The organism is Anaerobutyricum soehngenii, from assembly GCF_009697165.1.
GTDB classification, from domain to species: Bacteria; Bacillota; Clostridia; order Lachnospirales; family Lachnospiraceae; genus Anaerobutyricum; species Anaerobutyricum soehngenii.
The window spans coordinates 1-57,671 of sequence record NZ_VULP01000014.1; the positions used below are offsets into that span (position 1 = coordinate 1).

Genomic DNA, 57,671 nt, shown 5'->3' on the forward strand with positions numbered 1-57,671 from the left:
AGTACACGACTTTCCAGGGAAGGTGCTCTGAGACTTTTTTCTTTCTGTAAACTAATGACAGTATACAGAACAATCCAGAGACACGCAAGCTAATCATTATTACGCTATTTTAAGAGGTCAATAACAGTTTGGAGGCAAAATTGATTGCTAAGACTTTAGAATTTGAGACTGCTTAGTTTGAATATGCGATGACTTTCTTTCTTAGATAACTAACTGTACTTTGAAAATCAAATGATTTTGCCATTTGTATGTAACAGACTTATGCCAGGATACCGGTGAGGTGGAGCAAAGATATAATGATACTTCTGATTGGGCAGTCGGCTCATAGACCTTAGAGCCGGAACCATACAATTTTATGGTTAAGGTAATCTGCAATGATTACGCAGCAAATGGGTATACAAAACAACCTATAAATTATATTTTCATAGTTTATGCCGAATTTGACAATGAAAGCCGTGTGGCAGGATATGACTTATTAAGTAATCCTGCCACATTCTTTTGGGGTCAAAGCTAAACGGGAGGAGAAAATGGATAATACAAAATTACTAAGATACAGCTTGCAGTTATCAATGCTTAAACAGTTGTTACAGTTGAAACTTATAAGCGAAAAAGAGTATCAATTAATAGAAAAAACAATAAAAAAAGATTATAGTGTAGTATCGAGTATTACTACTTGACTATTTCTGTGTATTATAATACAATTATAGTATCACTACGATAGGAATACAAGAAAGGCGAGGATATGGAAGTTAAAATAATTAAAGCTAACACACCTACAGAACTTTCTTCAAAAAGAAAGATAGAGAGATTAAGAGTAGCAGCCTATTGTCGTGTTAGTACTGATGATGAAGACCAGACTAAGAGTTATCAGTCTATGATTAAATATTATACAGATTTGATACACAATAATAAACAGTGGGTATTTGCAGGAATATTTGCAGATAAGGCAATCACAGGAACAAAGGCAGATATACGTGAAGAATTTCAGAGATTGATTCAAGAATGTCTATCTGGTAAAATTGATTTAGTAATTGCAAAAAGTATTCCAAGATTTGCAAGAAATACATTAGATACTTTAAAATATGTAAGAATGTTAAAGGAAAGAAATGTTGCGGTATATTTTGAAGTAGAAAAAATTAATACCTTGAAGGATGGAGAATTTTTATTAACAATTTTAAGTTCTGTTGCACAGCAAGAAGTAGAAAATACCTCTGCATATGTAAAAAAAGGCTTAAAAATGAAAATGAAAAGAGGAGAGCTTGTAGGGTTTCAAAAATGTCTAGGGTATGATTATGATCCATTAACAAAAACACTTTCTATTAATGAAGAAGGGGCAAAAACAGTAGGCTATATATTTAAGAGATATGTAGCTGGTGCAGGTTCCACTATGATTGCACGAGAATTGAACGAACAAGAAATTCCAACAGTTCATGGAAATCGGTGGTCTCCTTCAAGTGTGATGGGAATTATTAATAATGAAAAATATATGGGAGATTTACTATTAGGAAAGTCTTTCACCGTAGATCCGATTTCAAAAAGAAGATTAACGAATATGGGTGAGGAAGACCGTTTTTATATAGAAAATCACCATGAAGCTATTATATCAAAAGAAATTTTTGAAAAAGCTCAAGAAATTCGTCAGCGCCGGAGTAAGGGGCGGGTAAATGGAGTAGAGACTGGAAAAAGAGAAAAATATAGTAGACAATATGCATTCAGCAGTATGTTGGAATGTGGCTTTTGTGGAGAGACTGTATCAAGGAGATGTTGGCATAGTCATTCAAAATACGAAAAAATTATATGGCATTGTGGAAGGAATATAAGAAAAGGAAAGCGTTTTTGTCCAGAAGCTAAAGGCATTCCAGAACAAGTTATAGAAAAAGCTTTTGTTGAATCTTATCAGATGCTATGTTCTGATCACAAAGATGTATTAGAAGAATTTATAAAAAGGATTGAAGAGACATTGTCTGGCGATTCAATAAAAGACAGAATCAAAAAGATAGATCAGTCTATTCGTAATTTGAAATATAGGAGAAGAAAATTATTAGATAAGTATTTAGATGGAGGTATTGCTAAAGATATTTATGAAGAGGCAGATTTAGATTTAGATAAAAAAATATTTAAAGCAAACCAAGATTTGATTGAATTGGAACAACAATACAATAGTGAAAACAGTTTGCAAAAGAGACTTAAAGATTTTAAAAAAGCATTACTAAAAAATCAGACATTGGAAGAGTTTGATAGAGAAATATTTGAAAGTATTGTCGAAAAGGTTATTATCGGCGGTTATGATGAGAATGGAAAAGAAGATCCCTATAAAATAATTTTCATATATAAAACAGGATTCAAAGACGAAATTGAAAATGCAAAGAAACGATATGAAAACACATCAGGGAGAGTGGATGGAAAATTGTGTTCCTATATTACAAGCGAGGTAAAAGATTTGTATCCTTGTAATAGTGACAACACACATTGATCCTGTTGAATTTGATGGAGATGGAGATATGGATGACCATAATTTCAATTAATTTTACAGGAATCAATTAGAAAAAGTTCTGTTCTCTGGTTGACAAAATGGGCGGTCACGAGTATAATCATAAACAGTTTTAATGCGTTACCACTTTATTGTGACAGAGTATTTAAAGGGCAAGAAGATTGTCACAAAAGAGTCTGTGAATGCAGGCTCTTTCTTTTATAGATTTTTATAAATTAAAAGAGAAAACAGGTAATAAAATTATTTTTTTATGAGAATAGCTCAGACAATTTTATAAAAGTGGTGAATGAGATTTTAATTTAGGAGGATAACATTAATGAAAGAAAAACTGCTCCACACTCCAGAGGGAGTAAGAGATATTTATAACTCAGAATGTAAGAGAAAGTCAGCGGTGGAGAAGCGGATTCATCATATATTAGAGCTTTACGGCTATCAGGATATTGAGACACCAACATTTGAATTTTTTGATATATTTAACAGTGATACAGGAACTGTAAGTTCTGTAGAGATGTTTAAGTTTTTTGATAGAAATAATAATACGTTAGTGCTTCGCCCGGATATGACGCCTTCTATTGCAAGAAGTGTGGCAAAGTATTATAGTGCCTGTGAATTTCCACTTCGTCTTTCTTACCGCGGGAATACATTTTTAAATAACAGGAGTTATCAAGGTAAGCTTACTGAGAAGACGGAGATGGGAGCGGAACTTATTAATGATGACAGTCCGGAAGCAGATGCAGAGGGAATCATCATGATGATTGACTGTTTCCTTGCAGCAGGTCTTACGGATTTTCGTATAGATATCGGGCAGGCAGAGTTTTATAAAGGAATTATGGATGCGTTAGAAGCTTCTGAGGAAGTTAAGGAGCAGATTCACGAATATATTGAGAATAAGAATGCTCTTGGAATGGAGATTCTTTTATCGGATTTATCTATGAAAGATTGTTATCGTAACATTCTGCTTGAGTATAATGATTTATATGGTGATGTTACCATGCTTGAAAAGGCAAAGAAGCTTACGATAAATCCTCGTTGTCAGGCAGCAATTGCCAGACTAGAGGAAGTGTATGAAGTGTTAAAGCTTTACGGTTACGAAAAATATGTAAGTTTTGATCTTGGCATGGTGAACCATTTTGATTATTATACAGGAATTATTTTCCGGGGATATACTTATGGAACTGGAGATGCGATTGGAAAAGGTGGACGTTATGATAACCTTTTAGCGCAGTTTGGTAAGGAAGCAAGTGCTAGCGGATTTACCATTTTGATTGATGATGTACTATCTGCATTAAGCCGTCAGAATATCAGCATTTCCTTAAAAGAATATGCCTATTCTTTACTTCTTTATAAATCAGAGGACAGACAGAATGCGATTCCGTTAGTTGTAAAGTTAAGAGATGCCGGAGTGCGGACGGAACTCGTTTCCATGACAGAAGGAAAGACGTTAGAAGAATATCTTGCTTTTGGAAAGAATCAGGGAGCAGAAGGAATCCTCTATTTAGATGGGGAGAATGTCACTGTTTATGATATGGCTTCCGGAGAGCAGGAGACAAAGACATTACAGGAATTCAGGGAGGAATATTAAGATGCGCTATTTAACATTTGCTCTGGCAAAGGGAAGACTTGCCAATAAAACAATGGATATGTTTGAAAAACTTGGTATTACCTGTGATTCCATTCGTGATAAAGAGACAAGAAAGCTTATTTTTGTCAATGAAGATTTAAAGCTTAAGTTTTTCTTAGCGAAGGCTTCTGACGTTCCTACTTATGTAGAGTACGGTGCAGCGGATATCGGTATCGTAGGAGAAGATACGATTCTTGAAGAGGGAAGAAACCTTTACGAAGTAATGGATTTGGGCTTTGGAAAGTGTAAGATGTGTGTCTGTGGACCGGAAAGTGCAAGAGAAAAGTTACAGCATGGAGAGCTTATTCGTGTAGCTTCTAAGTATCCAAGCATTGCTAAAGATTATTTTTATAATAAAAAGTTTCAGACCGTAGAGATTATCAAGTTGAATGGTTCGGTGGAGTTAGCTCCGATTGTTGGACTTTCTGAGGTCATTGTCGATATCGTGGAGACTGGTTCTACATTAAGGGCAAACGGGCTTACAGTCTTAGAGGAAATTTGTGATCTTTCTGCCCGTATGGTAGTAAATCAGGTAAGTCTTAAGATGGAACAGGAGAGAATTCGTAAACTGATTTATGACCTGCGTAAACTGAAGCAGCAATAGATGGTTAAAAATAGAGACAAAAATAAATTAGAACATTCCAGAGGAAAAGAAAATGAGAGTTTTGAAGGTAAATAAAGAAAATACAAAAAATATTTTAAGTGATTTATTAAAGAGAAGCCCAAATAACTATGACCAGTATGCCGGAACAGTACAGGGTATTTTAGACGAGATTAAGGAAAAGGGAGATGAAGCTCTTTTTGCTTACACAGAAAAGTTTGATAAATGTAAGTTGACAAAAGATACGATTCAGGTAACAGAGGAAGAAATCAAGGCAGCATATGAAAAAGTAGATGATTCTTTAGTAGAAGTTATCCGTAAATCTCTTGTAAATATTCGTGAGTATCATGAGAAACAAAAGAGAAATAGTTGGTTTGATGCCAAACCGGATGGTACGATTCTTGGTCAGAAGATGACAGCTTTAGCTTCTGTTGGCGTGTATGTACCGGGTGGAAAGGCAGCATATCCGTCTTCTGTACTTATGAATATTGTACCGGCAAAGGTAGCTGGAGTAGAAAAAATCGTGATGGTTACTCCTCCAAATAAAGATGGAGAAGTAACACCGGCAACATTAGTAGCAGCAAACGAAGCAGGTGCTACTCATATTTATAAAGTTGGTGGAGCGCAGGCAATCGGTGCATTAGCTTATGGAACAGAATCAATTGAAAAAGTTGATAAGATTGTAGGTCCTGGAAACATTTATGTTGCTCTTGCCAAAAAAGCAGTATATGGACATGTAAGTATTGATTCTATTGCAGGACCAAGTGAGATTCTTGTTCTTGCCGATGATACGGCTAATCCGCATTATGTTGCAGCAGATTTACTTTCACAGGCAGAACATGATGAACTTGCTAGCGCGATTTTAGTGACAACAAGTAAAACACTTGGTGAGAAAGTGCAGGAAGAGATTGAAGGTTACTTAAAGAAGTTATCAAGAGCAGAGATTATTGAAAAATCCCTTGAAAACTTTGGCTATATTTTAGAGGCAGAGACATTAGATGAAGCGTTAGAAGTAGTGAATGCGATTGCTTCCGAGCATCTTGAAATCGTGACAGCGAATCCATTTGAAGTAATGACTAAGGTAAGAAATGCCGGAGCTATCTTTATTGGAGAGTATAGTTCAGAACCACTTGGTGATTATTTTGCAGGACCAAACCATGTTCTTCCTACAAATGGAACCGCGAAGTTCTTCTCTCCGTTAAATGTCGATGATTTCGTAAAGAAATCAAGTATTATTTATTATTCAAAAGATGCTTTGAAAGCGATTCATAATGATATAGAAACATTTGCAAAAGCGGAAGGATTGACAGCGCATGCAAATTCTATTGCTGTTCGTTTTGAAGAGGAGGAGTAGAGATGCCAGAAAGAAAAGCGCGTGTTGAGAGAAATACCAGTGAGACAAAGATTGTTGTTGAGCTGAATTTAGATGGCAGTGGAAAGTATGACATTGATACAGGAATCGGTTTTTTTGATCATATGTTAAATAGTTTTGCACGTCATGGTTTTTTTGATCTGACCTGCAAAGTAGATGGAGATTTAGAAGTCGATTGTCACCATACGATTGAAGATACAGGTATTGTACTTGGACAGGCAATTCGCGAAGCAGTAGGAGATAAAAAAGGAATTCGACGTTTTGGAAACTTCCTGCTTCCAATGGACGAGACGCTTGTACTTGGTGCGGTAGATTTATCCGGAAGACCATATTGCGTGTGTGATTTGCCATTTACCGTAGAAAAAGTCGGTGGGTTTGATACAGAAATGGTACAGGAATTTTTCTATGCAGTTTCTTACAGTGCAGCAATGAATCTGCATTTAAAATTAATACATGGAAGTAACAATCATCATATTATGGAAGCAGCGTTTAAAGCGTTTGCAAAAGCTTTGGATGAAGCTTCTTCCTATGACCCAAGAATTACAGATGTACTTTCTACGAAAGGAGCACTATAAATGAAAAGCACCATTTCTTTTGACGAATTCAAATTAAACAGTGATGGAATGATTCCGGTTATTACACAGGATTATAAGACAAATGAAGTATTGATGCTTGCCTATATGACAAAAGAATCCTTTGAAAAAACATTGGAAACAGGAAAAATGACTTATTTTAGCCGTAGCCGCCAGGAACTTTGGACGAAGGGAGATACTTCCGGACATTATCAGTATGTGAAGTCTTTAGATATTGACTGTGATAAAGATACGATTTTGGCAAAAGTAGAGCAGATCGGAGCTGCTTGTCATACAGGAAACCGTACCTGTTTCTTTACAAGACTTGCGCAAGAGGAGTAAAATAATACAAATAAGGGAAACATAGAAATTATAAGAAATATAGAAAAAACAGATAAAAATTGAGATTAAGATTAAGATAAAGATTAATAGAAAGAAGCTGAAAAAAGAAGATATGAGCGATGTAGAAGTAAAATATCAGAGATTACTGGATTATTTAAAAGAACTTGGATCGGTAGCAGTCGCTTTTTCCGGAGGAGTAGATTCCACCTTTCTTTTAGCAGCGGCGAAAGAAGCATTAGGAGATAATGTGATTGCGTTAACTGCAAAGTCCTGTCTTTTTCCGGAAAGAGAATCAAAAGAAGCACAACAATTTTGTAAAAGTCTTGGTGTGGAACAGATTGTTCTTGATTTAGGAGACACCGAACTGCATCATTTTAAAGATAACCCGCCAAATAGATGTTATATTTGTAAAAAAGGTCTGTTTGAAAAATTTTTACAAAAAGCAGAAGAATACCAGATGGCATATGTTGCAGAAGGTTCGAATATGGATGATTTAGGGGATTATCGACCGGGAATGCAGGCAATCACAGAGCTTGGAATAAAAAGTCCGCTACGGGTAGCCGAGCTTACCAAAGCAGAAATAAGAGAACTATCTCACCAGATGAATCTTCCGACATGGAGTAAACCATCTTTTGCCTGCCTGGCTTCTCGATTTGTTTATGGAGAGACAATAACATCAGAGAAGCTTCTTATGGTAGAACATGCAGAAGAGCTTCTTCGGGAAAAAGGATTTCATCAATTTCGTGTTCGGATTCATGGTACAATCGCAAGAATTGAACTATTGCCGGAGGACATTTCAAGAATTCTTGACGAAAAACTTCGAAAAGAAATCGTAGATAAACTCAAACGATACGGATTTACCTACGTTTCCCTGGATCTGGAAGGTTACCGAACAGGAAGCATGAATGAGGTGTTGGCGTAGCTCCGAGACCACAGATACTATACTAAGAGCCTTTTACTTCCTGTCTTTGGCTGGAAAGGAATTACTACACCAGTGATAGAAGATTTGAGGATGTTTGTTCGTCTGTTCATTTCAACGAATTAAATCAGAAAAAGGTTTACAGTTTTTTATGAAATATGGTATACTAACTTTATGTAACCGAAAACATTTTCAGCATGAGAAGGAGGGCCTTTACTATGTCGGCTGTATTAAGTGCATTTGTTCAATATATTATAACGTTTATTTTGCTGGTAGCAGCCGCGGCCGGAGGTATTTTTTGTGGAAAGAAGTTAAGAACGAAGAAGAACATGGAAAGCAATACGGCTGGTACTGAAAATACATCAGGTAAATAATTAACATAGCGATATATTTTAGGGTGCTGACGGAGAACGGATTGTTTTCTGCCAGCACCCTTTCATGTCGGTATAACCGGCATTAATATATGCGATACTATAGGAGGACAGAATTTTGAAAAAGTATGGAGTAAACGAACTTCGAAGAATGTATCTGGAGTTTTTTGAGAGCAAGGGACATCTTGCAATGAAGAGTTTCTCACTGGTTCCACATAATGATAACAGTTTATTACTGATCAATGCAGGTATGGCACCATTGAAACCTTATTTTACAGGACAGGAGATACCACCAAGAAAGAGGGTAACAACCTGTCAGAAGTGTATTCGTACCGGTGATATTGAAAACGTTGGTAAGACAGACCGTCATGGTACATTTTTTGAAATGCTTGGTAACTTCTCTTTTGGAGATTATTTTAAACACGAAGCAATCGCATGGTCATGGGAGTTCCTTACAGAAGTTGTAGGGCTTGATGCAGACAGATTATATCCATCTGTATACTTAGAAGACGATGAGGCATTTGCTATCTGGAGAGATGAGATTGGAATTGCTCCGGAACGCATTTTTAAGTTTGGAAAAGAAGATAACTTCTGGGAACATGGTGCAGGTCCTTGTGGTCCTTGTTCTGAGATTTATTATGACCGCGGAGAAAAATACGGCTGTGGTAAGCCAGGTTGTACGGTAGGTTGCGATTGTGACCGTTACATGGAAGTATGGAACAACGTATTTACTCAGTTTGAAAATGACGGACATAATAACTATACAACATTAAAACAGAAAAATATTGATACCGGTATGGGATTAGAGCGTCTTGCTGTTATTGTTCAGGATGTAGGATCTATTTTTGATGTAGATACGATTCGTTCCCTGCGTGACAAGATTTGTGAAGTAGCAAAGAAGAATTATAAAGAGAATGAACAGGATGACATTTCAATCCGTCTGATCACAGACCATATCCGTTCCGCTACATTTATGATTTCTGATGGTATCATGCCAAGTAATGAAGGTCGTGGATATGTTCTTCGTCGTATTATCAGAAGAGCAGCTCGTCATGGACGTTTACTTGGTATCGAAGGTAAGTTTTTAGCAGAACTTAGCAAGACAGTGATTGAAGGTTCTAAAGATGGTTATCCGGAATTAGAAGAAAAGAAAGATTTCATTTACAATGTTATCATTCAGGAGGAAGGTAAGTTCAATAAGACAATCGATCAGGGCCTTGCAATCCTTGCTGATTTAGAAGAATCCATGAAGGAAAAAGGTGTAAAAGAACTTGATGGTGAAGATGCCTTCAAACTTTATGATACGTATGGATTCCCATTAGATCTTACAAAAGAAATTCTTGAGGAAAAAGGATACACTGTAAATGAAGAAGCATTCCAGGCTTGCATGAATGAGCAGAAAGAAAAAGCAAGGAATGCAAGAAAGACAACAAACTACATGGGTGCTGACGTTACGGTTTATGAGTCTATCGATCCATCTGTAACAAGTACTTTTGTTGGATATGATACACAGGAATGTGATTCTAAGATTACAGTTATGACAACAGATACAGAGCTTACAGAGGCATTAACTGACGGACAGGCAGGAACAATCTTTGTTGATGAGACACCATTTTACGCTACAGGCGGCGGACAGCATGCCGACAGTGGTGTGATCACATGTAAAGATGGTGAATTTGTTGTAGAAGATGTTGTGAAGATGCTCGGTGGTAAGATCGGACATATCGGACATGTCACAAAAGGAATGTTTAAAGTTGGTGATACGGTAACTTTATCTGTAAATAAAGCACAGAGAGCAGACACAGCAAAAGGACACAGTGCAACACATCTTCTTCAGAAATCTTTACGTACCGTTCTTGGAAATCATGTAGAACAGTCCGGTTCTTATGTTGATAAAGACCGTCTTCGTTTTGACTTCTCTCACTTCCAGGCATTAACAGCAGAGGAAATCGCTGAAGTAGAGAAGATGGTAAATGATAAAATTGCGGAAGATATCGCTGTAAACACAGAGATTATGAGTGTTGATGAAGCAAAGAAGACTGGTGCAATGGCATTATTCGGAGAAAAATATGGTGACAAAGTACGAGTTGTTACAATGGGAGACTTCTCCAAAGAATTTTGTGCAGGTACACATGTACCACACACAGGAGTAATCAAAGCATTTAAGATTATTTCTGAGACAGGTGTTGCAGCAGGAGTAAGACGTATCGAGGCATTAACCGGAGACGGTGTAATGAAATATTACCTTGATGAAGAAAAAACACTTCATGAAGCAGCAAAAGCAGCAAAGGCAGAGCCTCATAAATTAGCAGAAAAGATTCAGTCCATGCTTGACGAGATCAAAGCACTTACTGCAGAGAATGAAAAGTTAAAAGATCAGATTGCAAAGAGTGAAGTTGCAGATGTAATGGATCAGGTAGTGGAAGCAGGCGATTACAAAGTACTTCCAGTATCCGTAAAAGACGTTGATATGAATGCTCTGCGTACTTTAGGTGATGACCTTAAAGATAAGATTGGAAGCGGTGTTATTATTCTTGCTTCCGATATGGGCGGAAAAGTTAACTTAATCGTAACTGCAACAGATGATGCTGTAAAAGCAGGTGCACATGCAGGAAAGATCATCAAAGAGGCAGCAGCCTTAGTAGGTGGCGGCGGTGGTGGACGTCCAAATATGGCTCAGGCCGGTGGAAAGAATCCAGCAGGAATTAAAGCTGCATTAGAAAAAGCAGTGGAAATCGCAAAAGAACAATTATAAAACTTAATTTGTAGATTTCGTATAGATAAAAAAAGAAAAAATACCATATCCCATCTGCTCTGTAGTCGCTGTGTTTAAGATGCTCGTCCGCATCTTAAACACGCTCCGAAGCCGCATCTGGGATATGGTATTTTTTCTTTTTTCTGGCTATTTTAAATCTACAGTTGGGCAACGTGGAATGTACCAGAAGAATATAGCTTTCCGGGAAATTAATTTCTAAAGGGCTGAGGTATAAATTGTTGGATATTACTGAGCTGATAAAAATATGGGAAAAGAGAAAAAACATGGGCTTCTGGGGAAAATTCTCATTTTTTTCACACAAACTCCTGATTTCATCTGGCGCAAAAGAATAGAAAAGCAGAAATTTGATATAGAACAAAATGTGATGTCGGAGCAAGTAAAAATGCCGGTTAGGCATTTTCTACGCCGCGACTATCTTCACATTTTGTTCTATATCAAAATTCTGGTTTTCGTTTCTTAGTCCATCAAATCAGAATTTCGATAGGAGGATAGTTTATGATTCGACCAATTATGAGAGATGTTTTGTTTCTCAAAAAGAAAGCAGTTCCTGCGACAAAAAACGATATGTCAGTAGTGCAGGATTTACTTGATACGTTAAAGGCAAATGAAGCTGGTTGTGTTGGAATGGCAGCAAATATGATTGGGGTAAACAAAAGAATTATTGCGGTGAATATGGGATTTGCGAATATTGCGATGTTAAATCCGATGATTGTGAGTAAAAAAGGACCATATGAAGCGGAAGAAGGCTGTTTATCTTTAAAAGGAGTTAGAAAAACGACTCGATATCAGGAGATAGAAGTGGAGTATGAAGATATTCATTTTAAAAAACAGCACCAGAAGTATAAAGGCTGGGTGGCACAGATTATACAGCATGAGGTGGATCATTGCGAAGGGATAATTATTTGATTTGTGAAGCAAAACAGACGCACCAAAAGAGAGAAGAGACTCTATATCTGTGACTCTATCACTTGTGGGTTGAATGTTCGCTTTTGCGCTCACATTCAATCCTCGTTCTAAGGGCACAATATAGAGTCTCTTCTCTCTTTCGGTGCTGGTTTCGTCAATTTTGTTAACTTACCTATGGTAAATCATAAGATAAATATTAAGAGAACAGTTTTTTCTTGACTTTCGTATATTCTTCTTCGGTATATCTTTTTTCTAATATTTTTTCTTTTGGTATTCCAAAAGAAATGAATGCAGCAATTACGTGTTCCCGTTCCTTTTGAGTATTTTCTCGTTCCCTTTGAAGATTTTCCCGTTCTTTTTTCGTATTTCTACGTTCTTGTGCTACTCCCTTATCCCAGGCATCTTCTAGCATTCCCTGTAATATGCACGACCCATACTTTCTCCCATCGCTTCCACCTTCCTTTCTAATTCTTTAGTCATCTCTACGCCGCATTCATTTTTTAAATAATTCTTTTTTACTTTTGTGAGAAAGTCCTGCATCGACTGGAACTTCTAATATCTCTACTTCCTCAATTCTATTGATTATCTCCAGTATATCATATTCTTTAAATTCTTCTACACTGTATTTTAAAATTCTTGCCAGAATCTGTTTATCCTTTTCTAGCAAGAAGACTCCGACCTAAGGTGGGAGATAAATTGCGTCTGTTACCTACTTGATATTGCATTCTAATCATAGTATAATATATTCAGTCGAATGATAAAGAAAGGCTGAAATACAATGAATTTAGATAATAATGCACATTCAGTGTTCTTACTGCACTATCATCTTGTGCTTGTGGTCAAGTATCGTAGACAGGTTTTTGATGATGGTATTTCCAGCAGGGCGAAAGAGATATTTGAGTATATTGCTCCAAACTACAATATTACTCTTGAGGAATGGAAGCACGATAAAGACCATATACATATCCTTTTCAGGGCACACCCCAATACGGAAATAAGTAAGTTCATAAATGCATATAAGAGTGCAAGCAGCAGACTTCTTAAGAAAGAGTTTCCACAGATACGGCAAAAGTTGTGGAAAGAACATTTCTGGAGCAAGAGTTTTTGTTTGATTACAACAGGCGATGCGCCAATTGAAGTGATCAAAAAATATATAGAAAGTCAGGGACAAAGGGACCGAAAAAGGAAGTGACAGAGTGGCAAACAGAGCATATAAATTCAGAATGTATCCCAATGATGAACAGAAGATTTTGTTTGCTAAGACTTTTGGATGTGTCAGAATGGTGTATAATCATTGGCTTGATAGAAAGATCCGGCAGTACGAGGAGAACAAGACAAACGTAACATATACCATTTGTGCAAAAGAAATGGTTGCAATGAAGAAAACGGAAGAATACGGATTTTTAAAGGAAGTAGATAGTATTGCATTACAGCAATCGCTCAGACACCTTGATACGGCATTTCAGAACTTTTTCAAACAGCCGAAAACAGGTTTCCCAAGATTCAAATCAAAAAAGCGGAATAAAAACAGCTATTCCACGGTCTGCATCAATGGGAACATGACTCTGTCTAATGGATATTTGAAATTACCTAAGATTGGCCAAGTCCGCTTAAAACAGCACAGGTCTGTTCCAAGTGAATACAGACTGAAATCTGTAACAGTAAGTCAGACCCCAAGTGGAAAATACTATGTAAGTATTCTTTTTGAGTATGAAGACCAAGTACAGGAAAAGGAGCTGCAAAAGTTTTTAGGTTTAGATTTTTCCATGCATGAATTATATCGTGACAGCAACGGTAAGGAGCCTGCCTATCCAAGGTATTACAGGAACGCAGAGAAAAAATTAGCGAGAGAACAACGTAAGCTTTCCAAAATGCAGAAAGGTTCAAACAATCGCAATAAGCAGAGGCTTAAAGTGGCAAAACTTCACGAAAAGGTTTCCAATCAAAGAAAAGACTTTCTGCATAAGCAGTCAAGACAGATAGCCAATGCCTATGATTGCATATGTATAGAAGATTTGGATATGAAAGCAATGTCACGGTCGTTGAAATTTGGAAAATCCGTTTCAGATAACGGCTGGGGAATGTTCACAACATTTTTGAAATACAAACTGGAGGAACAGGGGAAAAAGATTGTGAGAGTGGATAGATTTTTTGCAAGCAGCCAGACCTGTTCTGTTTGTGGTTACAAAAATACAAAAACGAAAAATCTTGCGATAAGAGAGTGGGATTGTCCGCAGTGTGGAACCCATCACGACAGAGATGTAAATGCGGCGATAAATATCAGAAATGAGGGAATGCGGCTGGTAATTGCATGACCGTAGAGAACAAATACAACCGTGGGACACACGGGGATAGCTCGCATATGCTTAGCACGGTAGTGCTATCGAACGAGAACCAAACTTGCCGAAGTTGGGAAGCCCACACCTCTATAGGTGGGGGAGGATGTCACATCTGATATAATAACCAAAATAAAGAGGTAAAAGAACTGGAGAAATAATTTATTTAAAAAATTTTAAAAAAGTTATTGACGAATTAGTATTTTGTGCTATAATGTTAGACAGTGCAAAAATACCCAGACAGTTGTATTAGGCACAATACGCAACTGGAGGGAGGTTAGGTGAGTCAATGTCAAGTATTATCGTTAAAGAAAACGAATCTTTAGACAGCGCTCTTCGTCGTTTTAAGAGAAGCTGTGCTAAAGCAGGTATTCAGCAGGAGATTCGTAAAAGAGAACACTATGAGAAACCAAGTGTGAAACGTAAAAAGAAATCTGAAGCTGCTAGAAAACGAAAATATAAATAAGTGCTGTAAGAGGACATCCAGTTAAGGATGTCCTTTTTTCATGTTGTTTTTTAAGGATATCCTGGGGAGGTTTGAGATTTAGAAATTTAGTTCCCAGACTTCGTCTGTGTCCATTTTCCAAATAGATCAAATTAGACATAATTGTGATTATGTAAAGTTCACAAAAGAAAAACTTTCTTTTATAAATAGTTATTCAAAATATCCTTAAAATTGCACAAAACTAATTGACCGATTTATACAAAAGTGATATTATTAAAACTGGAATGAGTGTATGAGTTATCATATACTTCCAATGATATATTATTTCTTTGAAGGAGGAGATTATTTTGAAGAAGATTATTAATGCAGTAGATCAGGTAGAAAACCAGATGATAGAAGGTATGGTTAAGGCTTTCCCTCAGTATGTTAAGAAGCTTGACTGTGGTAATGTTGTTGTCAGAGCGCAGAAGAAGACTGGCAAGGTAGCATTAATCAGTGGTGGTGGAAGCGGACATGAGCCAGCACATGGCGGATTCGTTGGAAAAGGTATGTTAGATGCTGCAGTTGCAGGTGCTGTATTTACTTCTCCTACTCCTGACCAGATTTATGAAGGAATTAAAGCCGTTGATGATGGCAAGGGCGTTTTAATGGTAGTAAAGAATTATACAGGTGATGTTCTTAACTTCGAGATGGCAGCAGAGATGGCAGCGGATATGGATGGCATCGATGTAAAAGAAGTTGTTGTTAATGATGACGTAGCTGTACAGGATTCTTTATATACAACAGGTCGTCGTGGTGTTGCCGGAACTGTATTTGTACATAAGATTGCCGGAGCATTAGCAGAAAGAGGAGCAAGCCTTGATGAAGTACAGGCTGTTGCTCAGAAAGTTATCGATAACGTAAGAACAATGGGTATGGCTATTAAGCCTTGTACTGTACCAGCAGCTGGAGAACCTGGATTTGAACTGGCTGACGATGAGATGGAAATCGGTATTGGTATCCATGGAGAGCCTGGTGTTGAGAAGAAGCCTCTTGAAACAGCAGATGAGATTGTTGATACACTCCTTGAGAAGATTTTAGCAGATATCGACTATGCAGGATCTGAAGTTGCAGTGATGATTAATGGATGTGGATCTACTCCTTTAATGGAACTGTTCATCGTTAATAATCATGTGGCAGATGTTTTAGCTGAGAAAGGTATCAAAGTATATAAGACAATGGTAGGCGAATACATGACATCTCTTGAGATGGAAGGATTCTCTATCACATTACTTCGTCTGGATGATCAGATGAAAGAACTTTTAGATGATGAGGCAGATACTCCTGCACTTACCGTTGCAAAATAATAGAACAACAGGCAGACTGTCTAAGGTCAGTTATTGACAGACTGACCTTAGACAGGTTACAATGAATTATAAAAAGACCGGCGTAATCTGCGTGGGTCTTTTGTTACAGTATTAATATGATACCAGGGTAAAAGGCTAGAAAGCCGATGCAAGTATGCTTGCAAGAGTGTAAAGCATGTAATGATTTGGTATCAAAAGGGTCAAAATACTTTTTGACCTCAACAGCATAATATCAGGAAAGAGGACATAATTATGGCAGACGTAAAAAAAGTAATTGAGATCATTGACAAGATTATTGCAGATGTAGATGAGCAGAAGTTATTTTTAACAGAGCTTGATAATGTAATTGGTGACGGTGACCATGGAATTAATCTTGCACGTGGTTTTGATGCAGTTAAAACAATTGAAGGAACATTTGAAGGCAAAGATATCGGAGCTATTTTAAAAGCAATCGGAATGAAGCTTGTTTCTACTGTTGGTGGTGCTTCCGGTCCTTTATACGGAACAGCATTTATGAAGTCAGGTGCTTTACTGAATGGTAAGACAGAGATGGATATGAATGACTTTATCGAAATGCTTCAGGTTTCTATTGACGGTATCATGAAGCGTGGTAAAGCAGTAAAAGGCGAGAAGACTATGCTTGATGCCATGATTCCGGCACATGATGCAATTGCAGCTTCCTATGAAGCAGATAAAGATGCAAAGAAAGCTTTAGAAGCAGGTGTAAAGGCAGCGGAAGAAGGTATTGAATATACAAAGACAATTATCGCAACAAAAGGTCGTGCAAGCTATCTTGGAGAAAGAAGTATCGGACATCAGGATCCGGGCGCTACTTCATTTACATTAATGCTTAAAGCAGTACAGGAACTTGCATAAGAGAAAGGAATTAGAAACATGGTAGGTATTGTTGTTGTATCCCATAGCCAGAAGTTAGCAGAAGGTGTTGTGGAATTGGCATCTTTAATGGCACCGGAAACACCGATGAAGGCAGCCGGTGGAATGGATGACGGCGGATTTGGGACAAGCTTTGAAAAAATTACAGAAGCAGTCGAGGAAGTGTATAGTGAGGATGGCGTAGCAATCTTTATGGATTTAGGAAGCGCTGTTATGACAACAGAGATGGTCTTAGAATCTATGGAAGACCGCAAGATCAAGATGGTTGATTGTCCTGTTGCAGAAGGAACGATTGCAGCCGCAGTAGTTGCCGCAGGAGGAGCTTCTCTTGAAGAAGTTGTGCAGGTAGCACAAGCATCGAAAGAACAGGCAAAATTCTAATTTGTAAATTTTGTATAGACGAAAAAAGAAAAAACACGATATCCTATCTGCTCTGTAGTTGCTGTATTTAAGATGCTCGTCTGCATCTTAAATACACTCCGAAGCCGCATCTGGGATATCGTGTTTTTTCTTTTTTCTGTTTAATCCAAATTCACAGTTTAGTAACATGGAATATGCCAGAAGGAAGTTCTATTGCAGGGGGCAACAGACGCCGCTGAAGAGAGATTGCTTAACTGAATTGTATTAAGGTTTCTAAAGAAAAGAGAATTTTTATAAGTTTGATTTTGTTCCGTTGCGCCAAACGCTACATTTTGCCTCAAAAAACGAAAACTTCGGAAAAACGAGTCCAAAGTTTTCGTTTTTTGAGGCAAAATTCCACAGCGCAAAGTCACAAAATGCAATACTTATAAAAATTCTCTTTCCTTTACTATAGTTTCCTTGCAATTCAGCAAGAAGTTCTATTATAGCGGCTGTCTAACCTCATCCTACAACTCAGTTAAAAAACAAGGGGATTATCCAGAAGTATACAATTTCTATTCAGATGGAAAACTCCAGAAGAAATGAGTCAATCCTTTAGATTTTAATTTCCTGAGGATCCATAACCTTCTGGAGAATCCCCATTCTCACCAACTGTAGATTTAGAGTAGTCAGAAAAAAGAAAAACTACCCTATCCCAGATGCGACTACAGAGCAGATGGGATAGGGTAGTTTTTCTTTTTTCGTCTACACCAAATCTACAAATCAGGAGTTCTATTTTTTTCTTCTTTCTCATAGGGATATAAAAAATACATGGTGTGATTTTATGCTGGAAAGGAAGAGTTCTTTTGTCTGTTCGGTAAATGGAGCCAAAGAAATCAGTATAGAAAATTATGGAAGTCTGGGTGATTTCAGTGATAAAAAGATTGTGTTGAACTGCTATAAATGTAAGATGATTATTGAGGGGGAAGGTCTTTTAATTGAATATTTTACCGATGTTGATATGAAGATTACAGGTCATATTCATTCAATTCATTTTTGAAGGGAGAAGAAGATGCTCTTTTCGTTATTTCATTTTCTGTCGGGATATTGCCGGGTTGTTTTAAGTGGGATGAATCAGGAACGTTTTTTAAATCTCTGCGCAGCAAAGCAGATTCTTTTGTGGAATATTAAAAAAGAGGGAAAGCATTATATTTTTTACATAAGCAGAGGGGGATATAAAGAACTTCAGGAAATATCAGAAAAAACGGGGAGTACGTTCCGGTGTATACAGAAAAAAGGAATCCCGTATTTGTTCTGCAGATATAAAAAAAGAAAGTGTTTTGTGTTGGCACTTTTGTTTTGTACAGCTATTTTTATTGTCATGTCCTGTTTTATATGGCAGGTGCAGGTGACAGGAAGTTATGGACACTCAGAGGAAGAGCTTCTTGATTATCTTGAGAAAAAAGGAGTTCATAGTGGGACAAAGATTTCAGGGTTTTCGTGTGCACGATTAGAGGAGCAGATTCGAAAGGATTTTGAAGATATAGCATGGGTGTCTTGTGAAAGAAAGGGAACACTGTTAAGAGTCAGAGTGAAGGAAACTTTAGATAAACGTGATCAAAAGGAGGGAGAAATGCAGGAATCACCATGTAATCTTATTGCTTCAAAGAAAGGAAAGATTGCCAGTATACTTATAAGAAGCGGAAGTGCAAAGGTGAAAAAGGGCGATAAAGTAAAGCCGGGGGATGTGCTTATTTCAGGGGTTGTAGAGATAAGAGATGATGCGGGAGAAATCGCAGAGGAGACCTTAGTAAGGGCGCAGGGAGATGTTTATGCGATTTCAAAAATAAAATATGAAGATCATTTTCCATTAATTTATTATAAAAAAAATTATACTGGAAAGACAGAAAAAAGTTATCGCTTTTTGATAAATGGTTATACGATTAAAATGCCGGAACGTAAAACAGCATATGCAGAGTATGATGAACAGTCCAGAGAAATTTTGCTGCATATCGGACCGCAGTTTTATCTGCCGGTTTCTCTTTTTGTTATAACAAAGGCGCAGTGTCAGATTTCAAAAGAGAGTTATAGTGTGTCCCAGGCAAAAAAGGAGGCAAGGAAGCGTCTTTTTCTCTTTTTGAAAGAATATGAGAGAAAAGGGGTGGTAATCCTGAAAAATAATGTTAGAATAGACAGTGATAAAAATGAGTGTACTGCAAAGGGAATTATCAAGATAAAAGAACGTGTAGGTAAAGTTCAGGAGATTTCCTCAACATTAAATGGGGAAAAGGATATAAAACAAGAGCCTGTTGTTTTAAACAGATAATTTTGGCAGTAAGTTCAATTACAAATCATATAGTGGGATTTTGAAAATATATTGACAAGAAAGGAAAATCAGACAAAGAATGAGTATAGCAGAACAGGAATTCCCTTTTCCAGCGGAACATGCAAGTAATGTTTTTGGTCAGTTTGATGCAAACATGAAAAAGATAGAGAAGACATTGCATGTAACGATTATTTTTAGAGATGACAAGTTGAAGTTAATTGGAGGAGAGAAGGATTGCGATAGAGCAAAACATGTAATAGAGCAGCTCCTTTTATTATCGCAGAGAGGGAATGATATTACAGAGCAGAATATTAATTATACACTTTCTCTTTCCATGACGAATGAGGAATCTGCGGTTACCCAGTTAGATAGTGATGTGATCTGTCATACGATCATGGGGAAACCGATTAAGCCAAAAACGATGGGACAGAAGAAATATGTGGATATGATTACCAATAAGATGATTGTATTTGGTGTAGGACCTGCGGGAACCGGAAAGACATATCTTGCGATGGCAAAGGCAATTACAGCATTTAAGGCGAATGAAGTGAATCGTATTATTCTGACTCGTCCGGCGATTGAAGCCGGGGAGAAATTGGGATTTCTTCCGGGTGACCTTCAAAGTAAAGTGGATCCGTACTTACGGCCTCTTTACGATGCGCTTTACGAAATTATGGGTGCGGATACTTTTGCTAAAAACATGGAAAAGGGATTAATAGAAGTGGCACCTCTTGCTTATATGAGAGGAAGAACGTTAGATAATGCATTTGTTGTGTTAGATGAAGCGCAGAATACGACACCGGCACAGATGAAGATGTTTCTCACCCGTATTGGTTTTGGATCAAAGGCAATTATTACCGGCGACCTTACGCAGAAAGACTTGCCGTCAGGTACTCGTTCAGGTCTTGATGATGCACTTCATGTGCTTAAGAATATTGATGAAATTGGTGTATGTAATCTGACAAGCAAAGATGTTGTGCGTCACCCGCTTGTTCAGAAAATTGTTACCGCATACGATGAGTATGACAAAAAGAAAGAAGCAAGACAAAAGAGAAAGCAGAGAACAACAGGAAAGCAGGAGAAAAAATGACATTTGAAATAGAAAATGTATATCCGGAAGTGGTTTTGCCGGATTATGAGACCGTTATTAAAAATGTAATCGAAGCTGCATTAGATTATGAGAAATGTCCGTATGAAGTGCAGGTATATGTACTTTTGACAGATAATGAGGAGATTCATCAGATCAACAGGGAACATCGCCAGATTGACCGTCCGACGGATGTTCTTTCTTTTCCAATGGCAGACTATCCGGTGCCGGGAGATTTCTCTGATATAGAAGAAAGAGATCCGGATGCTTTTCATCCAGAAACAGGGGAATTGATGCTTGGCGATATCATTATTTCCATGGATAAAGTAAAAGAACAGGCGAAGGCTTATGGGCACTCTAATACAAGGGAGCTGGCATTTTTAGTTGCGCACAGTATGCTTCATCTAATGGGATACGATCATATGGTAGAGGAAGAACGTATAGTAATGGAAAGAAAGCAGGAAGAGATTCTTAAGAGTTGTGGATATATTCGGGAGATGGAATCTTGAAACATACAAAAAAGCATAGGATATGGGATACGATTATTGTTGGTGCAGGAGCAGCCGGTATGGCAGCGGCGATTGCCTGTAAAAATCAGGGACAGAAAGTTCTTCTGATTGATAAGCAGAGTCAGATGGGCAGAAAGATTCTTGTTACAGGTAATGGAAAGTGCAATCTTACTAACTTTTCACAAAAAGAAGAATATTATCGGAGTGATTGTCCCGGAAGAGCGCAGAAAGTACTGTCTGTGTTTGGGCAAAGAGAAGCAATGGAATTGTTCCAAAGTCTTGGAATTTATACAAAGGATAAGAATGGGTATGTTTATCCGTATAGTGAACAGGCGGCAAGCGTGAGGGAAGCCTTTGAAGCAGGTGTACTGTCCGGAACGGGAGTTACTTTTGTTCCTGAAGCGGAAGTTCGTACAGTTTCTGAAAAAGAAGGTCTGTTTTATATCGGGGTACATTTGCTTTCCGAAGAAAATGTACAACATAAAAAAGAAAAATACTATGTTTGCAAGAGCCTTCTTATTACAACCGGTGGACTTGCCGGACCAAAGTTTGGATGTGATGGCAGCGGCTATACATTTGCAAAGCAATTTGGACACAGGATAATAAGACCGCTTCCGGCACTTACTGCATTAAAGTCATCTGCTCCGTTTTTAAAAAAAGTGAGTGGAGTACGTAATCAGGCAGCGATCACATTAGAAATCAATGGCAATGCAGTCCGACATGAAATCGGGGAACTTCAATGGACCGACTACGGAATTTCAGGAGTGGCAATTTTTCAGTTGAGCCGCTTTGCTATTACAGCGTTAGAAGAAAATAAAAAGGTTTCATTATCTTTTGACTTTATGCCAGAGCTTTCTTCAGAAGAAAAAGGAAACCTGTTTTTAAGTCTTGCACAAAATAATAAAAAGAAAAGTATGTTATCTTTTTTAAAGGGACTGTTTCCAGCGAAGCTTTGTCCAATTATTTTAAGAGAGGCAAAGGTAGAAGAAGGACAAACGACGGGCAGAATGAAAAAACAAGATTGGGAGAATCTTGTAAAAGCAGTTGCTCATTTTTCATTGCGAATTAACGGATATGCAAGTTATGAAAAGGCACAGGTAACGAGAGGCGGAGTCTGCCTTGATGAATTAACAGATACGTTAGAGTCCGTTTTGCAGCCTGGACTATTTTTTGCAGGAGAAGTAGCAGACGTTGATGGAACTTGCGGAGGCTATAATCTTCAATGGGCATTTTCGAGTGGTACAGTAGCAGGAAGAGCGATTGTCAAGAGAAATCAAGAGCTTTTTAAGGATGACCGGCATACGATGGAAGAAAACGATGGTATTTCAGAAAGGAACCGAAGAAGATGATACGAATTTCACAGTTGAAATTAAAGGTGGGACATACCAGGGAACAACTTTTTGAAGAGATTATTCATCAGGCGCATGGGAAAAGACCTGTCTCCTGGCAGATTGTAAGAAAATCTGTGGATGCAAGAAAGAAGCCACAGCTTTTTTATGTGTATACAATTGATGCAGAGTTTGAAAATGAAAAGAAACTTCTTTCAGCCAAAAAAAGTAAATGGACAAAACCATCTGTTTCAAACTATACCTTTCCATATAGTAATAGTAAAGAAGCAGGAATGTCTTTCAAAGAAGAAAAACTGGAAGAACGACCAGTGATTGTAGGAATGGGACCAGCCGGACTTTTTGCTGCGTTAGTTCTTGCGAGGGCTGGATTTGCCCCTGTTGTTTTTGAACGTGGGGATTGTGTGGAGACCCGATCTGAAGTTGTGGAACATTTTTTTGAGACGGGGGAACTGGATGAGGAATCGAATGTACAGTTTGGAGAGGGTGGTGCAGGAACCTTTTCTGATGGAAAGCTTAATACATTAGTTAAAGATAAATTTGGGCGAAATCATTTTGTTCTGAAGGAATTTGTGAAACATGGCGCACCGAAGGATATTCTTTATGAAGCTAAACCGCATATAGGAACAGATATTTTAAAAGATGTGGTGGCATCAATTCGAAAAGAAATCGAAAGTCTGGGTGGGGAAGTTCATTTTCGGACAAAGGTTTGTGATATATTGTGTGAGGATATTGCCGGCATAAAAGAAGATGAGGCAGGGAAAGTCCATGAACAGGAAATAACTGCTGGCAGGCAGAACAGCCAGATCAAAGGACTTCTTATCGAGAAAGACAGTGTTCGTACAAAATACCCTTGCCGCAATGTTATTTTTGCAATCGGTCACAGTGCAAGAGATACTTTTTATATGCTTCATGAAAAGAAGCTCTTCATGACTCCGAAAGCATTTGCCATTGGAGTCCGTGTGGAACATCCGGCGCATCTTATTAATGAAAGCCAGTATGGAAAAGAGTATCCGGAAGAACTTCCGACAGCGAGCTACAAGCTTACACATCAGTGTGAAAGTACGGGCCGGGGAATCTATTCTTTTTGTATGTGTCCAGGAGGATATGTTGTAAATTCTTCTTCAGAAAAAGGACGGCTTTGCGTTAATGGGATGAGTTATCATGACCGGGCAGGACGTAATTCAAATACGGCATTGATTACAACAGTAACACCAGAAGATTTTTCTTCTGACAGTCCATTAGCAGGGTTGGAATTTCAACGTAAGTATGAGAAACTTGCTTATAAAATCGGTAATGGAAAGATTCCGGTACAGCTTTTTGGAGATTTCATGAAAAAACAGGTATCCACAAAGATCGGAACAGTCACCCCATCAATAAAGGGAGATTGGCAGTTTGCAAATCTTCATGAGTGCCTTCCGGATTACGTTTGTGAATCTCTTTTGGAAGGGATGAAGGCTTTTGGACGTAAAATAAAGGGGTATGATGCAGAAGATGCCGTTTTTTCAGGTGTAGAAACAAGAACATCTTCCCCGCTTCGCATGGAAAGAAATAAGAAGTTTGAAAGTAATATCAAAGGATTTTTCCCATGTGGAGAAGGAGCAGGTTATGCCGGAGGAATCACTTCTGCAGCAATGGATGGTATTAAAACTGCGGAAGCCATTGCAGAGAAGATTCTCACACAGAATTAAGTACAGCCAGCAGCAAGACAAAGATTGATTGCATCTACTAACAAAGATATTTCTGTGTTTACAAACGTAGGACCATTGTGTATAATACAACGGATAAAATACTACTACGAATTCTGGCTGGAAAAGCCTTAGAATTTAAGCAAAGTAAGTGGTTATTGATAATTATTAAAAGCCACTTAGTATACGAGGAGGGACATTATGAATAACGTCGATATCGACAGAATTAATGAATTATACCATAAATCCAAATCTGTGGGACTTACCAAAGCAGAAGAAGCAGAGCAGAAAAAACTCCGCAAAGCTTACCTTACTGCCATCCGCAAAAACTTGCGTGGTTCTTTGAACCGAATTGACATTCAGAATAAAGACGGAAGTATCGAAAATCTTGGTGAGAAATATGGAAAGAAGCTGGATAAAAACTAAAATGCCAGAAGAAGCTTTAGAATTAAAAAAGAATCTGCGGTGTGATATGAAAGCAAGACGAAATGCATTGACAGATGAAGAAAAAAAACATGCCGCAGCAAACTGCCTGTCAAAATTAAAAGAACTGCCGGAATTTATGAATGCAGACAGGATATATGCCTATATCGCCTGCCGGAATGAATTAGAAACCGCAGACATTATTAGCTGGTGTCTTTCTCATGGAAAGCATGTTGCCGTTCCAAAAGTACAAGGAGAAATTATGCATTTTTATGAAATCACTGCGCTATCTGACTGTGTTCCCGGAGCATTTGGTATCCTTGAGCCAACAGGAGAAGAAAAAGACAGAATCACAACTCCAGGCTTTATGCTTGTCCCAGGACTTGCCTTTGATAAAAACGGAAATCGTCTTGGATACGGCGGTGGATTTTATGATAAATATCTCGCATCCCATGAGGAGATTATAACAGCGGCATTGGGGTATGACTTTCAAATCGTAGAAAAAGTACCGTCCGAATCCCATGATAGGAGGATGGACTATTTAATTTATTAGGCAAAACAGACGCCCCCGAAGAGAGAAGCGCCTCTATATTTGTGACTTTAGTCGCGGCGGTTTGGATGTTCGCTTATGCGCTCGCATCCAAACCTTGCTCCGAGGCCACAAATATAGAGGCGCTTTTCTCTTCGAGGGCTGTCTTTGGCTAGATTTTTAAATTAAATAGTGCATGGGAAAGATTTGAGGTTGAAATCAGAAGTCTCTCATCCCCAAATTACTCCCAACTAATCAGCCATCGGCTTTGTGAAGGTTATAAATATCTGCCGGATTGTCTGATGTAAATAAGGAAGATATTCTTCCATGGATACTGGCTGCTGATATAAAATGCAACTATAGCAGGTAGAACCTACCAGCTCTAAGATTGTAAAAAGCATTAATTCCTGATTCTCGCAGGAGATATGATTCTGTGTCAGCATATCCTGATAGTAATCATAAAACTGTCGAGAATTTTCCGGGACAGTCTTCTCAAAAGCATTTTTAAAGATTCCCCAGGAAAGATTCTTAGAGATGAACTGAAGAAGCTTCGGTTCCTTTTCTAATCGGTCTATGATATGATCAATGACGAAAAACATCTGGTTTTCAAAACCCTGAATATTCTGTTCTATTAAAGCCGTATGCGCATTCCCAAAAAGTTGGCTTGTTTTATATGTTACAAGCCGGTCTCTTAAATCATATTTATCTTTAAAATATAAATAGAAAGTTCCCTTTGCAAGACCTGCCCGGTTTACGATGTCGGAAATGGTTGTTTTAGTAAAACCCTTTTCGGTAAACAGTTCAAAAGAGGTCTGCAATAATGTTGTATTCTTTTGTTTTTTATTTGTCTCAACTTTTCCCATAATAATACCACCTTAAACGATGTTGAATGTATTTGGGTACATTATGCAACAAAAATGACTAAAAGTCAATAACGTAAAAATGACCAAAATTCAGTTTCGCTTATTGAGGAAAATTGTGCGTTACTCAGTGTTGACCAATGGTCATTTTTTGCATATAATATTGGTTAGGAAAATAAAATAGATTGAAGAAGGGGATGATAAGTTTGTTGATTAAGATGGGTAAGCAGATTGCGAAACATAAGTTTCTTATATTGCTTATTGGATTTTTGTTACTGATACCTTCCTTAATAGGAACAGTAACAACAAAGGTTAATTATGACTTACTTAGTTATCTGCCGGATACGCTTGAGACGGTAAAAGGTCAGGATATTCTGGTGGATGAGTATGGTATGGGTGCATTCTCGATGGTTGTTGTCGAGAATATGGAACTGAAAGATGTACAGAAGCTTGAGAGAAAGTTTGAGGCAGTTGATCATGTAAAGGATGTTCTCTGGTACGATGATATTGCAGATCTGAATCTTCCAATCCAGATGATACCAAAGAATTTAAGAGAAGCATTTTTTAAAGGGGATGCCACGATGATGATCGTACTTTTTGATAATACGACATCGTCAGATGAATCGATGAATGCGGTTGCTGAGATGCGGAAACTGGCGAATAAGCAGTGTTTTATCAGTGGTATGTCAGGAGTTGTTAACGATATTAAAGATGTAGCGTTAGATGAACTGCCAATTTATGTTGTAATTGCAGCAGTATTATCTTTTCTTGTATTGGAATTCACTACGGAATCTTTCCTTGTTCCGGTGTTTTTCTTATTAAGTATCGGAATTGCTATTTTGTATAACTTAGGAAGTAACGTATTCTTAGGGCAGGTTTCTTATATTACAAAGGCACTGACTGCGGTTCTGCAGCTTGGAGTTACGATGGATTATTCCATTTTCCTGCTAAATAGTTACGAGGAGTATAAAGAAAAATATTCAGAAGATAAGAACCGGGCGATGGGTCATGCGATTGCCAGTACGTTTAAAGCCGTTGTCGGAAGTTCTGTCACAACCGTAGCCGGATTTGCAGCACTTTGTTTTATGACATTTGCGCTGGGGCGAGATCTTGGTATTGTTATGGCAAAGGGTGTTATCATCGGTGTAGTATGTTGTGTAACGATTCTTCCATCACTGATTCTTGCATTTGATAAACAGATTGAGAAGACAAAGCACAGACCGTTGATTAAGAGCGTAGATGGTGCATCAAACTTTATTATTAAGAATCATTGGATATGGCTGCTGGTATTCCTTGTGATGTTACTTCCGGCAATCCATGGAAATAATAATACAAAGATTTATTATGATATTGCAAAGTCAATGCCATCGACTCTTCCAAGTAATGTGGCAACAGATAAATTAAAAGAAGACTTTGATATGAGTACGATGCATATGATTATGATGGACAGCAACATGGATTCCAAAGATAAAAGGGATATGTTAGATGCCATTGATAATGTAAAAGGTGTAAAGTGGACGATCAGCATGAATTCACTTGTTGGAGCAACTGTCCCGGAATCAATGATTCCAAAGGATATAAAGAGTATGCTGCAAAGTGGCGATCATGAACTTGCCTTTATCTGTTCTGAGTATGAATCAGCAACACCGCAGGTAAATAAACAGATTGCAAAGATTAATAAGATAACGAAGTCCTACGATAAAACTTCGATGGTTATTGGAGAAGCTCCTTTGATGAAGGATCTTGAAGATGTTACCAATATTGATATTCAGAATGTAAATGTTGCTTCAATCGCAGCGATTTTTATTATCATTCTTATTATATTTAAATCAATATCCCTGCCGGTTATCCTGGTATCGATTATTGAATTTGCGATTGCGGTTAACATGGCGGTGCCCTATTATCAGGGTGTAAGTCTTCCGTTTGTTGCCAGCATCGTTATTGGAACAATACAGCTTGGAGCGACCGTAGATTATGCGATTGTTTATACAAGCCGGTATTTGAAGGAACGAAGAAATGGCAAGAATAAATTAGAGGCAGTCAGCATTGCACACAAGTCAAATATGCTTTCTATTATAACGAGTGCATTGAGTCTGTTTGCTGCGACCTATGGTGTAGCCTGTTACTCACAGGTAGATATGATCGGTTCTATTTGTACGTTATTAGCAAGAGGTGCTGTTATAAGTATGATCGTTGTTTTAACTTTGCTGCCAACGATGTTCCTTATTTTTGATAAGGTAATCTGTAAAACGACAGGTGGAATGAAACATATTGATAATTAAATATATCAACAATTCAGGGAGTGATGAAGATGAGAAATAAAAGATTTATAAAGCATACTTCAAAAGCATTTGCTATTCTTATGAGTGCCATGATGGCAGTAGGAATTGCAATGCCGGTAAGTGCCGCAGAGAAGAAAGAGACAAAAGTAGATAAGTCAGAAACTGTTTATGTGAATGCGAATGCAGACGGAAGTGTAGACAAAATTACAGTAAGTGACTGGTTAAAGAACCATGGAAGCAGTGATGCATTAGAGGATTTTTCTAATCTTACGAATATTAAAAATGTAAAAGGCGATGAGACATTTACCCAGAATGCAGATGGTTCTATCGTCTGGGATTCAAAAGGTAATGATATTTATTACCAGGGAGAAACAAATGAGGAACTTCCTGTTACTATGAAGGTAAGTTATTATCTTGACGGCGAGAAGATGGATCCGAAAGATATGGCAGGTAAGAGCGGTGAAGTCAAGATTCGTTTTGATTATTACAATAATTCTAACGAAACAGTAAAAGTAAAAGGGAAAAAATACAATATAAAGACACCGTTTACAATGGTTACTGGAATGATTCTTTCTTCCGATGTATTTTCTAACATCGAAGTTAAGAATGGTAAAGTAATCAGTGACGGAGATAAGAGTGTTGTAGTTGGTCTGGCATTCCCTGGTTTAAAGAGCAGTCTGAATCTTGCTTCTTATGATAAATTAGAAGATGTAGATATTCCGGATTATGTAGAAGTAACTGCCAAAGCAGATAAGTTTGAACTTGCTTTGACAGCGACAGCGGCAACAACAGGAACATTAAAAAATATCGATACAAGTGATTTGAATGATGTCGATGATTTAAAAGAAAATATGGATAAGCTGACGGATGCAACAGATAAGCTGATCGATGGAAGTGAAGCATTATCAGAAGGTATGGGAACCCTTTCTTCTTCCGCCGGAGAATATACCAAGGGTGTATCTACTGCAAATGCCGGTGTAAAACAGCTTGTATCCGGTCTTAATACATTAAATTCTAAAAGCAGTCAGTTAGAATCCGGTGTAGAGTCCTTAAATGAAGGATTAAAGGCACTGAAAAAAGGAACAAAGGCATTAAATTCCGGTATTTCTTCTTATACGAAGGGAGTTTCTAGTTTAGATGCCGGTCTGCAGTCAGCAGCAGGTGGAACCGATAAGTTACAACAGGGAGCGGGTGCTCTTTCTAAAGGCATTACAGACTATACAAAGGGAGCCAATGATCTTGCAAATGGAATCGCAAAGTTAAATGGCAAGGTTTCCGGAATGAGCAGCTTAAAGCTTCCAAGTGAGGAAGAGTTAAAAGCAGTAAAGAGTGCATCTTCTTCATTGGAAAGCGACGCAAAGAAATTACAGGAATCTGCGGCAACGCTTCAGAGTGCGATTGAGAAGATGAATCAGCTATCAGCAGCGGTAGATGTATATAATAGTAAAATCGATGCACATAATAAAAAGGTTTCTGAAAAGTTCAATAGTGCAAAGAAAGCGTTAGAAGACGTAGATAGTAAGGCAACAGAAGAGGCAAATAAACAGATTTCTAATAAGAAAGATTCTATGAGCAGTAAAGCAACAGCAGATGCCAAAGCAGCAGCTAAGTCAGCGATTGACAATGTAAATGGTTTAACACCGGAGATGAAGAGTGCATTAGAGAATGCAATCGACAGTAAAGTTAGTGTAAGTGTAGAGCCATCAAGCATTGAAATCAGTGGCCTGACAGATGATGCTAAAAATGCATTAGGAGATGCTCCAAGTGCAGATAAGCTTACGCTTGGTGAACTGAAAGTCAGTCTTGGAGATATCGAGACTCTTTTGAAATATATGAAGACACAGGCAGCTATCTTAGAGAATTTTGCGGCAAATACCGGTTCTTTATCTGATGCAGCAGGTGAGATTCCAGCATTGATCAAAGGTGTTAGCGACTTAAACAGTGGAGCGAAGGATCTTACAGCAAATAATAAAAAGCTTACAAGCGGTATGAAAGATCTCACTTCCGGTCTTAGCAGCCTTTCCGATGGTCTTGATACAATGACAAAAGGAGCAGCTACTTTAACAGGTAATAATAACAGTCTTACGACCGGAGCAGATTCTGTAGATAAAGGAACAGGTAAACTTGTAGAAGGAAGTAAAAAGTTAGTAACAGGTGTTAAAGCATATGCACAGGGTGTGAATGCCGCAGCAATCGGCGTACAGAGTCTTTCCACCGGAATGAATAAGTTAGATTCCGCAGGTGGTCAGCTTACTTCTGGCATTGATAAGCTTGCAACAGGAAGTGATACTCTTACAGAGGGATTAAAAACATTTAATAATGACGGAATCAGTAAGCTTTCTGATCTTGCAGGAGATGATCTTGACAGTGTGATCAATCATTTTAAGGCAGTGAAAAAGGCAGATAAGAGATATCAGTCCTTCGGTGGAATTAAAAAAGGCGCAGAAGGCAGTGTGAAGTTTGTTATTGAAACAGATGCGATCGAAACGGAAGATGAGTAGGAAAATCGCATAAAAACGGGAGATAACAGGTAAAATTTAAAGAAATCCCTTGATAAATAGAGAAAAACCTGTTATACTACGAATAGTATACTGTAGATGATAAGAGTGGGTGGCTACCCACTCTTATTGTATGTCTGGGAAAGAGGTGAGAATCAACATGAAAAGAACAGAGATTGTTGCAAAGACGGAAGAACTTGTAACTCCAATTATTGAAGAGAATCATTTTGAGCTTGTAGATGTGGAGTATGTAAGAGAAGGTGCGAACTGGTATCTGCGCATATATGCAGATAAAGAAGGCGGTATCAACATTGATGACTGTGTTTTGATCAGCAGGGCTCTTGAAGAGAAACTGGATGCAGAAGATTTTATCTCTGATGCATATATTTTAGAAGTAAGTTCTCCGGGTCTTGGAAGACCATTAAAAAAAGAGAAAGATTTCAAGAGAAGTATTGGAAAGGCGGTAGAGTGCAAGCTTTATAAAGCCATTGACAAACAAAAAGAATTTGAAGGAGTCTTAAAAGACTTTACAGAAGATACCGTTACGATTGAAATTGACGAAAAAGATCTAGTATTAGACCGTAAGGATATTGCCATGATCCGTCTTGCGATTGAGTTTTAAAGAGATATAGATAAACAGGAGGATACGAGAAAATGAGTGAATTAATTGATGCTTTAAATCAATTACAAAAAGAGAAACATATTGAAAAAGAAGTAATCATGCAGGCGATTGAAGATTCTTTAGTTGCAGCATGTAATCGTGACTTTGGTAAGAACGCTGTTGTAAAGGTAAATATGGACAGAGAAACAGGAGATATCTCTGTATATGTAGAAAAGACTGTAGTAGAAGAAGTAGAAGATCCTGCAACAGAGATCAGTTTAGCAGATGCAAAGATGATTCGCTTCCATTATGAACTTGGGGATGTAGTAAATATCGAAGTTACTCCAAAGAACTTTGGAAGAATCGCAGCACAGCATGCAAGAAGTGTGATTGTGCAGAAGATTAAAGAAGAAGAAAGAAGAGTTGTATTTGAACATTTTGCACATAAAGAAAAAGATATCGTAACAGGTGTAGTACAGCGCTGTAATGGAAAGAATATCAGTGTAAGTCTTGATGATAAGACCGATGCTGTTCTCACAGAAAAAGAGCAGGTAAAAGGCGAGGTATTTAAACCAACAGACCGTATTAAACTTTACATCGTAGAAGTAAAAGATACAAACAAGGGACCAAAGATTTTAGTTTCCAGAACACATCCAGAACTTGTAAAGAGACTTTTTGAAAAAGAAGTTGCAGAAGTTTATGATGGAACAGTGGAAATTAAGAGTATTGCTCGTGAGGCAGGTTCCCGTACAAAGATTGCAGTTGCATCCAATGACCCTAACGTAGATCCTGTAGGAGCATGTGTAGGTATCAACGGAGCCCGCGTTAATGCAATCGTAAGTGATCTTCGCGGAGAAAAGATTGATATTATTGAATGGAACGATGATCCGGCAGTATTAATTGAGAATGCATTAAGCCCATCAAATGTTATTTCCGTAGAGGTAGATGAGGAAGAAAAGAGCGCACGTGTTGTTGTTCCAGATTACCAGCTTTCTCTTGCAATCGGTAAAGAAGGACAGAATGCACGTCTTGCAGCAAAACTGACCGGATATAAGATTGATATTAAGAGTGAGAGCCAGGCAGCAGAACTTTCTGAAGAGTTAGACTTTGGTGATGATTTTGGTGATTTTGATGAGATGGAAGATTTCGATCTTGAAGCACCTGCAGAAGAAACAGAAGAAGTATCTGAGCTGACAGAAGCAGCAGAAAGCAGTTCTGAAGAAGAGGAATCTTTCGAGGAAGAAATCCCAGAAGAACCAGAACAGTAAGAACGGAATCTGGTGAACAGCTATGGGAAAGAAAATACCACTTAGACAGTGTGTAGGCTGTCGGGAGATGAAGACAAAAAAGGAAATGATCCGGGTAATCAAAACGCCGGAGAATGAAGTTGTCCTTGATGTGAAAGGAAAGCAGAATGGCAGAGGTGCTTATCTTTGCTTTTGTGCGGAATGTCTTCAGAAAGCAAGACGTTCAAAAGGACTGGAACGTTCTTTAAAGATTTCCATTCCTGATGAGATATATGACCGATTAGAAGAGGAGTTGAAGGAACTTGACACAAAACAGTAAAGTATTATCCATGCTTGGACTTGCAGCAAAGGCTGGTAAAGTTGCCAGTGGAGAATTTTCTACTGAAAAAGAAGTGAAATCTGGCAATGCCTGTCTGGTAATTGTAGCAGAAGACGCTTCTGACAATACGAAAAAAATGTTCCGAAACATGTGTAAGTATTATGAAGTGCCTATGGAGATATTTGCGACAAAGGAAGAACTAGGGCATTGGATAGGTAAAGCGTACAGGGCTTCCATCTGTATCTTGGATGAAGGTTTTGCAAAATCGATCGTTAAGAAAATAAATCTGAATATGGAGGGATAGTGTATGCCAAAAATGAGAGTACATGAAGTAGCAAAGTTATTAGATAAAAGCAGCAAGGAAATTATTACAAAGTTAAAAGAGCAGGGAGTTGAAGTACAGAGTCATATGAGTACGGTATCAGATGAAAATGTAGAAAAATTAAAAGCAGAATTCCAGAAAAAAGAATCTGGCAATAATAGAGGTAATAACGATAACCGCGGTAACCGTAACGATAACAGAGGAAATCGTAACGATAATCGTGGAGATAACAGAAACAATAACCGCGATAATCGCGGAAACCGCAATGATAATCGCGGGGATAACAGAAACAATAACCGTAATAACGATAACCGCGGCAACCGTAACGATAACAGAGGAAATCGTAACGATAATCGTGGAGATAACAGAAACAATAATCGTAATAACGATAATCGTGGCGGCCGTAATGATAATCGTGGGGACAACAGAAACAATAACCGCGGCGGTAATGACAGAAGAAATAAGTCTTCTATGGGAGATACTCCGATTAACGCAAAGGAAACAAGAAACGGTAAAGAAAACCGTCATGATATTAATCGTGAACACAGCCGCGACAATAAAGAAAATAACAGAAATGAAAATCGTGGTGGAAAGAATAACCGCCGCAATAATCGCAATAATGATTTTGGCGGACAGAGAAAGCAGAAGAACAATAAGAAACAGCAGCAGGCTCCTGTACAGCCACCAAAACAGGAAGAGCCAAAGGAAGATGTAATCCGTAATATTACTCTGCCAGATCCAGTATCTTTAAAAGATTTAGCAGATGCCTGTAAGATTCAGCCATCAGTTATCATTAAAAAGCTTTTCATGGCTGGACAGATGGTTACGATCAACACAGAGTTTTCTTTTGATGATGCAGCAGAGATTGCTTTAGAATACAACTGTATTGCAGAAGAAGAAGTAAAAGTTGATGTGATCGAAGAACTCTTAAAAGAGGAAGAAGAGGATGAGAGAAACTTAACAGGCAGACCACCAGTTGTCTGTGTTATGGGTCATGTTGACCATGGTAAAACTTCTCTTCTTGATGCAATTCGTTCTACACATGTTACAGCAGGCGAAGCAGGTGGAATCACACAGCATATCGGTGCGTATGTAGTAGAGATTAATGGAGAAAAGATTACATTCTTAGATACTCCTGGTCATGAAGCATTTACTTCTATGCGTCTTCGTGGAGCGCAGGCAACAGATATTGCTGTTTTAGTTGTTGCTGCAGATGATGGTGTTATGCCACAGACAATCGAGGCAATCAACCATGCAAAGGCTGCCGAAGTAGAAGTTATCGTTGCTGTTAATAAGATTGACAAAGAGGGCGCAAATGTTGATCGTGTAAAACAGGAACTTACAGAGTATGGTCTTATTGCAGAAGACTGGGGTGGAAGTACAGTATTTGTACCGGTTTCTGCTAAGACAGGTGAAGGAATTAATGAACTTTTAGAGATGATTTCTCTTACTGCCGAAGTATTAGAGCTTAAGGCAAATGCAAAGAGAAGAGCAAGAGGTCTTGTTATCGAGGCGAAGCTTGATAAAGGTCGTGGTCCGGTAGCAACAATCCTTATTCAGAAAGGTACTCTTCATGTAGGAGACAGTATCAATGTAGGCCACGCATTTGGTCGTGTTCGTGCAATGATGGATGATAAAGGTAATCGTGTAAAGGCAGCAGGCCCATCTACACCAGTAGAGATTCTTGGTCTTAACGATGTACCATTCTCCGGTGAAGTTCTCATGGCTCATGGAAATGAAAAAGAGGCAAGAGCAACAGCAGATGCATTTATTGCTTATGGAAGAGAAAAAATGCTTGAAGAGACAAAGAATAAGTTATCTCTTGATGACCTGTTCGATCAGATTCAGGCAGGTAATGTAAAAGAATTAAATCTCGTTGTAAAAGCCGATGTACAGGGCTCTGTAGAAGCAGTAAAACAGAGTCTCATGAAGCTTTCTAACGAAGAAGTTATGATCAAGGTTGTTCATGGTGGTGTAGGTGCCATTAATGAATCTGACGTAATCTTAGCTTCCGCATCGAATGCGATCATCATCGGGTTTAATGTACGTCCGGATGCGATGGCAAAGGCTGCCGCAGAAAGAGAAAAGGTTGATATGAGATTATATCGTGTCATCTATAATGCGATTGAAGATATTGAAGCAGCGATCAAGGGTATGTTAGATCCTGTTTACAGAGAAAAAGTAATCGGTCACGTAGAAGTACGTCAGATTTACAAAGCTTCTGGAGTTGGAACAATCGCTGGATGTTACGTACTTGACGGTTCTATCACAAAAGATGCACAATCACGTATCGTTCGTGACGGTATCGTTATTTATGAAGGAGAACTGGCATCTCTGAAGCGTTTCAAAGATGACGTAAAAGAAGTAAAATCAGGTTTCGAATGTGGTATCGTTTTCGAAAAATATAATGATATTAAAGAGGGCGATCAGATCGAAGCTTTCGTAATGGAAGAAATTCCTAGATAACAGGAGGTACTGTTATATGAGAAAAAACAGTGTAAAAAATACCCGAATTAATTCTGAGGTATTAAAAGAATTAAGCCGGATTATTTCCAGAGAGATCAAGGACCCTAGAATTGCTCCTATGACTTCTGTTGTATCCGTAGAGGTGGCTCCGGATTTAAAGACCTGTAAAGCTTATATCAGTGTACTTGGTGATAAAGAAGCACAGGAATCTACTCTAGAGGGGCTTAGAAGTGCGCATGGCTATATCCGTCGTGAATTAGCCCGCAGTATTAACTTAAGAAACACACCGGATGTTCGTTTTATTCTTGATCAGTCGATAGAATATGGCGTAAATATGTCAAAGAAGATTGATGAGATTAATGCAGCAATGCATGCAAAAGAAAAGGAGGCATCCGAAGAATGAGTACAGACAAGAGAGAAAATATGACATTTGCCGAAAGAAAAAAAGAGTTTGAACTTCAGATTCAGAACGCAGAGACAATTGCCATATCCGGTCATATGAATCCGGACGGGGACTGTATCGGTTCCTGTCTTGGACTCTATACCTATATTGTGGAACAGTATCCAGAGAAACAGGTAACACTATTATTAGAACCGGTACAGGAAAAGTTTTCTTTTTTGAAATATGCGGATCAGATTACTCAAAAAAAAGAAAGTACGGAACCGTATGACCTGTTTTTTTCTCTTGATTGTTCCGATACAGAACGTCTTCATGAATTTAAAAAATATTTTGAAGAAGCAAAATACAAGATATGCGTAGATCATCATTTTACCAATCAGGGATTTGGTGATCTGCAATTTATCGTACCGGATGCTTCTTCTACTTGTGAAGTATTATTTTCTATGTTTGACTGGGAAAAGATTTCCCTTGCCTGTGCACAGGATTTATATATGGGTATTGTTCATGATACAGGTGTATTCAAACACACCAATACAACAAGAAAGACGATGGAGACAGCAGGTGCTTTACTTGAAAAAGGAATCCATTCAGAAGATATCATTGATCGAACATTTTACAAAAAATCTTATGTGCAGAATCAGATACTTGGAAGAGCACTTATGGAAAGTATTGTACTCTTACATGGAAAAGTAATCTTTTCGATTATCCGTAAAAGAGATTTTGATTTTTACGGAATTAACAGCAGTGATCTTGATGGTATCATTGATCAGCTTCGTGTAACAGAGGGCATTGAATGTGCCATTCTTCTTTATGAGAAAGAAGATGGTAACTTCAAAGTAAGTATGCGTTCTAATGATGCGGTAGATGTCAGCGCGATCGCTCAGATTTTTGGTGGTGGTGGCCATATCAAAGCTGCCGGCTGCACTGTGCATGGACAGCCAAGAGATATCGTTATGAATATCACACATATGGTAGAGCATCAGTTAAATGAATCAGGAGAAAAGCAGGAATCAATTTATGATAAGCGGAATTCTTAATATAAAAAAAGAAGCAGGATTTACTTCCCATGATGTAGTAGCAAAGTTGCGCGGAATTGTACATCAGAAGAAAATCGGACACACAGGGACGCTTGATCCGGATGCGACAGGAGTACTTCCGGTGTGTCTTGGAAAGGCAACCAAGCTTTGTGATATTATTGGAGACTGGGATAAAACTTATGAGGCAGTTCTTCTCCTTGGAAAAGAAACAGACACTGAAGATACCAGTGGCAAGATTCTTGAGGAAAAAGAAGTGACAGTCACAGAAGAAGAAATACAAAACATTATACTTTCTTTTCAGGGTACGTATGACCAGATTCCACCCATGTATTCAGCTAAAAAGGTAAATGGAAAGAAGCTTTATGAGCTGGCACGACAGGGAATCGTTATTGAAAGAAAACCTTGTCCGGTTACGCTTTCTTCTATTCACATTAAAAAGATAGAACTCCCTTATGTTACTTTTGAAGTAACTTGTTCAAAAGGAACGTATATCCGAAGCCTTTGCCGCGATATAGGGGTAAAAGCAGGATGTGGAGGATGCATGGCAGGTCTTATCCGTACCAGAGTTTCTTCATTTAGAATTGAGGAAGGATTTACGCTCTCAGAAGTAGAAGAAATGAGGGACAGAGATACACTGTCAGAACATATCATACCAGTTGACAAAGTTTTTTTACATCTGCCAGCTGTTTTTGTAAAAGAAAAGGGAGAAAAACTTCTTTATAACGGGAATCCAATTGCTGTAGATTTATACGAAAAAGAACCATCAGCAGAAAGACAGAACGCAAATGAAAAGCAGGAGTACATATACACAGTCGGTGACAGAGTACGTGTATATGACAGTCACCATAATTTTATAGGGATTTATCAGCTTCAGGAAAACCAGGTATTAAAGCCTTATAAATTGTTTCTGTAAATACTCACAAAATCCATACCGCAAAAGACTAGCGGTTTCGGAGGGAAAAATGGAATATATAACAAGCTCAGACTTTCATTTTAAAAACACCGCAGTTGCACTTGGAAAGTTTGAAGGAATTCACCGGGGACATCAGCTTTTAATGGACGAAGTAAAAAAACAGGAGCTTCATGGACTTCAAAGCGTTGTATTTACTTTTGACCGTCCAACCAGACTAACCCTTACCGGTGATACAAAATATAAACAGATCTATACAAAAGAAGAGAGAAAAACAATTCTTGAAAAAAGAGGAATCAATATATTGATTGAGCATCCTTTTACAAAAGAATTTGCTGCACTTACTCCGGAGAGATTTATCCGGGAAGTTCTTGTAGAAAAAGTAGGGGCAAAGGTCATTGTTGTCGGAACAGATTTTCATTTTGGAAAGAACCGGTCCGGCAGTATTTTAGATTTAGAAAACCTAGAAGAAGAATGTGGATATCATCTTATCGTTGTTGAAAAACTGCAGTTAGACGGAAAAGATATCAGCAGCACAAGAATTCGTGCATCTCTTGAAAAAGGAGACATGGAAGAAGCCAGTGCACTTTTAGGCAGAAACTACAGTGTTTCCGGAGAGATTATTCATGGAAATGCGCTAGGACGCACGATACAGGTTCCAACAATAAATCAGAAAGTGCCATCCTTTAAATTACTGCCGCCAAATGGCGTATATGTTTCAAAAATTCACTGGAATGATGAAGTATATTATGGCATTACCAATATCGGAACCAAGCCGACCGTAAACGACACCAATGAAAAAACAGTCGAAACCAATATATTTGATTTTGATAAGGATGTTTACGGAGAAAAGATGGTTGTAGAACTCTTACATTATCACAGAAAAGAAAGCCGTTTTTCTTCCGTAGAAGCATTGCAGACACAGCTTTTTAAAGATATTGAATTTGGAAAGCAATTTGTTGCAAAGATTAGGTAAGATACTAGGGAAGCAGAGTTTGACGGAGTTATGACAAGCATTGAGAAAATGTAGAATCATATAAAGCTACTGGAAAACAATAAGAATTTACCCATGTCTTTTAGAATAACAGAAAAAAGGAGTTTCTGAAAATATCAGAGACTTCTTTTTTATTGCAAAATTTTTTATTTATCTAATTTTTACGGGTTCTTTTGAGGAAGAATTTGCAGAAGTATCTTGTTGAAATTATAATATCATTGTGGTGAATTTGATATGGGAACGATACTTGGTGCCGAAATTATCGGCGGTATCGTTGCAATCATCTTTGGAATTTTTGTAAAAGAGATTAGAAAACTATTCCCGGATGTCATTACTGGAACTGTAATTTTTACAATTGGTCTTTCTCTTTATCCAACCGCGATAAAATACATGGCTGGGGGAGCCGGATCAAAAGAATTCGGAAGTATGAAGAATTGGGTTGTTGCTCTTTGTACATTTGGAGTTGTTCTTATTTTAAGTAATTTTACAAAGGGAATTTTTAAATTAGGGTCATCCAGAATCATATAATTTCAATAATGATGATTCTGGAAGATTATAAATATATTAGATTGTATTTTTCGATTTTATTTCATCTAAGTAACTATACAGAGTGTATTTGGATATTCCTAAGAACTGGCAGACCTTTGGCCCAGATTTAGTAATCAGGAAAGCACCAGCTTCATTTAAAAGGCGGACAACCTGCACCTTATCTTCCTTAGTCATTAAGGTAACTGGCTTACCGATATGCCGTACACTCTGAGAAATTAATTCGTCTAATAAATCGCCGATATTTACAGCAATAGGTTCTTTGGTAGTATCTTCTTCAATAGTACCAGTGAAGGAAGATAGCTCTTTTTCCATAGCAAGCATTAAGGAAATGTCATAATTGATTCCGAAAATTCCAATGATTTTATCAGAATCATCACGAATAAAAATTGTACTTGATTTCAAGATTTTTCCATTTTTTGTTTTCGTGAGATAGGCGAGCTTATCTTCCTGTTTTAAGTTTTGCTTACTATTATGAAGAGACTCCAGAACAATCTGAGAAGGTCCGTCACCGATTCTTCTTCCAGTTACGTGTCCATTCTCAATGGCGATGATAGAGTGTTCTATGTCTTTTCCCTGCAGGTCATGTACAACAACTTCACAGTTAGAGCCGAACTGTACAGCCAGACCATGGGCAAGTCTTGTGTAGAATTCAATAAGAGATTTTTTCATAATCAATAAAACCTTTCTAAATGGAATATTTTATAACTATTTGAGTCTGTTATCATAGGATAAAGCAGACAAAATCAAAAGAATTTAAATAGTGTATTTCATTATATCAGTTAAAAAAAATAAATTCAATTTCTAATCTAAAAAAAATTTAGGAGGACAGCTAAATGTTATTAATAGGGAACGGAAAAGTAATTACACGCGACCAGGAATAACGATTTCTTACGATATTACAGGAAACCGGCCATATATCGAAAAAAATCCAGATTCCGTACTTCTTAAAAACTTAAAAGAAGCAATAGAAGCAGAGACAAAACAAAAAGCTGTGGTCAAAGCCTTTACCGGCTACACAGATACTGCAGTCATCGCAGGAAAGCTGCATAATACAGAATGTATGTCCTACGGTCCAGGAAGCCTGCAATATGCACATAAACCAGATGAATTTGTAGAAATTCGGGATATAATAAGGTGTGAAAAAGTGATAAATTATCTGGTAATGTCCCTGTGTGGGGAGAGATAAACAAACATATACAAAATGTTTTTGTGGAAATTGTCTGAAAATTAGTGTATAATGTAACCAAATGCAAAACCGCCGAGACATTCTTTAATTATAATAAGAGCAGGCGTAAGCATTTTCTGAAAAGAACGACAAAAGGGGTGGTGTCATGAACACAATAATCACAATAGGAAGACAGTACGGAAGTGGCGGAAAAGAAATCGGAACGAAGCTCGCCCAATATTACAACATACCATTTTATGATAAAGAACTTTTAAAAGTAGCAGCGAAAGAAAGCGGTATCTGCGAAGAGATGTTTGAAAACTTTGATGAAAAGCCTACAACAAGTTTTCTCTATTCTCTTGTAATGGATCCATATGCATTAGGTTATAATGCAACATCCTTTGATATGCCTCTGAATCAGAAGGTATTCCTTGCCTCCTTTGATGCAATCAAAAAGGTAGCAGACGAAGGTCCATGTATTATCGTAGGCCGCTGTGCAGATTACGCCTTAAAAGATTATGACAATAAGCTGAATGTTTTCGTTCATGCGCCAATGTCCTTTAAGAAGTCCCGTATTCAGGAACAGTACGAGATTCCAGAAGCGAAAGTGAAGGACGTAGCTATCAAGACAGATAAGCAGAGAGCAAGCTATTATAATTACTACACTTCTAAAAAGTGGGGGGATTTAAAGAGTTATGATCTTTGCATTGACAGCAGTATCTTAGGTATTGATGGAACAATAGAACTGATTAAACAGGCAGTAGCATTAAAAGAGAAGTAAAAAATAAAAGAGAACAGAAACCCGAAAGACTAAGCAGAAGCATTTGTCTTTCGGGTTTCTTTAACTTTATCTTGTCTATAGCAACTTAGAATTCTATTCTTCTTCCTGGTATTCTTTATTCACCTTATTATAAGAAATAAAATATGGTGCGAAGTTCTTCTCCTCATCTTCTTTTTTTGCCGGCTCACACTTGCGGATAAAATTCGTTCGTGTCTTAGGTTCTGCTGCTGGTGCTAAAATTCCATGCGCTTTTCCGGCATCAATAGACTTTAACAGCCAGGCCATGTTGCGGCCTAAGGTACGCATAACCATAAGACCTTCTAAGTCCTGTTCGACCTCTTCCGGTGAGTTTCCATGTACCATGTTCCAGTAAGCGGAAGGGACGAGAGGCATATTATTCATCATAAAATACTTATTAAGCTGTTCTAAAGCGGCAGTAGAGCCGGCACGACGGCAGCTTACAACAGCGGCGCCAGGCTTGTAAGGGAAACCTCCGGTAGAGTAAAACATACGGTCAAGGAAAGAAGTGATTCCACCGCTTGCTCCGGCATAATGAACAGGAGAACCAACGATAAGACCATCACATTCTTCCATCTTTTTAATAACTACGTTAACAGCATCTTCTCCAAAAATACATTTTCCAAGTTTGTTCTTACGGCACATACCACAGCCCATACAGCCGCGAATCGGATCATGACCGATAAAAAATATTTCTGTTTCGATGCCTTCCTGCTGAAGTGTCTTTTCCACTTCAGAGAGTGCGCGGAAAGTACATCCGTTAGGATGTGGACTTCCATTTAAAAGTAATACCTTCATAAATAATCCCAACCCTTTCTATAAGTTCTTTTGTTTCTGGCAATGCTTCGGCAGCTTTGTAATTCTGCCGGAGACTATATCAGATGGGACTCATCGCTCATCTGATGTATTATCTGTTTTTAAACAGGATGTTGGTGTATAGTTCTCTTTTACATAATCTGGTCCGCAGACCTCATGAACTTTAGTAATAGAAATTGGCGTAATGCCGCAGACACGCAACAGTTCACAACCAACTTGTTTTCCGGCTTCTAAAGCCTTCTGGACAGCGGATACATCTCCGGAAATTCCTGCGGAAAATTCATTCATCATTGTAAGATTATGTGATGGAGAGCCGTACCATACGATGTCAACGGGAGCAGCCTTCATTGCCTGATCAACGGCGACAATACCGATTCCGGCAGGAGCGGCACCAATTACGCCGAATGCCTTGCCAAGTGGTGTGCCAAAAATCTCATGGAGAATCTCACCGGCACGTGGAGTGACATGGGATTCCATATGTCCTACTTCATTAATATAAATGCAGGTAGCCTAGTAATCAATCTGTTTTAAGGCAATCTCTACAAGTCTTCTGGCATCGGAAATATTCTCTGCACCAAGGACAAAGAGACATCCCTGTCCACACTGTTTGCCAGCATCAATTGCCATCTCAAAACGAAGCAGCTTCACATTCACTGCTTTTACAGCATCATCGATCGCAATCGCCTGTGCGACAGTTCCGGTTCGGGAAGATACAATACTGATAGCCTGATATTCGTCCGGAATCTGCAGAAGCGCCTTAATATCTTCATGAATTGTTCCGATAACAAGACCAATGGTGTTTGCTGCAGCAGTGCCGACGAACTGGGTTGCTTCGGACTGCAAAAAATTATTCACGTTCATTGTTATCTCCTCCTAAATCTTTAAATAGTATAGCATGGACTGGGAAAAATGTATATATGATGCCAGAAAATCACCTTGTTTTTGTAAAAATATACAGGTATACTTATGTAATAAGATTTTGAATGCGAAGAATTTTTTTTGTTTTGAAAGAAGTATAACTTTTGAGTGAAAAATATTGTAGTTTTGGAGGGGTAATTATGATAATGGAGGTAAAGAAGTTCAAAAAAGTACTTGTCGCAAACAGAGGAGAGATAGCGATTCGTGTATTTCGGGCATTGAGTGAGCTTGGAATCGGCTCGGTAGCGGTTTATTCAAAGGAAGATCGGTATGCGTTGTTTCGAACAAAAGCAGATGAGGCATATCCGTTAAATCCAGATAAAGGACCGGTGGATGCTTATCTGGATATTCCGACAATTATCCGAATTGCAAAGGAGAAGAAGGTAGATGCCATTCATCCGGGATATGGATTTTTGTCAGAAAGTCCGGAGTTTGCAGAAGCGTGTCGGAAGAATGATATTGTTTTTATCGGGCCGACAGTTGATGCGATGAATATCATGGGAGATAAGATTTCTGCGAAGAAGGCAGCAGAGGAAAGTAAAGTTCCGATTATAGATGGCAGTGATTTTATTATTCATGATGCAGATACCGCAAGTAAGGTTGCAGACGAGATTGGTTATCCAGTCATGTTAAAGGCAAGTAATGGCGGCGGCGGCAGAGGAATGCGTATCGTGAAGAGTCCGGAAGAGATGGAGGAAGCTTTTGAGAAGTCAAGGAATGAGTCAAAACGTGTTTTTGGCGAGTCAAAGCTTTTTATTGAGAAGTATTTGATCCATCCAAAGCATATTGAAGTGCAGATTCTTGGAGATAATTACGGTAATATCGTTCATCTTTATGATAGAGACTGTTCTTTACAAAGAAGGAATCAGAAGGTAATTGAATTTGCCCCGGCATGGTCAATTTCTGATGAGACAAGAAAGAAGATTTTAGATTCTGCAAAAAGACTGGCAAGAAGAGTTGGTTATACGAATGTAGGAACGATGGAATTCCTTGTAGATGAGGAGGAAAGACCTTATTTTATCGAAATGAATCCACGAATCCAGGTGGAACATACGGTGACAGAGATGGTGACAGGGATCGATATTGTTATTTCGCAGATTCTTGTTGCAGAGGGCTATCCGTTAAATTCTCCGACGATTCATATTTATTCGCAAAATGAGGTGAAGTGTAATGGTTATGCTTTACAGGCAAGAGTGACGACAGAAGATCCTGCGAATCATTTCCTTCCGGATACAGGAAAGATTGATCTGTATCGTTCCGGTTCTGGTGGGGGAATCCGTCTTGATGGCGGTACTGCTTATACAGGTGCAATCATCACACCGCATTATGACAGTTTACTTGTAAAAGTTGTTTCTCATGACAGGACGTTTGAGAATGCGATTCATAAATCAGTACGTGCATTAAAAGAACTTCGTATTCATGGAGTAAAGACGAATATTACATTTCTGATTAATGTATTGAATCATGAGACATTTCATCAAGGAAAGTGTTTTACTACATTTATAGAAGAAACACCGGAATTATTTGAATTACATTATAAATTAGACCGTACAACAAAGATATTAGAGTTCCTTGCAAACAAGATGGTTAATGTTAATCCGGGACCAAAGCCATTTTTAGAAGATCGAAAAGTGCCGGTTGTAGATACAGAGAGAAAGCTATATGGGACAAGAGATGAATTTTTGCGATTAGGAGCGGAAGAATTTACCCAGAAAGTTTATCGGAGTCAGAAGCTGTATGTGACGGATACGACGATGCGTGACGGACAGCAATCGTTACTTGCGACAAGAATGCGGACAAAAGAAGTGGCAGGTGCGGCAAGAGCGACAAACCTGTATTTAAAGGATGCGTATTCAATTGAAGCCTGGGGAGGGGCAACATATGATACGGAGTATCGTTTTTTAAAAGAATCTCCATGGAAACGATTGGATATTTTAAGAGAGCGTATGCCAAATGTTATGATACAGATGCTGCTTCGTGCTTCAAACGTAGTTGGATACAGTACCTATCCGGATAATGTTATTAAGAAGTTTATTAAGGTATCCAGTGACCATGGTGTAGATATTTACCGTATTTTTGACAGTATGAACTGGATGGAAAATATGAAGCTTCCGGTAGAAGAAGCTTTAAAGACAGGAAAGATTGTTGAGGGAGCCATCTGCTACACCGGAGATATTTTAAATCCAAAGGAAATGAAATATACGATAGATTATTATTGTAAAAAGGCAAGGCAGTTAGAAAAGATGGGATGCCATGTGATCGCATTAAAGGATATGTCTTCTTTATTAAAGCCATATGCAGCGAAGAAGCTGATTGAAGCTTTAAAGGAAGAAGTACGTGTTCCGATTCATCTTCATACACATGATACGACAGGGAATGGAATTGCAACATACCTGATGGCAGCAGAAGCAGGGGTAGATATCGTAGACTGTGCGATTGGTTCGATGAGTTCCCTTACCAGCCAGCCATCAATGAATGCATTAGTGGAAGCACTGCGGGGAACAAAGCGTGATACAGGAATTGACCCGGACGGATTACTTGTTTTAAATGATTATTACGAACATGAACGTAAGATTTATAAGCCATTTGAGAGTGATATGGATTCTCCAAATCCGGAGATTTATAAATACGAGATTCCGGGTGGACAGTATTCTAATTTTGCCGCTCAGGTAAAAGAAATGGGTGCCGGCAATGATTTTAATGATATTAAACGTCTTTATAAAGAGGCAGATGAAGTTCTCGGAAATATTATTAAAGTAACTCCGACATCAAAAGTTGTCGGTGATATGGCAATTTTTATGTTGAAAAATGATCTGACAAAAGATAATATTTTAGAGAAAGGAAAAGATTTATCTTATCCAGATTCCATCGTACAGTATTTCAAGGGTGCACTTGGGCAGCCGGAAGGAGGATTTCCGGAGGAACTGCAAAAGATTGTATTAAAAGGACAGGAACCGATTACGGTACGTCCGGGAACCTTACTTCCGGATGTGGATTTTGATGCGATCGGAGCGTACCTGCGGGAGAATTACTACATGGAATCCATGGAACAGCCGGAAGTTATGGAGCAGAAAGTATTAAGTTATGCCCTTTATCCAAAGGTATATGAGGACTATTGCGAGCATTTCCAGGCATATAATGATGTATCGAAGTTAGAAAGTCATGTGTACTTCTATGGTCTTCGTCCGGGAGAGGAAACAACGATCCAGATTGAAGAAGGGAATGATACGTTGATTAAGTTTATCGGCAAGTCAGAACCAGATGAAAAAGGATATCGTATTTTACAGTTTGAAGTGAATGGATTTTTACGCGAAGTGAAGATTCTTGATAAGCATTTTGAAGTAAAGGCAGATCGAAAGTTAAAGACTGATCCGAAGAATCCGGGTCATCTTGGGGCGACCTTACCGGGAACAATCTGTGATATCCGGATTAAAGAAGGGGACCGCGTTCAGAAAAATATGCCGCTTATGGTGATTGAAGCCATGAAGATGGAAACAACTGTCATTTCAAAAGTGAATGGTATTGTTGATAAGATTTATGTAAAGGATGGAGAGGAAGTGAATGAGGATACCCTTCTCGCATCGTTTATTATCGATACAGATGAACAGCCGGAAGAAGTGCATCCAGAACTTCCTAAGATGGATCTTGCATCCTTAGAAGAGGATGAATTCAAAACAGTCGAAGTGGCTGAAAAAGAAAATAAATGAATTTTGGAGGTGTGGATGGAAAGAGAGCATATTACTCCGCAAGGAGTATCTGTATTTCACGATAAAAATGAAAATATTCACAGTTTCTGCCTGTGCTTGTATGTGCGGGCAGGATCACTGTTTGAGACAAAGAAAGAGAATGGAATTTCTCATTTTTTTGAACATATCGTATTTAAAAATATTCATTATGCCATGGGAGAGAATCTGTATCAGACCTTAGATCGGTGTGGACTTGATTTTAATGCATCTACCTATGAAGAATTTATTCAGTTTATTATTATAGGTGCCCCGGCACATTTTGAGGAAGCAGCAGAAATTCTGACAGGAATATTTGCACCGTTTACTCTGCCTGAAGAAGCAATCGATACAGAAAGAAAGCGTATTAAAGCAGAAATTCGTGAAGAAGATGAGGAGAGCAGCCTGAATTACTTTACAAAACAGATTGCGTGGAAAGATACTTCGTTAGAGAGAACGATTACCGGAAAGAAAAAGACACTCAATAAAATAAGAAGAAAGCAGCTTTGTGCTTTTCAAAAAAAGGTACTGGCTGCCAATAATATTTTCTTTTATATCAGTGGAAATTACCCGGAATCTTCTCTATCTGTATTGACAAGGCTGTTAGAGCCATATTCTTTTTCTTTTTTAAAAGAAGAACGGGAGAATATCGCGCCGGTGCCAAAGAGATTTGGACAGAGAAAGCCAAAGATTTATGTGAAAAACAGCAAGAAAACCTGTGTCTGTTTTTCTGTAGATATTGATGCATCGCGCTATACGCTGGCAGAGAAAAATCTGTTATTTGATATTTTATTTGAGGGAGAATTCTGTAAAATCCATCAGGAACTTTCAGAGAAAAAAGGCTATGTATATAGTTATGACCCATGTTTTCAGCATTATAATAACATTGGGCAGATGACTCTTGTTTATGAGGTGTTACCGAAACATCTTTATGATTCTGTAGAAACAGTTATAGAAGTATTAAAGTCTATGAAAGAAGGAATTACAGATGAACTTTCTTATGTTCTGCCTCACTATATAGATAATGCAGGCTTTTTATTGGATGATACGGAAGAATTTAACTGGGTCAGAGCTTATGAAGGACATATTCTTGACGTATACTATAAAGATATCGAGGAACGAACAGAGTCTTACCGAAGTGTCACAACGGAGCGTATGACACAGATCTGCCGGGAAGTATTCAGACAAAGTAATATATTACTGACAATAAAAGGAAAGAAGAAAAAGGTAGATAAGGAGCGTCTTTCCAAGATTCTTTGTACGTTAGATTGACCCGGAACGTTTCTTGGGATATAATAAAGTCGTTTATGGAGGTGTAATGTTATGAGAGAGAATTCATGGCTTAGTTATACGGATGAGGATGATAAGAATGTAGAAGTTCTCGCCGGAGAGTATAAAGAATTTTTAAGCAAATGTAAGACAGAACGGGAATGTACAGAGTATTTTACTAAAGAAGCGGAAGCTTGCGGTTATCAGGATCTTAATAAACTGATCGCACAGGGAACCCGTTTAAAAGCCGGAGATAAGGTATATGGTGTTGGCATGGGTAAGACGATCGCTCTTTTCCAGGTTGGAAAGCAGCCGCTTACCGAGGGAATGAACATCCTTTGTGCGCACATCGATTCTCCACGTCTTGATTTGAAACAGAATCCGTTATATGAGGATACAGAATTATCTTTTATGGATACACATTATTATGGCGGTATTAAGAAGTACCAGTGGGTTGCACTTCCTCTTGCACTTCATGGCGTAGTGGCCAAGAAAGATGGAACAGTAATTTCTGTCAATGTAGGAGAAGACCCGGCAGATCCTGTTGTTTACGTGACAGATCTTTTGATTCATCTTGCAGGAAAGCAGATGGAGAAAAAGGGATCGGTCGTTGTCGAAGGTGAGAATCTGGATATTCTCGTAGGAAGCCGTCCTCTTGCCGGAGAAGAAAAAGATGCAGTAAAGGCAAATATTTTACGCATTTTAAAAGAAAAATATCAGATAGAAGAAGAAGATTTTCTTTCTGCAGAAATCGAGGTAGTACCGGCAGGTCCTGCAAGAGACTGTGGACTTGACCGCAGTATGATCGCAGGATATGGCCATGATGACAGGGTATGTGCATTTCCATCTTTTGCGGCAATGATGGAGACGGGACATGTTGACAGAACTTCCTGTTGTCTTTTGGTAGATAAAGAGGAAATCGGAAGTGTGGGAGCAACGGGTATGCAGTCGATGTTTTTTGAGAATACCGTTGCAGAGATTCTTGCATTGATGGGACAGGATTCTAATCTGGCAGTAAGAAGAACACTGGCTCGTTCAAGGATGCTTTCTTCTGATGTAAGCGCTGCCTATGACCCAGCTTATGCAGAAGCATTTGAGAAGAAGAACTGTGCTTATTTTGGAAAAGGAATGGTTCTTAATAAATATACCGGAGCAAGAGGTAAGTCTGGTTCTAACGATGCGAATGCAGAATATCTTGCGAGACTTCGCCGTATTTTTGATGAGAATAAAGTCGCTTTTCAGACAGCAGAGCTTGGAAAGGTTGATTATGGCGGAGGTGGAACAATCGCCTACATTGCAGCCCTTTATGGTATGGAGGTTGTAGATAGCGGTGTTGCTGTTTTAAGTATGCATGCGCCTTGGGAGATTATCAGCAAGTCTGATTTATATGAGGCGAAAAAAGGATATCTTGCCTTTTTAAAGAATGCTTAAGTGTAAAAATAATCTTGAACTGGAGAAACATATGAATTGTCAGAATGCACAGTCCATGGTACTGAATTTCATTAATAATAAGTTAGATAAAGAAGAAACCAAAGAATTCATTGAGCATATCCGTAGTTGTAAAGATTGCTGGGAGGAACTGGAAATCTATTATGTTATGCTGATCGGTTTAAAACAGCTTGATGAAGGAGAAGAACTGGCCGCTGATTTTAAAGAGAAGCTTCAGAATGAAGTGGACAGCCGTTATCTGGAAATAGAAAAGAATTCTAAGCGGAAGTATGCGGCAAAGATCGTAATCGTTCTTACGATAGCGGTAATGCTTATCTGGATGTTTGTGTATCTGGTTTTTGCGATGTTTCTTTAAATTGTAAAGTCTGGCAGAGTAGAGGATGGAAGTGTTAAGTAAAGCATGACAATCCTTCAATATGCCAGTTAACCTGCACTGAAGAAAGAAAATATCTGAATTCAGTCGCAGGTTTTTGTGTTATAGGAGGAAATATGTCAGATAAAATTATGCTGTTAGACGGACATAGCCTGTTGAACCGGGCTTTTTACGGTCTGCCGGATCTGACGAATGCCGAAGGAAAGCATACGAATGCAGTACTTGGTTTTCTAAATATTATGCTTCGTTATGTAGAAGAGGAGAAGCCGACGCATCTTCTAGTGGCATTTGACCGGAAAGAACCGACCTTCCGTCATATAAAATATAAAGAATATAAAGGTACGAGAAAGCCGATGCCGGCAGAGTTACACGAACAGGTTCCGTTAATGAAGGAAGTCTTAAAGACGATGGAAATCCCAATTATCACACAGGCGGGAATTGAGGCTGACGATATTTTGGGAACGATCGGAAAAGAAGCGGAAGAAGCCGGTTTTGATGTAGCAATCGTATCGGGAGACCGGGATTTATTGCAACTTGCAACAAAAAAAGTGAAAGTAAAGATTCCAAAAACAAAGGCATCCGGAACAGTGACGGAAGATTATTATGAGGATGATGTCCGCGAACTTTACGGCGTGAGCCCAACAGAATTCATTGATATGAAAGGGCTTATGGGAGATACTTCTGATAATATTCCTGGAGTCCCTGGAATCGGGGAGAAAACGGCGGCAAAGATTATTAAGGAATATCATTCTATTGAGAATGCTTATGACCATATCGAAGAGATTAAGCCTGCACGAGCTAAAAATAATTTGCAGGAATACTACGAACAGGCAATAATGAGCAAAGATCTTGCGACAATTAAAAAAGACTGCGATCTTTCTTATGATTTTAAGGATGCAAAGATTGGAACACTTTTTACAAAGGAAGCATACCAGTTATTTAAAGAGCTTGAGCTAAAAAGTCTGTTTAAGTATTTTGACGAGGAAGAAAAGGAAGAAGAAACACTAGAAGTAGTGACAACCTCTGATTTAGGAGAAGTGGAGAATATCTTTTCTTCTATTAAAAAGAGTGGACGGGCAGGACTTGGTGTGATCGGTGTCAGCGGAAATTGTAAAGGAATTTCTCTTACCTGGAAAGAGGGTAGTGTACTGGCATTAATCGGTGGATTTGTCACAGAAGATTATTTGAAAGAAAAGATAGTAGAACTTTTAAAAGAGGGCACAGAACTTATAGTCCTTGATTATAAAGCATTGCTTCATTTCGTAGAGGAAGTCAGAGAGTATGAAAGCCAGATTCAGGATGTCGGGATTCAGGCATATCTTTTGAATCCGCTGCAGTCTGCTTATGATTATGAAGATATTGCAAGAGATTACCTTAGACAGATGCTTCCATCAAGAAAAGAAATCTGTGGAAAGAAAGCAATAGAAGAAGTATTTGAAGCGGAAGAAGAAAAGACAATACAGATGGCTGCCTATCTTTCTTATGTTCCGTTTCATGCTTACCCACTTGTTCTTGAAAAGTTAAAAGAGCAGGAGATGGAAGAACTGTATCTTACCATCGAGCGTCCGACGGTTGCTACACTTTATGACATGGAAAAGTATGGAATTACAGTTGAGAAAGATGCTTTAAAGGAGTATGGAGATCAGCTTATTGGCAGAATTGAAGAGTTAGAACAAAATATTTACGAAAAAGCAGGTAAGACTTTTAATATCAATTCTCCAAAACAGCTTGGTGTGATTTTATTTGAAGATTTAAAAATGCCTTTTGCGAAAAAGACAAAAACGGGTTATTCAACAAATGCAGATATTTTAGAAAAGCTTGCACCGGATTATCCAATCGTATCAGAGATTTTAGAGTATCGTCAGCTTACAAAGTTAAAGTCAACGTATGCAGACGGACTTGCTGCATTTATTCAGGATGATGGAAAGATTCACAGTATTTTTCATCAGAAAGTAACCGCAACCGGAAGATTATCAAGTTCTGATCCAAACCTGCAGAATATTCCGATTCGTATGCCGCTTGGAAGGGCGATCCGCAAAGTATTTGTCCCAGATCCCGGTTATTTATTTGTCAGTGCGGATTATTCACAGATTGAGCTTCGTGTGCTTGCACATATGGCAGGGGATGAACACCTGATCGATGCGTACCGACATGGAGAAGACATTCACCGTATGACTGCATCTCAGGTATTTGGCGTACCATTTGAAGAAGTCACTCCGCTGCTTAGAAGAAGTGCGAAGGCAGTAAACTTTGGTATTGTTTACGGTATCAGCGCATTTGGACTTAGTCAGGACTTAAAGATTTCCCGGAAAGAAGCAAGTGATTATATTAATAAATATTTTGCAACGTATCCGGGAATTAAAACATACCTTGATGGCAATGTGGCTTTTGCGAAAAAAGAAGGTTATGTAAAGACTTTATATGGACGAATCCGTCCGATTCCAGAGCTTTCTTCTAGTAACTTTATGCAAAGAAGTTTTGGAGAGAGAGTGGCAATGAACTCTTCTATTCAGGGAACAGCAGCCGACATTATTAAGATTGCGATGGTTCGGGTAAGTAAACGCCTGCAGGAAGAAAAATTAGAATCCCGACTTATTTTACAGATTCACGATGAACTTTTGATTGAAACAAAAGAGAATGAAAGAAAAGAAGTCCGTAAAATACTAGAAGAAGAGATGATGGGAGCGGCACAGCTTAAAGTTCCGCTGTCTATTGATATTGAAGAAGGAAAGACCTGGTATGAAGCAAAATAAGAAGCGAAATGATATAAAAGTTGTTGGCATTACCGGCGGAGTTGGTTCCGGAAAAAGTGTTGTCATGAATATCTTAAAAGAAAAATATGGAGCAGAAATTATTCTTGCTGATTTAGTGGCACATGATCTGATGGAGCCTGGACAAAAAAATTATTTAGATATTGTAGAGGCATTTGGAGAGAAAGTTCTTGCCAAAGATAAAACAATAGACCGTCCGGCATTAGCAAAGCTTGTCTTTGGAGACCAGGAAAAGCTTAGCCGCCTGAATGCCATTACACATCCAAATGTAAAGAAAGAAATCTTTCGGAGAATTCAAAGGATAAAAGAAAAAGGAGAAGTATCTTTCATTGCAGTGGAAGCGGCTCTCCTTTTGGAAGAAGGCTATCAAAATGATTTTGATACGATGTGGTATGTGTATGTTGATGAGGCAACCCGTATCGAAAGGTTAAAAGAAGGTCGTGGATATACCGAAGAAAAATGCCATGAAATTATGGCAAAACAACTTCCGGAAGAAGTATTCCGGAAGGAATGTTCTACAGTGATCGACAACCATTTAGGAATCTCTGAAACGGAAAATCAGATAAAAACGGCGGTAGAGAGCCTGCTTTCTCTTTACTAACTCTTTACTAATAAGATAATTTAGTATATAATGGTTGGTAAATTTGAGCCAAAAGGATGGTAAATAGATGAATTTAGCGAGCATCGCCAGCGGAAGCAGCGGTAATTGTATATATGTAGGTAATGAAAAGTCCCATTTTCTCATTGATGCGGGAATCAGCAGAAAGAGAATTGTGGAGGGACTGTCACAGATGGAAGTAGCACCGGAGACGATACAGGGTATTTTTGTGACACATGAACATATGGATCATATCAGTGGTCTTGGTGTGTTCCTTAGAAAGTATCCGGTTCCTGTATTTGCTACAGCAAGGACAATTGATGAGATTTTAAGTACATCTTCGCTTGGAAAGGTGGATAAGAATCTTTTTGAGAGTATCACACCCGACCAGCCAATTTACATGGATGGAATTAAAATAGAAGCCTCCCGTATCCTTCATGATGCGGCAGATCCGGTCTGTTACACAGTAAGCGATACGGAATCTAAAGTTGGGGTAGCAACTGACTTTGGAACGTATGATGAGTATTTAGTAGAGAAGATGCAGGGATGTGAATCCCTCTTGGTGGAGTCGAATCATGATTTAAATATGCTCATGGTTGGTCCGTATCCGTATCCTCTCAAGAAGCGAATAATGGGGAATAAGGGGCATCTCTCGAACGAGAGAGCCGGACAGTTTTTGTCAAAGGTAATTGGAGAAGAGTGTAAACATATTTTTCTGGGGCATCTTAGTAAAGAGAATAACTATGGTGAACTGGCTTACGAAACAGTAAAGGTAGAGCTTTTATTACATAATATTGATCTTAATAAAGCAGACTTTACACTTCAGGTAGCGAGCAGAACAGCACCTACCTGTGTTATTTAGTGTTCGTATCAGTATGATTGATTGTAATCTATACAGAGGTCAGTACATCAGGAAAAAGGTTGAATTGTAATTATTAAGAGTAAGAATCAATTGCTTTTACTAATTACTTTAATATTTATACATACATAAGGAGTATTTACTATGGAAGGAAAAAAGCTTAAGAAATCAATTATCACCGTACTCGGAAAAGATTCTGTTGGAATCATTGCAAAGGTTTGTACGTATCTTGCAAACAATAATGTAAACATTCTTGATATTAATCAGACCATTACCGGCGGTTTCTTCAACATGATGATGATTGTTGAGTCAGAAGAAGTAGTTAAGACTTTCCCTGTTATGGCAAGCGAGCTTGAGCAGATTGGTGAGGAGCTTGGTGTTAAGATTCAGGCACAGCACCAGGAAATCTTTGAAATGATGCACCGTATCTAGGAGGCCCTGCTATGTTAAACATAAATGAAGTAATTGAAACCAATAAGATGATTCATGAGATGAACCTTGATGTTCGTACGATCACAATGGGTATCAGCCTGTTAGACTGCGTCAGCGAATCTCTTGATGAAGTATGCGAGAATATTTACAAGAAGATTACAACAAAGGCTAAGAATCTTGTAAAGGTAGGTAAGGAGATCGAGAAAGAATTCGGTATACCTATTGTTAATAAGCGTATTTCTATCACACCGATCGCATTAGTAGGTGGTGCATGCTGTAAAGGTCCGGAAGACTTTGTCCGCATTGCAAAAGAGTTAGACCGCTGTGCGAAAGAAGTAGGCGTGAACTTTATCGGTGGCTATTCTGCATTAGTAAATAAAGGAATGACAAAAGCAGACAGATATCTTATGGAATCTATCCCGGAAGCACTTTCTGTAACAGACAGAGTATGTAGCTCCATTAATGTTGGTTCTACGAAAACAGGAATTAACATGGATGCAGTAAAGATGCTTGGTGAGATAATTCTTGAAACTTCCAGAAAGACAGCAGATAAAGACAGTATTGGTAATGCCAAGCTTGTTGTATTTACTAACGCACCGGATGACAACCCATTTATGGCAGGTGCTTTCCATGGTGTTACAGAAGCAGACACGATTATTAATGTCGGTGTCAGTGGACCGGGTGTTGTAAAGCGTGCACTTGAAAATGTTCGTGGCAAAAATTTTGAAGAACTTTGTGAGACAATTAAAAAGACAGCATTTAAAGTAACTCGTGTAGGACAGCTTGTAGCCAAAGAAGCTTCTAAGCGTCTTGATGTACCTTTTGGTATTATTGATTTATCCCTTGCACCAACACCTGCAGTCGGTGACAGCGTTGGAGAAATCTTAGAAGAAATCGGTCTGGAATATGCTGGAGCACCAGGAACAACCGCAGCACTTGCACTCTTAAACGATCAGGTAAAGAAGGGCGGCGTTATGGCTTCCTCTTATGTTGGCGGTTTAAGTGGTGCATTTATCCCGGTAAGCGAAGATCAGCGAATGATCGATGCAGTAGAGGCAGGAGCACTTACTTTAGAGAAGTTAGAAGCAATGACTTGTGTATGTTCTGTTGGACTTGATATGATCGCTATTCCTGGAGATACAAAGGCAACAACGATTTCCGGAATTATCGCAGATGAGATGGCACTCGGTATGGTAAACCAGAAGACAACAGCAGTCCGCATTATTCCTGTAATCGGTAAAGGCGTTGGTGATACGGTACAGTTTGGAGGACTTTTAGGTTATGCTCCAATCATGCCAGTGAATCAGTTTGACTGTTCCGCATTCGTAAACAGAGGCGGAAGAATCCCTGCACCAATCCATAGTTTTAAGAATTAAATAGTATTGCCGCAGGCAAGGAGACGCTCTCCCAGAGAGAAGATATATTCTCTCTGGGAGAGCTGTTTTTTAAAGGGAGGTGCATATGCTATGCCAGATATACTCGTGGTTGAAGATGATGAAAATTTAAATCGTGGAATTACATTTTCACTGAAAAAATCCGGATATGAGGTTTTTTCAGCAGAATCAGTGAAAAAAGCGAAAAGAATTGCAAGTGATAATAATGTGGATGTTACCATTTGTGATGTGAATCTTCCGGATGGGAATGGACTGGAATTTGTAAGGTGGATGAGATGCAATTATAATACATACATTATTTGCCTTACAGCACTAGATCAGGAGATGGATCAGGTTATGGGATATGAAGCAGGGGCAGATGATTATATTACAAAGCCGTTTAGTCTTTCGGTACTTCTTTTGAAAATAGAAGCACATTTCCGCCGCAGACAGGAGAAAACGGAAGCCGGAAAGATGATTTCGGGAGATATCGTATTTATCGCAGGAGAAATGAAAGTCCTGATAAAGAGTCGTGAAATCAGTCTGACAAAAACGGAGTTGAAAATGCTGACTTTTTTTCTTCAGAATCCGAAACAGATTCTTTCAAAAACACAAATATTGGAAAATGTGTTTGATCTGGAAGGGGATTTTGTGGATGAAAATACAATCGCTGTCAATATCAGAAGACTCCGTGAGAAAATCGAAGACAATCCGGCTGCACCGGTCTATATAAAGAATATCAGAGGTCTTGGGTATATATGGAATCAGGAGGTAAGGCAGTGACAAAGAGATATCGCAAGAAGATCACAGTAGTGCTCTCCTTGGTATTGCCTGTCATATTATTGTTTGCAATATTAAATTGCTTTACCACGTATGTGTTTTATGAAGATTATAAATATAAAATGAATCTTATGACAGAGATTGCTGCAAAGGAAGAATTTTCCGGGCTGGATGCTGTTTCGGAATTGCTTAAGGATAAGGATATTGAAACTAACGAACAGGGAAGGCGATTATTGGAGCAATATGGATACTGGGGGAATAAAGGGAATGCATTTTATTCGCAATTCCGGTATCAGGTTATGGTGACCGGTGCTGTAAGCACTGTGATATGCGTGCTTCTTTTGACTTTTTTACTTTATTGGAAGAAAAAAGAAGATGCGTGTCATCAGAAAATTTTAGACCAGTTGGAAGAAATTCTGATCAGATTCCGTGAAAATAAATTTGATGATTTACTGAAAACGGAAAATCATGAAGAACTGGAAAAATTGAATGACCAGCTTGAAGCAATCGGACATCATATTCAGTTGATAAAGGAAGAAGCAAGGGCAGAAAAGGAGAAAACGAAAAAAATGGTTTCTGATATTTCTCACCAGTTAAAGACACCGGTTGCAGCTTTGGATACA

53 protein-coding genes and 3 pseudogenes (1 of these 56 running past the window's edge) are annotated in these 57,671 nt (G+C 38.4%); 50 read left to right on the plus strand and 6 right to left on the minus strand.

Annotation, left to right across the window (positions count from 1 at the left end; genetic code table 11):
* The first annotated feature begins 527 nt into the window (after positions 1-527).
* From FYJ25_RS07825 to FYJ25_RS07875, 11 genes and pseudogenes are all read left to right on the plus strand, one after another.
* On the plus strand, positions 528-677 hold the full coding sequence (locus tag FYJ25_RS07825; RefSeq protein ID WP_044921755.1) for an SHOCT domain-containing protein: 150 nt from the start codon (positions 528-530) through the stop codon (positions 675-677).
* A gap of 65 nt (positions 678-742) precedes the next feature.
* A complete protein-coding gene (locus tag FYJ25_RS07830) occupies positions 743-2,473 on the plus strand; it encodes a recombinase family protein (protein WP_154580986.1) in 1,731 nt (576 codons plus the stop codon).
* Between the two features lie 334 nt (positions 2,474-2,807).
* On the plus strand, positions 2,808-4,073 hold the full coding sequence (gene hisZ, locus FYJ25_RS07835; RefSeq protein WP_021906752.1) for an ATP phosphoribosyltransferase regulatory subunit: 1,266 nt from the start codon (positions 2,808-2,810) through the stop codon (positions 4,071-4,073).
* 1 nt (position 4,074) lies between these two features.
* Positions 4,075-4,716, plus strand: a complete 642-nt coding sequence (gene hisG / locus FYJ25_RS07840; RefSeq protein ID WP_154580987.1) for an ATP phosphoribosyltransferase — start codon at positions 4,075-4,077, stop codon at positions 4,714-4,716.
* Between the two features lie 52 nt (positions 4,717-4,768).
* Complete coding sequence (gene hisD, locus FYJ25_RS07845) at positions 4,769-6,067, plus strand: histidinol dehydrogenase (RefSeq protein WP_096239593.1); 1,299 nt, start codon at positions 4,769-4,771, stop codon at positions 6,065-6,067.
* 2 nt (positions 6,068-6,069) lie between these two features.
* Complete coding sequence (gene hisB, locus FYJ25_RS07850) at positions 6,070-6,660, plus strand: imidazoleglycerol-phosphate dehydratase HisB (protein WP_021906642.1); 591 nt, start codon at positions 6,070-6,072, stop codon at positions 6,658-6,660.
* Between the two features lie 15 nt (positions 6,661-6,675).
* Positions 6,676-6,996, plus strand: a pseudogene (hisI, locus tag FYJ25_RS07855) (phosphoribosyl-AMP cyclohydrolase); the annotation flags it as partial.
* 115 nt (positions 6,997-7,111) lie between these two features.
* Positions 7,112-7,921: an ATP-dependent sacrificial sulfur transferase LarE gene (larE, locus tag FYJ25_RS07860; protein ID WP_154580988.1), complete on the plus strand. Its 810-nt coding sequence runs from the start codon at positions 7,112-7,114 to the stop codon at positions 7,919-7,921.
* A gap of 215 nt (positions 7,922-8,136) precedes the next feature.
* Positions 8,137-8,292, plus strand: a complete 156-nt coding sequence (locus FYJ25_RS07865; RefSeq protein WP_123864842.1) for a vanadium nitrogenase — start codon at positions 8,137-8,139, stop codon at positions 8,290-8,292.
* A 115-nt stretch (positions 8,293-8,407) separates the two neighbouring features.
* Positions 8,408-11,044, plus strand: coding sequence for an alanine--tRNA ligase (gene alaS / locus FYJ25_RS07870; RefSeq protein WP_154580989.1), 2,637 nt, complete (start codon positions 8,408-8,410; stop codon positions 11,042-11,044).
* A 516-nt stretch (positions 11,045-11,560) separates the two neighbouring features.
* Positions 11,561-11,971, plus strand: coding sequence for a peptide deformylase (locus FYJ25_RS07875; RefSeq protein ID WP_021907489.1), 411 nt, complete (start codon positions 11,561-11,563; stop codon positions 11,969-11,971).
* A gap of 493 nt (positions 11,972-12,464) precedes the next feature.
* Here FYJ25_RS07875 and FYJ25_RS07880 read toward each other — a convergent pair whose 3' ends face one another.
* Positions 12,465-12,638, minus strand: coding sequence for a hypothetical protein (locus tag FYJ25_RS07880; protein ID WP_154580990.1), 174 nt, complete (start codon positions 12,636-12,638; stop codon positions 12,465-12,467).
* Between the two features lie 111 nt (positions 12,639-12,749).
* Here FYJ25_RS07880 and tnpA point away from each other — a divergent pair, with 111 nt between their 5' ends.
* The 14 genes from tnpA to FYJ25_RS07950 all read left to right on the plus strand — a co-directional run bounded on the left by tnpA (position 12,750) and on the right by FYJ25_RS07950 (position 25,263).
* Positions 12,750-13,163 carry an IS200/IS605 family transposase gene (gene tnpA / locus FYJ25_RS07885; RefSeq protein ID WP_154580991.1) on the plus strand — a complete coding sequence of 138 codons (414 nt, stop codon included), beginning with the start codon at positions 12,750-12,752 and terminating at the stop codon, positions 13,161-13,163.
* Between the two features lie 4 nt (positions 13,164-13,167).
* Positions 13,168-14,286, plus strand: coding sequence for an IS200/IS605 family element RNA-guided endonuclease TnpB (gene tnpB / locus FYJ25_RS07890; protein WP_330578310.1), 1,119 nt, complete (start codon positions 13,168-13,170; stop codon positions 14,284-14,286).
* A gap of 310 nt (positions 14,287-14,596) precedes the next feature.
* On the plus strand, positions 14,597-14,773 hold the full coding sequence (gene rpsU / locus FYJ25_RS07895; RefSeq protein WP_005346250.1) for a 30S ribosomal protein S21: 177 nt from the start codon (positions 14,597-14,599) through the stop codon (positions 14,771-14,773).
* 326 nt (positions 14,774-15,099) lie between these two features.
* Positions 15,100-16,098 carry a dihydroxyacetone kinase subunit DhaK gene (dhaK, locus tag FYJ25_RS07900; RefSeq protein ID WP_021907690.1) on the plus strand — a complete coding sequence of 333 codons (999 nt, stop codon included), beginning with the start codon at positions 15,100-15,102 and terminating at the stop codon, positions 16,096-16,098.
* A 252-nt stretch (positions 16,099-16,350) separates the two neighbouring features.
* Positions 16,351-16,974, plus strand: a complete 624-nt coding sequence (gene dhaL, locus FYJ25_RS07905) for a dihydroxyacetone kinase subunit DhaL (RefSeq protein ID WP_021907691.1) — start codon at positions 16,351-16,353, stop codon at positions 16,972-16,974.
* A gap of 18 nt (positions 16,975-16,992) precedes the next feature.
* Positions 16,993-17,373 carry a dihydroxyacetone kinase phosphoryl donor subunit DhaM gene (gene dhaM, locus FYJ25_RS07910; protein WP_021907692.1) on the plus strand — a complete coding sequence of 127 codons (381 nt, stop codon included), beginning with the start codon at positions 16,993-16,995 and terminating at the stop codon, positions 17,371-17,373.
* Between the two features lie 802 nt (positions 17,374-18,175).
* Positions 18,176-18,391, plus strand: a complete 216-nt coding sequence (locus FYJ25_RS07915; RefSeq protein WP_096239602.1) for a YabP/YqfC family sporulation protein — start codon at positions 18,176-18,178, stop codon at positions 18,389-18,391.
* 12 nt (positions 18,392-18,403) lie between these two features.
* The gene (locus FYJ25_RS07920) at positions 18,404-19,657 is read left to right on the plus strand and encodes a sporulation protein YqfD (protein WP_154580992.1); all 1,254 of its coding nucleotides are present in this window, start codon (positions 18,404-18,406) and stop codon (positions 19,655-19,657) included.
* 79 nt (positions 19,658-19,736) lie between these two features.
* Entirely contained in the window at positions 19,737-20,747 is a 1,011-nt protein-coding gene (locus tag FYJ25_RS07925; protein WP_096239604.1) for a PhoH family protein, read from the plus strand.
* Entirely contained in the window at positions 20,744-21,253 is a 510-nt protein-coding gene (gene ybeY / locus FYJ25_RS07930; RefSeq protein ID WP_096239605.1) for an rRNA maturation RNase YbeY, read from the plus strand. The genes FYJ25_RS07925 and ybeY overlap by 4 nt, the downstream gene beginning before the upstream one ends.
* Positions 21,250-22,602: an aminoacetone oxidase family FAD-binding enzyme gene (locus FYJ25_RS07935; protein ID WP_096239606.1), complete on the plus strand. Its 1,353-nt coding sequence runs from the start codon at positions 21,250-21,252 to the stop codon at positions 22,600-22,602. Before ybeY ends, FYJ25_RS07935 begins: the two co-directional genes overlap by 4 nt.
* Positions 22,599-24,290: an NAD(P)/FAD-dependent oxidoreductase gene (locus FYJ25_RS07940; protein ID WP_154580993.1), complete on the plus strand. Its 1,692-nt coding sequence runs from the start codon at positions 22,599-22,601 to the stop codon at positions 24,288-24,290. The genes FYJ25_RS07935 and FYJ25_RS07940 overlap by 4 nt, the downstream gene beginning before the upstream one ends.
* A gap of 198 nt (positions 24,291-24,488) precedes the next feature.
* Complete coding sequence (locus FYJ25_RS07945) at positions 24,489-24,713, plus strand: DUF896 domain-containing protein (protein ID WP_021907634.1); 225 nt, start codon at positions 24,489-24,491, stop codon at positions 24,711-24,713.
* On the plus strand, positions 24,688-25,263 hold the full coding sequence (locus tag FYJ25_RS07950; RefSeq protein ID WP_096239608.1) for a 5-formyltetrahydrofolate cyclo-ligase: 576 nt from the start codon (positions 24,688-24,690) through the stop codon (positions 25,261-25,263). Before FYJ25_RS07945 ends, FYJ25_RS07950 begins: the two co-directional genes overlap by 26 nt.
* Before the next feature lie 227 nt (positions 25,264-25,490).
* Here FYJ25_RS07950 and FYJ25_RS07955 read toward each other — a convergent pair whose 3' ends face one another.
* The gene (locus tag FYJ25_RS07955; protein ID WP_021907632.1) at positions 25,491-26,102 is read right to left on the minus strand and encodes a TetR/AcrR family transcriptional regulator; all 612 of its coding nucleotides are present in this window, start codon (positions 26,100-26,102) and stop codon (positions 25,491-25,493) included.
* 194 nt (positions 26,103-26,296) lie between these two features.
* Between FYJ25_RS07955 and FYJ25_RS07960 the strand changes: the two genes are divergently transcribed.
* From FYJ25_RS07960 to FYJ25_RS08015, 12 genes and pseudogenes are all read left to right on the plus strand, one after another.
* The gene (locus FYJ25_RS07960) at positions 26,297-28,381 is read left to right on the plus strand and encodes an efflux RND transporter permease subunit (RefSeq protein ID WP_242970674.1); all 2,085 of its coding nucleotides are present in this window, start codon (positions 26,297-26,299) and stop codon (positions 28,379-28,381) included.
* A 29-nt stretch (positions 28,382-28,410) separates the two neighbouring features.
* A complete protein-coding gene (locus tag FYJ25_RS07965) occupies positions 28,411-30,882 on the plus strand; it encodes a coiled-coil domain-containing protein (protein ID WP_167513794.1) in 2,472 nt (823 codons plus the stop codon).
* Positions 30,883-31,039: 157 nt separating this feature from the next.
* The gene (rimP, locus tag FYJ25_RS07970; RefSeq protein ID WP_021907629.1) at positions 31,040-31,501 is read left to right on the plus strand and encodes a ribosome maturation factor RimP; all 462 of its coding nucleotides are present in this window, start codon (positions 31,040-31,042) and stop codon (positions 31,499-31,501) included.
* Between the two features lie 32 nt (positions 31,502-31,533).
* Positions 31,534-32,748: a transcription termination factor NusA gene (gene nusA / locus FYJ25_RS07975; RefSeq protein WP_154580995.1), complete on the plus strand. Its 1,215-nt coding sequence runs from the start codon at positions 31,534-31,536 to the stop codon at positions 32,746-32,748.
* A gap of 22 nt (positions 32,749-32,770) precedes the next feature.
* Positions 32,771-33,046 carry an RNase P modulator RnpM gene (gene rnpM / locus FYJ25_RS07980; RefSeq protein ID WP_096239612.1) on the plus strand — a complete coding sequence of 92 codons (276 nt, stop codon included), beginning with the start codon at positions 32,771-32,773 and terminating at the stop codon, positions 33,044-33,046.
* Between the two features lie 10 nt (positions 33,047-33,056).
* Complete coding sequence (locus tag FYJ25_RS07985; protein ID WP_096241561.1) at positions 33,057-33,350, plus strand: L7Ae/L30e/S12e/Gadd45 family ribosomal protein; 294 nt, start codon at positions 33,057-33,059, stop codon at positions 33,348-33,350.
* 3 nt (positions 33,351-33,353) lie between these two features.
* Positions 33,354-35,834 (plus strand): translation initiation factor IF-2, encoded by a 2,481-nt coding sequence (gene infB / locus FYJ25_RS07990; protein ID WP_154580996.1) that lies wholly within the window; start codon positions 33,354-33,356, stop codon positions 35,832-35,834.
* Positions 35,835-35,850: 16 nt separating this feature from the next.
* On the plus strand, positions 35,851-36,237 hold the full coding sequence (rbfA, locus tag FYJ25_RS07995; RefSeq protein WP_021907625.1) for a 30S ribosome-binding factor RbfA: 387 nt from the start codon (positions 35,851-35,853) through the stop codon (positions 36,235-36,237).
* A complete protein-coding gene (locus FYJ25_RS08000) occupies positions 36,234-37,271 on the plus strand; it encodes a DHH family phosphoesterase (protein WP_242970675.1) in 1,038 nt (345 codons plus the stop codon). The genes rbfA and FYJ25_RS08000 overlap by 4 nt, the downstream gene beginning before the upstream one ends.
* On the plus strand, positions 37,252-38,184 hold the full coding sequence (gene truB / locus FYJ25_RS08005) for a tRNA pseudouridine(55) synthase TruB (protein WP_096239616.1): 933 nt from the start codon (positions 37,252-37,254) through the stop codon (positions 38,182-38,184). The genes FYJ25_RS08000 and truB overlap by 20 nt, the downstream gene beginning before the upstream one ends.
* A gap of 49 nt (positions 38,185-38,233) precedes the next feature.
* The gene (locus FYJ25_RS08010) at positions 38,234-39,157 is read left to right on the plus strand and encodes a bifunctional riboflavin kinase/FAD synthetase (protein WP_096239618.1); all 924 of its coding nucleotides are present in this window, start codon (positions 38,234-38,236) and stop codon (positions 39,155-39,157) included.
* A 240-nt stretch (positions 39,158-39,397) separates the two neighbouring features.
* A pseudogene (locus FYJ25_RS08015) lies at positions 39,398-39,688 on the plus strand (solute carrier family 23 protein); the annotation flags it as partial.
* Between the two features lie 51 nt (positions 39,689-39,739).
* Here FYJ25_RS08015 and FYJ25_RS08020 read toward each other — a convergent pair.
* A complete protein-coding gene (locus tag FYJ25_RS08020) occupies positions 39,740-40,393 on the minus strand; it encodes a helix-turn-helix transcriptional regulator (protein ID WP_021907312.1) in 654 nt (217 codons plus the stop codon).
* Between the two features lie 226 nt (positions 40,394-40,619).
* Here FYJ25_RS08020 and FYJ25_RS15025 point away from each other — a divergent pair, with 226 nt between their 5' ends.
* On the plus strand, positions 40,620-40,910 hold the full coding sequence (locus FYJ25_RS15025; RefSeq protein ID WP_334296210.1) for a M20/M25/M40 family metallo-hydrolase: 291 nt from the start codon (positions 40,620-40,622) through the stop codon (positions 40,908-40,910).
* Positions 40,911-41,055: 145 nt separating this feature from the next.
* Entirely contained in the window at positions 41,056-41,670 is a 615-nt protein-coding gene (locus FYJ25_RS08030) for a cytidylate kinase-like family protein (protein WP_096239622.1), read from the plus strand.
* Positions 41,671-41,862: 192 nt separating this feature from the next.
* Here FYJ25_RS08030 and FYJ25_RS08035 read toward each other — a convergent pair.
* The 3 genes and pseudogenes from FYJ25_RS08035 to FYJ25_RS14635 all read right to left on the minus strand — a co-directional run.
* Positions 41,863-42,486 (minus strand): annotated as a pseudogene (locus tag FYJ25_RS08035) (flavodoxin family protein); the annotation flags it as partial.
* 90 nt (positions 42,487-42,576) lie between these two features.
* Entirely contained in the window at positions 42,577-42,981 is a 405-nt protein-coding gene (locus tag FYJ25_RS14630; RefSeq protein WP_243145712.1) for a BMC domain-containing protein, read from the minus strand.
* Between the two features lie 33 nt (positions 42,982-43,014).
* Entirely contained in the window at positions 43,015-43,365 is a 351-nt protein-coding gene (locus FYJ25_RS14635; protein ID WP_243145713.1) for a hypothetical protein, read from the minus strand.
* Positions 43,366-43,562: 197 nt separating this feature from the next.
* On the opposite strand from FYJ25_RS14635, the gene FYJ25_RS08045 reads away from it, so the two are divergent.
* The 11 genes from FYJ25_RS08045 to FYJ25_RS08095 all read left to right on the plus strand — a co-directional run.
* Positions 43,563-47,129 carry a pyruvate carboxylase gene (locus tag FYJ25_RS08045; protein ID WP_154580997.1) on the plus strand — a complete coding sequence of 1,189 codons (3,567 nt, stop codon included), beginning with the start codon at positions 43,563-43,565 and terminating at the stop codon, positions 47,127-47,129.
* 15 nt (positions 47,130-47,144) lie between these two features.
* Positions 47,145-48,416: a M16 family metallopeptidase gene (locus tag FYJ25_RS08050; RefSeq protein WP_154580998.1), complete on the plus strand. Its 1,272-nt coding sequence runs from the start codon at positions 47,145-47,147 to the stop codon at positions 48,414-48,416.
* A 51-nt stretch (positions 48,417-48,467) separates the two neighbouring features.
* Positions 48,468-49,844: an aminopeptidase gene (locus FYJ25_RS08055; protein WP_096239633.1), complete on the plus strand. Its 1,377-nt coding sequence runs from the start codon at positions 48,468-48,470 to the stop codon at positions 49,842-49,844.
* 31 nt (positions 49,845-49,875) lie between these two features.
* Positions 49,876-50,217: an anti-sigma factor family protein gene (locus FYJ25_RS08060; RefSeq protein WP_157908552.1), complete on the plus strand. Its 342-nt coding sequence runs from the start codon at positions 49,876-49,878 to the stop codon at positions 50,215-50,217.
* Between the two features lie 134 nt (positions 50,218-50,351).
* Positions 50,352-52,988 (plus strand): DNA polymerase I, encoded by a 2,637-nt coding sequence (gene polA, locus FYJ25_RS08065; protein ID WP_154580999.1) that lies wholly within the window; start codon positions 50,352-50,354, stop codon positions 52,986-52,988.
* On the plus strand, positions 52,975-53,607 hold the full coding sequence (gene coaE / locus FYJ25_RS08070; RefSeq protein WP_154581000.1) for a dephospho-CoA kinase: 633 nt from the start codon (positions 52,975-52,977) through the stop codon (positions 53,605-53,607). Before polA ends, coaE begins: the two co-directional genes overlap by 14 nt.
* Before the next feature lie 67 nt (positions 53,608-53,674).
* Complete coding sequence (locus FYJ25_RS08075; protein WP_021907614.1) at positions 53,675-54,466, plus strand: MBL fold metallo-hydrolase; 792 nt, start codon at positions 53,675-53,677, stop codon at positions 54,464-54,466.
* Between the two features lie 141 nt (positions 54,467-54,607).
* Positions 54,608-54,895 (plus strand): ACT domain-containing protein, encoded by a 288-nt coding sequence (locus tag FYJ25_RS08080; protein ID WP_005346363.1) that lies wholly within the window; start codon positions 54,608-54,610, stop codon positions 54,893-54,895.
* A gap of 11 nt (positions 54,896-54,906) precedes the next feature.
* Positions 54,907-56,271, plus strand: a complete 1,365-nt coding sequence (locus tag FYJ25_RS08085) for a PFL family protein (protein ID WP_021907615.1) — start codon at positions 54,907-54,909, stop codon at positions 56,269-56,271.
* A 90-nt stretch (positions 56,272-56,361) separates the two neighbouring features.
* The gene (locus tag FYJ25_RS08090) at positions 56,362-57,051 is read left to right on the plus strand and encodes a response regulator transcription factor (RefSeq protein ID WP_154581001.1); all 690 of its coding nucleotides are present in this window, start codon (positions 56,362-56,364) and stop codon (positions 57,049-57,051) included.
* Positions 57,027-57,671: the 5' portion of a sensor histidine kinase gene (locus tag FYJ25_RS08095; protein WP_154581002.1), read on the plus strand. Its footprint extends 621 nt past the window's final position; 645 of the gene's 1,266 nt are visible here — the first part of the coding sequence; it begins with the start codon at positions 57,027-57,029; its stop codon lies beyond the right edge, outside the window. Before FYJ25_RS08090 ends, FYJ25_RS08095 begins: the two co-directional genes overlap by 25 nt.

Bases quoted from the DNA above. Each gene is read 5' to 3' on its own strand.
- coaE (WP_154581000.1), top strand. From the start codon at position 52,975: ATGAAGCAAAATAAGAAGCGAAATGATATAAAAGTTGTTGGCATTACC.
- FYJ25_RS07830 (WP_154580986.1), top strand. From the start codon at position 743: ATGGAAGTTAAAATAATTAAAGCTAACACACCTACAGAACTTTCTTCA.
- rbfA (WP_021907625.1), top strand. From the start codon at position 35,851: ATGAGAAAAAACAGTGTAAAAAATACCCGAATTAATTCTGAGGTATTA.
- rnpM (WP_096239612.1), top strand. From the start codon at position 32,771: ATGGGAAAGAAAATACCACTTAGACAGTGTGTAGGCTGTCGGGAGATG.
- FYJ25_RS08010 (WP_096239618.1), top strand. From the start codon at position 38,234: ATGGAATATATAACAAGCTCAGACTTTCATTTTAAAAACACCGCAGTT.
- tnpA (WP_154580991.1), top strand. From the start codon at position 12,750: ATGAATTTAGATAATAATGCACATTCAGTGTTCTTACTGCACTATCAT.
- FYJ25_RS07915 (WP_096239602.1), top strand. From the start codon at position 18,176: ATGCTGGAAAGGAAGAGTTCTTTTGTCTGTTCGGTAAATGGAGCCAAA.
- polA (WP_154580999.1), top strand. From the start codon at position 50,352: ATGTCAGATAAAATTATGCTGTTAGACGGACATAGCCTGTTGAACCGG.
- ybeY (WP_096239605.1), top strand. From the start codon at position 20,744: ATGACATTTGAAATAGAAAATGTATATCCGGAAGTGGTTTTGCCGGAT.
- hisG (WP_154580987.1), top strand. From the start codon at position 4,075: ATGCGCTATTTAACATTTGCTCTGGCAAAGGGAAGACTTGCCAATAAA.
- FYJ25_RS07865 (WP_123864842.1), top strand. From the start codon at position 8,137: ATGTCGGCTGTATTAAGTGCATTTGTTCAATATATTATAACGTTTATT.
- dhaL (WP_021907691.1), top strand. From the start codon at position 16,351: ATGGCAGACGTAAAAAAAGTAATTGAGATCATTGACAAGATTATTGCA.
- FYJ25_RS08080 (WP_005346363.1), top strand. From the start codon at position 54,608: ATGGAAGGAAAAAAGCTTAAGAAATCAATTATCACCGTACTCGGAAAA.
- rpsU (WP_005346250.1), top strand. From the start codon at position 14,597: ATGTCAAGTATTATCGTTAAAGAAAACGAATCTTTAGACAGCGCTCTT.
- FYJ25_RS08045 (WP_154580997.1), top strand. From the start codon at position 43,563: ATGATAATGGAGGTAAAGAAGTTCAAAAAAGTACTTGTCGCAAACAGA.
- FYJ25_RS08020 (WP_021907312.1), bottom strand. From the start codon at position 40,393: ATGAAAAAATCTCTTATTGAATTCTACACAAGACTTGCCCATGGTCTG.
- FYJ25_RS07960 (WP_242970674.1), top strand. From the start codon at position 26,297: ATGATAAGTTTGTTGATTAAGATGGGTAAGCAGATTGCGAAACATAAG.
- FYJ25_RS07945 (WP_021907634.1), top strand. From the start codon at position 24,489: ATGAATAACGTCGATATCGACAGAATTAATGAATTATACCATAAATCC.
- FYJ25_RS08075 (WP_021907614.1), top strand. From the start codon at position 53,675: ATGAATTTAGCGAGCATCGCCAGCGGAAGCAGCGGTAATTGTATATAT.
- FYJ25_RS07825 (WP_044921755.1), top strand. From the start codon at position 528: ATGGATAATACAAAATTACTAAGATACAGCTTGCAGTTATCAATGCTT.
- nusA (WP_154580995.1), top strand. From the start codon at position 31,534: ATGAGTGAATTAATTGATGCTTTAAATCAATTACAAAAAGAGAAACAT.
- FYJ25_RS07985 (WP_096241561.1), top strand. From the start codon at position 33,057: ATGCTTGGACTTGCAGCAAAGGCTGGTAAAGTTGCCAGTGGAGAATTT.
- dhaM (WP_021907692.1), top strand. From the start codon at position 16,993: ATGGTAGGTATTGTTGTTGTATCCCATAGCCAGAAGTTAGCAGAAGGT.
- rimP (WP_021907629.1), top strand. From the start codon at position 31,040: ATGAAAAGAACAGAGATTGTTGCAAAGACGGAAGAACTTGTAACTCCA.
- truB (WP_096239616.1), top strand. From the start codon at position 37,252: ATGATAAGCGGAATTCTTAATATAAAAAAAGAAGCAGGATTTACTTCC.
- FYJ25_RS14635 (WP_243145713.1), bottom strand. From the start codon at position 43,365: ATGAACGTGAATAATTTTTTGCAGTCCGAAGCAACCCAGTTCGTCGGC.
- FYJ25_RS07955 (WP_021907632.1), bottom strand. From the start codon at position 26,102: ATGGGAAAAGTTGAGACAAATAAAAAACAAAAGAATACAACATTATTG.
- FYJ25_RS08030 (WP_096239622.1), top strand. From the start codon at position 41,056: ATGAACACAATAATCACAATAGGAAGACAGTACGGAAGTGGCGGAAAA.
- FYJ25_RS07875 (WP_021907489.1), top strand. From the start codon at position 11,561: ATGATTCGACCAATTATGAGAGATGTTTTGTTTCTCAAAAAGAAAGCA.
- FYJ25_RS08085 (WP_021907615.1), top strand. From the start codon at position 54,907: ATGTTAAACATAAATGAAGTAATTGAAACCAATAAGATGATTCATGAG.
- hisB (WP_021906642.1), top strand. From the start codon at position 6,070: ATGCCAGAAAGAAAAGCGCGTGTTGAGAGAAATACCAGTGAGACAAAG.
- FYJ25_RS08050 (WP_154580998.1), top strand. From the start codon at position 47,145: ATGGAAAGAGAGCATATTACTCCGCAAGGAGTATCTGTATTTCACGAT.
- FYJ25_RS07920 (WP_154580992.1), top strand. From the start codon at position 18,404: ATGCTCTTTTCGTTATTTCATTTTCTGTCGGGATATTGCCGGGTTGTT.
- FYJ25_RS08090 (WP_154581001.1), top strand. From the start codon at position 56,362: ATGCCAGATATACTCGTGGTTGAAGATGATGAAAATTTAAATCGTGGA.
- FYJ25_RS08055 (WP_096239633.1), top strand. From the start codon at position 48,468: ATGAGAGAGAATTCATGGCTTAGTTATACGGATGAGGATGATAAGAAT.
- FYJ25_RS07940 (WP_154580993.1), top strand. From the start codon at position 22,599: ATGATACGAATTTCACAGTTGAAATTAAAGGTGGGACATACCAGGGAA.
- FYJ25_RS07925 (WP_096239604.1), top strand. From the start codon at position 19,737: ATGAGTATAGCAGAACAGGAATTCCCTTTTCCAGCGGAACATGCAAGT.
- infB (WP_154580996.1), top strand. From the start codon at position 33,354: ATGCCAAAAATGAGAGTACATGAAGTAGCAAAGTTATTAGATAAAAGC.
- FYJ25_RS14630 (WP_243145712.1), bottom strand. From the start codon at position 42,981: ATGGAATCCCATGTCACTCCACGTGCCGGTGAGATTCTCCATGAGATT.
- larE (WP_154580988.1), top strand. From the start codon at position 7,112: ATGAGCGATGTAGAAGTAAAATATCAGAGATTACTGGATTATTTAAAA.
- hisD (WP_096239593.1), top strand. From the start codon at position 4,769: ATGAGAGTTTTGAAGGTAAATAAAGAAAATACAAAAAATATTTTAAGT.
- hisZ (WP_021906752.1), top strand. From the start codon at position 2,808: ATGAAAGAAAAACTGCTCCACACTCCAGAGGGAGTAAGAGATATTTAT.
- FYJ25_RS07965 (WP_167513794.1), top strand. From the start codon at position 28,411: ATGAGAAATAAAAGATTTATAAAGCATACTTCAAAAGCATTTGCTATT.
- FYJ25_RS08000 (WP_242970675.1), top strand. From the start codon at position 36,234: ATGAGTACAGACAAGAGAGAAAATATGACATTTGCCGAAAGAAAAAAA.
- FYJ25_RS08060 (WP_157908552.1), top strand. From the start codon at position 49,876: ATGAATTGTCAGAATGCACAGTCCATGGTACTGAATTTCATTAATAAT.
- FYJ25_RS07950 (WP_096239608.1), top strand. From the start codon at position 24,688: ATGGAAAGAAGCTGGATAAAAACTAAAATGCCAGAAGAAGCTTTAGAA.